Source organism: Nostoc flagelliforme FACHB-838 (genome assembly GCF_014698065.1).
GTDB classification, from domain to species: domain Bacteria; phylum Cyanobacteriota; class Cyanobacteriia; order Cyanobacteriales; family Nostocaceae; genus Nostoc; species Nostoc flagelliforme_B.
On sequence record NZ_JACJSI010000055.1, the window covers coordinates 1 to 46,331 of the forward strand.

Annotated in this window: 12 protein-coding genes and 1 pseudogene; 5 read left to right on the forward strand and 8 right to left on the reverse strand. The window is 43.6% G+C overall.

Translation table 11 applies throughout. The annotated features are described in order from the left end of the window. Nucleotides 1-94: 94 nt before the first annotated feature. From H6G97_RS22985 to H6G97_RS23005, 5 genes are all read right to left on the reverse strand, one after another. Entirely contained in the window at nucleotides 95-568 is a 474-nt protein-coding gene (locus tag H6G97_RS22985) for a DUF6544 family protein (protein WP_242055129.1), read from the reverse strand. 215 nt (nucleotides 569-783) lie between these two features. Then, nucleotides 784-1,224 carry a Crp/Fnr family transcriptional regulator gene (locus H6G97_RS22990; protein WP_190942959.1) on the reverse strand — a complete coding sequence of 147 codons (441 nt, stop codon included), beginning with the start codon at nucleotides 1,222-1,224 and terminating at the stop codon, nucleotides 784-786. Nucleotides 1,225-1,590: 366 nt separating this feature from the next. Beyond that, a complete protein-coding gene (locus H6G97_RS22995) occupies nucleotides 1,591-3,276 on the reverse strand; it encodes a SulP family inorganic anion transporter (RefSeq protein WP_190942968.1) in 1,686 nt (561 codons plus the stop codon). A 421-nt stretch (nucleotides 3,277-3,697) separates the two neighbouring features. Continuing rightward, nucleotides 3,698-4,132 (reverse strand): hypothetical protein, encoded by a 435-nt coding sequence (locus H6G97_RS23000; protein ID WP_190942960.1) that lies wholly within the window; start codon nucleotides 4,130-4,132, stop codon nucleotides 3,698-3,700. A 22-nt stretch (nucleotides 4,133-4,154) separates the two neighbouring features. Continuing rightward, nucleotides 4,155-4,874 (reverse strand): GDSL-type esterase/lipase family protein, encoded by a 720-nt coding sequence (locus tag H6G97_RS23005; RefSeq protein ID WP_190942961.1) that lies wholly within the window; start codon nucleotides 4,872-4,874, stop codon nucleotides 4,155-4,157. Nucleotides 4,875-5,365: 491 nt separating this feature from the next. Here H6G97_RS23005 and H6G97_RS23010 point away from each other — a divergent pair, with 491 nt between their 5' ends. Continuing rightward, a complete protein-coding gene (locus H6G97_RS23010) occupies nucleotides 5,366-6,166 on the forward strand; it encodes an RMD1 family protein (protein ID WP_190942962.1) in 801 nt (266 codons plus the stop codon). A gap of 158 nt (nucleotides 6,167-6,324) precedes the next feature. Here H6G97_RS23010 and H6G97_RS52815 read toward each other — a convergent pair whose 3' ends face one another. Next, on the reverse strand, nucleotides 6,325-6,543 hold the full coding sequence (locus H6G97_RS52815) for a hypothetical protein (RefSeq protein WP_338421829.1): 219 nt from the start codon (nucleotides 6,541-6,543) through the stop codon (nucleotides 6,325-6,327). A 670-nt stretch (nucleotides 6,544-7,213) separates the two neighbouring features. On the opposite strand from H6G97_RS52815, the gene H6G97_RS23015 reads away from it, so the two are divergent. From H6G97_RS23015 to H6G97_RS23030, 4 genes are all read left to right on the forward strand, one after another. Then, a complete protein-coding gene (locus tag H6G97_RS23015) occupies nucleotides 7,214-7,411 on the forward strand; it encodes an NblA/ycf18 family protein (RefSeq protein WP_190942963.1) in 198 nt (65 codons plus the stop codon). Between the two features lie 812 nt (nucleotides 7,412-8,223). Continuing rightward, nucleotides 8,224-8,364, forward strand: coding sequence for a hypothetical protein (locus tag H6G97_RS23020; protein WP_190942964.1), 141 nt, complete (start codon nucleotides 8,224-8,226; stop codon nucleotides 8,362-8,364). A gap of 394 nt (nucleotides 8,365-8,758) precedes the next feature. Beyond that, on the forward strand, nucleotides 8,759-9,031 hold the full coding sequence (locus H6G97_RS23025; RefSeq protein ID WP_190942965.1) for a hypothetical protein: 273 nt from the start codon (nucleotides 8,759-8,761) through the stop codon (nucleotides 9,029-9,031). 530 nt (nucleotides 9,032-9,561) lie between these two features. After that, complete coding sequence (locus H6G97_RS23030) at nucleotides 9,562-44,892, forward strand: DUF4347 domain-containing protein (protein WP_190942966.1); 35,331 nt, start codon at nucleotides 9,562-9,564, stop codon at nucleotides 44,890-44,892. Nucleotides 44,893-45,194: 302 nt separating this feature from the next. Here the strand turns inward: H6G97_RS23030 and H6G97_RS52820 are convergent. Next, nucleotides 45,195-45,362 (reverse strand): annotated as a pseudogene (locus H6G97_RS52820) (IS701 family transposase); the annotation flags it as partial. A 474-nt stretch (nucleotides 45,363-45,836) separates the two neighbouring features. Continuing rightward, on the reverse strand, nucleotides 45,837-46,073 hold the full coding sequence (locus H6G97_RS23035) for a hypothetical protein (protein ID WP_190942967.1): 237 nt from the start codon (nucleotides 46,071-46,073) through the stop codon (nucleotides 45,837-45,839). Nucleotides 46,074-46,331: the final 258 nt, after the last annotated feature.

Genomic DNA, 46,331 nt, shown 5'->3' on the forward strand with positions numbered 1-46,331 from the left:
TTTTTGTAAATTCTCTTTCTGTAATTTACTTAAGTATCCTTTGGCTGGCATAGCAGTAAGTCCACGAGTTTATTTAATTTACATTTTATGCAAATTAGATGTGGAACAGCTTAATATCAACACTGTGGGCATTTACTAACGGGATTAGTCCCCAAAGAGAAAAGCGCATTCGACCAGATTTGTTTGCATAGTAATCAGCCCCCATAAATTTAAACCAACCGCTACCAATAACTGGTTTCCAAACAAATCCTTTCGACGCTGAGATAATTTGTTTGGCTTGCATTGGTATCCACGGTTTATCTTGTGCCATCCGAAAACTGCCACTCATTTCCAAGTTGACAGAGGTAGCAAGATGTGTTGATGGTGCAATACTATGCAAAAAGTAGCGCTGCACAGGAGGAGGTAAGTCGGCAATCATATCTTCACTAAAACGATCGCCTGTTGGTGACGATTCTAGCGATCGCCAGATTCTATCAACTTCCTGTTCGTTCCTGACGCTGATGATGACTAATACTATAAGTGCGATCGCCAGCAATGCAACAATACCAAGGGAAATTTTGGTAAACATTCATTTGCCTCACTTATGCTGTACTAACCTACTGGTGTACCTCATTTGTCTAAAGATGAAGTTTCTCAGAAGCTTTAGTGTGGATAAGCAAAGCGTCATTGAGTTTCGGCGATCGCTAGAGAATTGTAGACGTGAGCCTATCCTCGGTTCTAAAGCCGATTTCTACATTTATTTTCGTCTTATTTACTCTCGATTGTTGAAAATTGAATTGATTTTTAACTTCGCAATGAGGTTACATTCATATCGTCATTTAATCTGCGAATCAGCCTAGATAACTCACGAATGATATTCACCGCAATTTCGGGAGTTTCTTCGATCGCATCATAAAGTTGCTCTTGCGTCAGTTCTAAAAATTCACAAGGTTCTAGAGTTGTTGCACTAGCAGAACGAGGTTGAGTATCAAATACTGCCATCTCACCAAAGTATTTTCCCTGTTCCACCTCTGCTAGCTGTTTATTCCCAATGTGAACTTTAACTCGGCCTGACACCACAATATAGAGCGATCGCCCTTCTTCTCCCTGCCGAAAGATGGTGTAATTAGCTGGAAATGACAATTCGTTCATTACTGAAGTGAGCCGCACAACAAAATCATCCCGCAATTCCTTAAAAATGGGGACTCGCCGGACAAATAATAAACGGTCAACACTGGTTAGCATAATTACAAGTTAAGCATCAAACATTACTGTAAATTTTAAACCTGAAGCCAGAGTGCAATTAGTCATATTAACTGATGTTGAACGCTAGCCGCCAAGAATATCTCAAATACCAACAGAAAACCACTTGTAACGATTCTTGTTTGCATAAGCTACACGGGTAGATTAACACAGCTAGCTGTAAGCGTACATTGCTATCAGCTTAAAGTTAAAGCCAGTCTAAATAATTTCACCAGAGCGAGCATTCTCTTAACGGACTTGCAAAAAATAAATTATCCCAAATTATTTATAGATTTGTAGGGGCGCAATGCCTTGCGCCCCTACGACGGGATATTTTTTTAACTGGAACTCCCTAAAAGCAAAATATTATCAGTCATTTAATTCCATCAACTCTTTAGTTTTCAAATCAGCCGCTACAGGTTGAGAACATGCAATCTGAGGAGAGATAGAGCAAATTGCCTCTGTGGTTGTTTCAAAACAATTTGATAAGCCAATTGTTTTTAACAATCCTGTTCGTTCTAATAATTGTTTGACTTCGGATTGTAAACCTGTGAGAATTAAGCGGCAATTGTGCCGTTCCAAGTCATGATAAATATCTTCTAAAGCTACTAACCCAGTTGTGTCCATATTTGGCACAAACCGCAACCGCAGAATTAAATACTTCACTTCCGGTTCATCGCGGAGGAAGGTAGCAAACCGTTCAGCAGCGCCAAAAAATACGGGGCCATCTACCCGATAAACGGCAATCTCTTTACCTAATTCTAGAGGAGTACCAGGGGGAAATACTTCGGTTTCAGGTATTTTAACTAAGCTTAAATCGCTCATCCGTTTGATGAACAAGGCTCCAGCTGCAATCAATCCCACTTCAACGGCGAGAACTAAATCAAACAAGATTGTCACTAGCCAAGTGAGAATCATCACAGCAAAGTCAGAGTAGGTAGCACGCATCAATAAACCAATGGCTTCCCATTCAATCATCCGCAGGCTAACCACCATCAGAATGCCAGCAAGTGCTGCTAAAGGAATCTGTGCTGCTAGGGGTGCTAAAGTTAAAACGATTATGGCTAAGGCAACGCCGTGAATTACTCCAGATAGTCGGGTTTTACCGCCAGAACGGACATTCACAGCAGTTCGAGCGATCGCACCTGTGGCGGGTATGCCCCCAAAAAATGGCACAATCATATTAGCCAAGCCTTGACCAATTAATTCGCGATCGCTATTATGTTTCTCGCTGACTGTCATCCCATCAGCGACAACCGCCGATAGCAACGATTCAATACTCCCCAGTGCAGCTAAAGCTAAAGCTGGATTAATTAGTTCTCGAATTAAACCAAAATCATTCCAGTGGGGAATACCTTGAGGTATTGGTAAAGATTGAGGAATAGTGCCAATTGTGGGTACATTTAGATGGAAAGAAGAAGCGATCGCTGTTGCTAATACCAGCCCCACTAAAGAACCTGGTATTGTTGTATTAATCCTGGGCCACAAAAGATTGGTGGCAATTACCACAACTGCTAAGGCAACTGCTGCCCAGTTTAGAGCTTCTACATGAGTTATACTTTGCCAAAGTCCCGGCAAAAAATGTTCACTACGTGGTAATTTTAAACCAAAGAAATTATTTAACTGACCACAAAAAATAATCACGGCAATACCATTAGTAAAACCTGCCGTCACTGGATAGGGAATAAACTTTACTAACTGTCCAAGTTTGGCAACCCCCAAGGCAATCTGGATAATCCCAGCCATCACCCCAGCAATCCAAACTTTCTCAAGACCGTACTTGGCGACAATTCCCACCAAAACCACAGCCATTGCACCTGTTGGCCCTGTAATCTGTACTGACGAACCACCAAAAATTGCCGCGACAATTCCCGCCACAATCGCGGTGTAAAGTCCCGCCTTTGGTTCCACACCACTGGCCACCGCAAAGGCTAAAGCCAAAGGCAATGCTACCACTGCTGCTGTTAGTCCTCCGGTAAAATCGCCACGCAGTCCACCAAACAAGCGACTCAGACGCAAAAGCTGTGGTTCTTTGAGGATATTAGAGATTGCCATATCGTCATTTTCAACTTTCATACACAATTTGTTGAAGCACACACAAATGTTATTCCATCTTTTCTGTAGACTTCATCAGGATTGTCGAAAATTCTGCGATTGCGTATGGGTTTTTGGTTCAAGTTCGCCTATTTGCTGATTAATAAAAGCGCAGGCTTGCTTGACATAATGGATATAGTGTGTCTAGAAGAGTTAGCGATCGCTACTCCGAGGAAAGTTTCTGGAAGCGCGTTGGCACTGATCGCAAGTCAAAGCGGCGGGTCGGGTAATTCCCTGACTTTCAACATCGCTTGGGTATCCGTCGGTGCATTGCCAAAAACATACTCCGCAGTATGCTTGAACATTTCCTCTCGCAGGAAATTGCACTTTGGTATTCGATGAGCCTCAATTAGAGAGCGGTTAGTTTTGAGGGATTAAAGTATTACAACCATTCTCCACCCCGAAAACGCCAACGGAGGAAGATAATCCGCATCAGGCTTTGGGAAGTAATAAAAACTGCTAGCCACACGATGCTATAGTGCAACAAAAAAGCTCCTGGGGAAAGTTCCTCTTTTGCTAAAGGTATTGGTAAAAAGCCAAATAGTTTGACTCCACAAAACACAAACACCAATTCCCATATACCAGCTAAGAGTTGATAAATTGCTGGCCAATCTCTATCCCAACGGTATTTCTGGAGATAGTCATAAAGCACATCCCAGCCTAAGCCAAAGATGGCAATATAACTAAGTATCCAGAAATAAACCGAGCTAGCACCAGGGCCAATCCAACCCATTGCAAAAGGCAAAGATACGAGTATACCGACAGTTGCAAGTAATAATAATCGAGTTTGCCAGCGACCAAATAAAGTTGGTGTCATAACAGTGCTGAGTTAGGAGTCCTTAAGAATGGTAAGCTGCCTTGGCAAAACCCACGAAAGGTATAGCATCCCAATTGATTACATCCTCTAACAAAGCTTGATAACCTAGTGTGTTGGGATGAAGACCATCTTCACTCAAGCGTTTGAGCCGCCAATTCTCGCCGCGTTCCATCCATTGCTCAAAAATATCTAAATAGGGAATCTGCCTTTTGGTGCAAGCAATTCGAGTTGCTTCTTTGTAGCGGTATTGGTCGGCATGATTATAGTAAAAACAATCTAAAAATGGCATCTTGGCTTCATCTACTGGCACCATGCCTACGAATAACACAGGGCAGAGTTGCTGTGCTAAATCTAGCAGAGAAGCAATTTCTTTTTCAAATAAGCTAAAATCTGTGTAACTTCGGCCATCGGGACGCGCTAACCGGGCTGAGTCATTCACGCCTACGGATAAAATAATCAAGTCGGGAACACGATTTCGGAGTTCACCCCGGTGGCGAAATTCAACTTCTAGCCTTTGTGCTACTTGTTGCGTGCGATCGCCTCTTACCCCTAAATTATAAAGAATATGACCGGCACTATCCGGCAACATCCACCACCGCCGTAGCTGCTCGATCCAGCCTCCTTTTTCAGGATCGCCGAATCCATAAATTAAGCTGTCCCCCAGTGCGACAATCTTCATAGGCTGAAAGTGATTTGGTGGTACAGACAGCTGCATTGAGGAAGAAGCTAGAAATGTGTGCATTTAACAACTATATTTTATATCTTTACAAGATTCTATACATTTCTATACCATAGATAGCTATCTATCTAGTATCAAAGGATATATGGCGTTTCTACTTGTTGATATGGTGGCAAGGTTAATATTGCCGTAGTTGAGCCTTTAAGGGTAGTGGGGACTGGGGAGGCAAAGCAAAATATTAGATTGCAAATTGTTCTTTTTCTGCTACCTCGCTCAAGAACTGCTACCACAGCAATTGGATATTTTTTGATTTGGAAGTCCCTACTTGGCGGGGTAAAGGGTAAGGGGAAAGGGGGAAAGGGTTTAAATCCCTTACCCTTTCTCCTTTCCCCTTTCCCCAGTCCTCACTCAGCATTTTTGAATTAGCAGACTACTAGTAGTAGTGCTGGGTAGATTTATTGGTAAGCTGAGGTTGTAGTGAGTTCCAAGAACAGGCATCAGTTGCGATCGCTACTTCCGCAGTTCAGCAGGCAGAACATAGCTCTAGAGCGACAATGCAAAAACTCCTTTTTAATCACATAGATAGATTTAGAGCGCAAGCCCTATTCCTTGGTAAGAACATTAAGTTACAGACATTAGAGAATTACGTTTGCTTGGCAACTATGCCAGTAATCGTTACAGTAGGTGAACACGGCTGTGCAGTGCTGCTGGCGTATGGTGCAGTTGTCCTGTTTAACGTTGAGCCTGTAGAAAAAGTAGACTTCTTGACCAAACTATCCTCTCAGGTTAGTGACTCTTTTACCGACCCGGAAACAGAAGAGGTGGAAATTCATCTCAATTTTGTCGAGAGTGAGCGAGTTAAAGAAGGAAAAATTTTACTGCATGAATTTAGTGTAGAACGCTTGCAGATAGTGGCTGATATTCTCGCCAAGAGTGTTGTACTGTCTCATTATGAAACCAGCCTAGCGACTGTATTTGATCAAATTGAACCGTTTGCAGCTAGTCTCCAGCGTGCAAATAGAAGTAGACGCCAGAGCCGGGAATTACTGCGCCAACTTGGGACTACCCTATTAGTTCAACACAAGATTGTGGGTCGAGTAGAAATTATCGATAAGCCAGAGTTGCTTTGGGAATCCCCACAGCTAGAAAACTTGTATCTGCGCTTGGAGGATGAATACGAAATTCGTGAGCGTCACAATGCCCTAGAACGTAAACTAGAGCTAATTTCCCAAACTGCACAAACGGTGCTGGAGTTCATGCAGCATAGCAGTAGTCAGCGAGTAGAGTGGTATGTGGTGATTTTGATTGTGGTAGAGATTCTGCTGTCACTGTACGACATCATTTTCAAAGGCTAATGCTAAATTTGGGGATCGTAAACAATTGCTGGTTTTAAGCAGCAGCCTTAAGTTGGGCGATCGCTTTTCTTGACAGTGCCATTCGCGCAGCTTCGACTATAAAAGATCAAATGGGAACCATTGGTTCCCAAATTCAAATTCACGAAGCCAACTGCCTATCACCCACAAAAATCATCTACCCTAATATCTCTCCAAATATCTGAAATCTGCCAGCCAGAGTTGCCAACAGAGTGTACTTGAGGATTATCAACGAATGGAATATAGTCAGGTTCTCTTGAGTCTGAAATGATTATTGGTAGTTCCTCAACGACAGTAGGTGGAAAATCAACACTCTCAGCATTCTCAGCTTGAAGAAGTTCATCTTCCGCTGCTTCGATTTATTTCATCTGTCTCAGAGTAAGGTTTTGAGATTTTTTAATGAGTTTCATATCCATAAAAGGTGTCAAAAGGAATTGGGTAAAAAAGAGAAAGTATCGCTCTGATGCTGAAAAATTGCGATGCAGTTGGTGCTTAAAAATTGGACAGGACAAATAGAATACAGCAATTTTGTGGAAAATACGAGTACTTTACTAAGGAATTTATCAGGTAAGATGCCAAATTAGGCGATCGCCTGCCGCAAGCAGATGTCAAAAATGCTTTCAAAAACCCCAAACTAAGCAACTTTAGGGGCTTGCAAAAAATAAGTTATCCCAAATTTGATACAAATACGCTGGTAAGGGCTTGTCTTTGCCATGCCCCTACGATAAATCTATATGTATCAGGATTTTCGTGAATTGGTATCACATTTGGTTGGGGCGGACTGATGAACGTCACCACCATATCTGAGGTATCAATGAGCAAAACATATCAGAGCATTAATCGACCATTATCTCAGCTTTGTAAATATTTTGTTATAATTATTAACAGAAGATCATATTTTGGTGTAGCACTGCTAAGTAGAGGCCTAATACCTCGATAAGTTACTACAGCAGCTAGGTATGAACGCTTCTTCTCGATATTGCCAACATTGACCTTTTAGTTTTCGCCTAGTTGGGCGATTAGCCTGTGATGAATCAACCTATTACATTATCTTTAGAACAAGAATTTAGCCTTAGAACTTTTGCAGACCAAGTGCAGCAGATGTCCCGTGAACAAGCTCAAGAGTTTTTGCTCATGCTTTATAAGCAGATGATAATTCGGGAAACGACTTACCAAGAATTGCTCAAACATCAGTGGGAACTTGATTCAGACCAAACTTTGGGCTAAAGCATACAAGCAAATATAGGAAGTATTGTAGATGTAGCAAGTTTTCTGGAGATGCGATCGCTACTTATCGTGTCAACCTTAGTGCGTAGGCGTAGCCCGACGTAGACATGGCAATCAGCAACAGTAAACAACCTCAAACTCAGTAACAAAGGCTTTCGACATGAGTAAGAAGATTATCCTTAGAGAGTTGTAAAAAATAAATTATCCCAAATTATTTGTATATTTGTAGGGGTGCAAGGTCTTGCACCCCTACGTACCCTGCGGGACGCTTACATGAACGCGCAGCGTCCCACAAGAATGGGATGTTTTTTTAACTGTTTCCTGATTGTCTTATACCAATTTAATATGAAGCTACATATACATAGAGAGAAACAAAATTGATAACTTTCAATCCCTATGAGCCGTCCATTTAAGATTGAAATTGCAGATAGTCAAGAGGAACTAAAAAAACGTTTGTAAATAGTCAACTTGGGAAGCCAGAAAGAAAAACTTATTATGTTGTGGTGGCTCAAAAGTGGACAAATGGTTGAAACAAGAACATGGGCAAGATATTGAATATGCAACGGTTTATGCGTTGGTTCAATATCGATGTTTGGGTAAAACTAAAAGTACCACGTCCTCAAAGCAATAAGCAGGATGAAAAGTTAGTATCTGAGTTAAAAAAAACTCGGTATCATCATCAATCAGCTAGAAAAACATCTAGTACAAGGAAAGCGCATTTATTATCTTTGTCAGGATGAAACTAGGGTTGGATTGAAAACTTTATTTATGGTTTGGTTATTGGTGGTGTTGACAGAAAATTTTATATCCAAATGATCAAGCAAGAAGCACTTGAAGCCGAAAAGTCTGGGATCAACTTTTTCTACTTAGCTACTAAACGTAATAATCTACTTTTCAGATATTACTCCGGTAAACTTATGGTTACAGTTACACATCAAACCGCGATCGCCTGACGCATCTAATTACTGCTCAATGGCATTAAAAGCTATAACCCTTATTCTCCATAGTTTAGAGCTTTTATTAGCGCCATTCAACTCTGGCCATTCCTCCAGCAGTTCCTTCCATCAAAGCATACGCTGCAAGCACTCACTCACAACCACTTTGAGCAATAGTCCCAGGCGATCTAACTATCGTTTGCCATTTTCTTCCGCAAAACTCAGCTTTCCACCATTAAAGCCGTAGGCGAGCTTTGCTAAGGCTTTTGTTTGTGTGTGCTCCTTTAAAACCTACGTTATTTTACTGATTACAACATCTTTGTATGTGTGAAATACTTTGCACAGAAGAAAGGGTATTTTGATTATACCTCTCCACCCAGTTCAATTGATTAGGTTCAACAGGTAGAAATCTATGACAAAAGTTAAACAAAAAGTATATCTCATCACTGAGCAACAACGTGACGCATTGTTGAACTACCTTCTCAATCGTCCATATCGTGAAGTTGCTTCTGGAGTTCAGTTTCTGACAAACGCACCTACTACTGTTCTCAATGTGGACGTTCCTGAAGAAGAATCGACAGATATATCTGTTGAACAAGCATATAAAACAGATAATGAGCATGAAACTAAACTTGGAATAGTTCCTTCTCAGACAGAAGAACTAGCTTTATTTAGTCGTGCTTGATATTAACTGTTAATTTTACTAACTAGAAGACACAAAGTCCTAAAAAAATTAACCTGGGTGTCTATCCAAGTTAGTAAAGGTTCCAGTGGATACTGTATTTGCCTCTAGGAGTGATTACACTTAGAGGCAAATCTATATGTTTATAAAAGACTGCATTCCAAGACTTTTTATTTTCATTCTATGAGCTTGAAACATAGTCTTAAATAATAAATATTTCCAAAAAAGTTTATCACTACTCTGTGTTTTAGACTTTAAAGGATACTACTTAGTTAGATAACATATACCAATTATCTAAAATTAGACAGAAAACTTAAACACTAAATAACCGGAGTAAATATGATTTTACTAACTACAAATTGCAAATTCATATAAGTCACTGGCTAAAAAAAATCACCAAAGACCAATTCCCTTTCAAGTATTCACAATTTCAGTTTTAGTTAGGGGTACATTTTCCAAATGAGATGCATTGCTCAATTTGAAGTTTAACCAAATTGCAGAAGCTTTAAACATAGAAATATTGAGATGTTGCAATGAATAATAACGAGCATTCTATCTTTGAAAACCAGAACCACCCAATTCTGCCTAATCCTCTGGCATTTCAAGATCCCTTTGAAACATCTACCACCTCTCGTATTCCTGGTGGAATCATTTCTCTAGAATTCCCCGAAGCTTTGAATTTATCGAGACTGGAGCCAACAAATTGGGTTAAGGGAATATCTGCTCCTCTGTTAAAAAATACGAATTTTCACTCAGATAATTTTAGTACCGAAATCTTTTCTCAGAACATCAATGGACTAATTGTTGGTCAACTCCAGATTGGAGATGTCCTGACAAATTCGGGGAGAACTACACACACACCAGCCCGTGAACTTGTTTTTATTGATGCAGGAGTAGAGAACTCTCAGCAAATTTTGTCAAGGGTAAATCCTTTGGCAGAGGTGGTTTATCTTAATGACAACCAGGATGGGGTAGAGCAGATTAGTCAGATATTAAGAGAACGGCAGAATATTGGTACTATTCATATCGTTTCTCATGGTGATGAAGCAAAGCTACAACTTGGTACAACATCGTTAAATAGCAAGAATTTAAAGCAGTACGCCAAGCAAATTCGGGGATGGGGAGATGCTCTGACTGATACGGCTGATATTTTAGTCTACGGATGTGATGTTGCTGCTGGGAATGATGGGAAAAAGTTTGTCACTCAATTAAGTCGGTTAACAGGAGCCGATGTTGCTGCTTCAGATGATTTGACTGGAGCATCGCATCTTGGTGGGGATTGGGAGCTAGAATATACGACTGGTTCTATTGAAGCTACCACCTTAACAAGTGACTATCACCAGGTGCTGTTTACACTTACAACAATTCAGGAACTCTACAATGCTTGGCGTTCCAATACACTCCCTGATTTAGGTTCAATTCAACTAAAACTAGATAGCAATTCCGTACTCAATGGCACAGTTACAATTGCTTCCAACAGCTCTAACTTACTGAAGTTAACTGGAACTAATCTCAGTTCGTCTATTGGTACAGGACTTAGCACAGCAGATAGCAGTGATGACAAGGGTTTCAACTTTACGAATGCCACATTAAATTTAAGTCTCAACGCAGATTTTACCTACACATATTCTTTATCAGGGGAAGCTGCACTAAATAACTTTGCTGAACTGACCTTATCTGCGGATAATATTACAGCTACTGGTACTCAAGACGGTACAAAAGTTAACCTGACCAACTTCCAACTTGGCGTTGGCAATATTACTCGCTTGAGTGGCAGCACTCTTGTTTATAATGCACAGAACGAACAGTTAAACTTCGCTGCAACTAATACATCAGCTTTCATTGGTCACGGTGCAAACACACTTGATACCAATGACAACACGGGACTAACTATTTCTAATGGAACTTTCAATCTCTCTGCTATTTCTGGTCAAGGCTATACTTATGAAGTCAGCAGTGGACTTGTATCCCTAACCGGAAGTTCAACACTTTCCTTCTCTGCGGATGGTGTCACTGCAACAGGTAACGCTTCTAACACCACAGTAACGCTAAATAACTATGCTTTAAAGGTAGATGATGTTGCCAGTCTGAGTGGTACAACACTAGAGTTTAGTGCTAAACAAGGCGCTAAGGGACTAAGCTTGACACTTGCAGGTGAAAATGTAAATGGCTTTATTGGTTATGGTGCTGCCACAAATGATACTGCTGATGATGTTGGAGTCGCAGTTAGTGATGTCGGCTTCTCCTTAACCTTGAATTCTGACAAAACCTATGACTATAGTCTGAGTTCTAATAGTGTAGTCACTCGTGGCATTGATGGGTTAACTCTTTTGTCCCAGAACGTGACCGCTGTTGGTAATCAAAATAGCATTAATTTTACCACCGGAGTTTTTGAACTAAGTTTAGGCGATCTAACTCGCATTAGTGGTGAATCATTATTATTTACCACTCAACAAACCGCCAATGGTAAAACGGTAAGTTTCATTGCTGACAGTATTGCTGCACTCATTGGCTACGGTGCAAATACAGTTGATATTACCGATGATGTCGGATTGAGTGTTGCTAATGCAGATATCACCATCAATATCAACGCTAATAAAACCTATGATTACAGTATTACCAACGCCAATATTAATATCACTGGTATCGATGGATTAACTCTCTCTGCACAACAGGTAAATATCACAGGTGATGTAAATAACTCTGCTGTTAGCACGGGTGGTTTTGAGTTGGGACTGGGAAGTATTGCCTGGGTTACTGGTGATGCACTCTCATTCAAGGCTCAAAAAACACCAGATGGAAAAGCGATCGCTCTTAACACTACCAATATTTCTGCCCTCATTGGCTACGGTACTGACACTGAAACTACTGCTGATGATTTGGGTATCTCCATCACTAATGCTAACCTGGATCTCGGTATTAAACTAGACAAGACCTACAGTTACAAGCTGACTAACGCAAATGCAGCACTGGTTGGCATTGATGGCATAACACTCTTGGCAAATGCGATTAACCCTAGTGGTGATCAAAGCAATATCAGCCTCAACTTGAGTAATGCTACCTTGAGCTTAGATAATTTCATCAGTCTCAGTGGTGCTTCCTTAGAGTTTCAGGTGGCAGATAACGGAACTGACAAAACTGTTTTCTTTATTGGTAAAGACTTAGCAGCCTTTACAGGCTTTGGAGCAGAAACCGCAACCACCAGCGATGATATAGGTTTAGCTATTAGCAACGCTGACCTTAACTTACAATTCAATGCCGATAATACCTACAGTTACAAGCTAACAAATACGGCTGTTGCGGTTAATGGCATACCTGAATTGAGCCTCTCGGCAGATGTAGTGAACGTCAGTGGCGACCATACTGGCACTAGCTTTAACCTCAGCTTCAACAACGCTGTATTCGGCTTAGGCAACCTGATGAACCTGAGTGCTGCATCTCTAGAGTTTATAGTTGAAGGCAGTGGTGCTAATAGAACCGTCACTTTCAAAGGTAAACACCTCTCGGCTTTTGTGGGTTACGGTGCAGAAACTACAACTACCAGCGATGATATTGGACTAGCGATCGCTAATGCTGATTTTGACCTACGATTAAATGGTGATAATACTTACCTCTACAGTCTCGAAAATGCCTCAGTTGCAGTACGTGGCATTGATGGATTAACACTCTCTGCGGATGCTGTCAACGCCATTGGTGATGGAAATAATACCCTAGTTAGTTTAACTAACGCCAAACTGGGTTTAGGTAATCTGCTCAGTCTCAGTGGCGCATCTTTGGAGTTTAACGTTGAAAAGACTGGTAGCGGCAAAAACATCACATTCAACGGTGAAAATATTTCGGCGTTTGCGGGTTACGGTGCGGCAACTTCTGATACTAGTGATGATATTGGACTGGCAATTAACAATGCTGACCTTGACTTAGTATTGAATGCTGATAAAACCTATTCCTACAAGTTAGGCAACGCAGATGTTGCCCTTAATGGTATCAATGGACTGACCCTGGCTACCGAATCAATTAGTGCCACGGGTGACAAAGATAACCTCTCAGTCAGCACAGGCAGTTATGAATTAGCACTGGGTAATGTCGTGCGAGTAAAAGGCGATGCTCTGGCCTTCAATGCTGAAAATGGTCAACCTTTCACCTTCAACACGAGCAATGCTTCTGCGCTAGTAGGTTATGGAGCAAACACAGTTACGGTAACAGATGATATTGGACTATCTGTCACTAATGCTAACCTTGATGTCACCCTCAACACTGACAAGACGTACAACTATAGCATTGCCAATGCCAACGCCTCACTGCTTGGGGTTGATAGACTGACCCTGACTGTGAATCAGGTCAACATTACTGGCGATCAGACCAGCGCCACTGTCGCCACCGGCTCCTTTAAAATTGGCGTAGATGATGTCGGCTACATTCAGGGGGATGGTTTGGCCTTTGACCCCTCGAAGAATGGCATAGATCCCCTACGCATTGCTGCCATAGGTGTTGAAGCCTTTGTGGGTGCAGGTGGTGGTACAGATCAAGCCTCTGGTATCCAGTTGAGCAACGGTGATTTAGGATTGGTGATTTTCGCCAACGATCGCAGCAGTTATGCCTTAGTTGCCCGTGGAGAAGCCGCTTTGCTAGGGACAAAAGACTTAACACTGGAAGGCAGTTTGGCTCTTCGCATTAACCATACAGGGCAGACCGTCAACGAAACTATAGCATTGAGTGGTGGTAACACCCTAGATATTGTCTTTGGTCAAGGGCAGGAAAATCAACGACGGGTAGAAGGCACTGTTAATGCCGAGATTGCAGGTCATGTCGCCTTCGGTGGTGAGTTCTCAATGGAGTTGTTCAAAGAACAAACCATAGGCGCACAAAATGTTACATCTACCCTCAATAATCAGAATTTAACACTGGCAGAACGGCAAACAGCCATCAGTGAATCACTATATCAACAACTACGCTCGACCTTAGCCACAGAAAAAGCTCGCCTAGAGGCGGAAAACTCCATTGTTGAATCGATCAGTGCAACCGTTGATGGGTTTGCGTTTAATGAAGACTACGTAGATATCGCAGGCGATCGCTTGCGGATGGATCACCCGCATGGCTTTGTTACAGGTCAAAAGGTGGTCTACAATGCTGGTGGCGGCAATGCTGCGATCGGTGGCTTGGTGGATGGAGACGAATATTACATCATTGCCGTCGATAATCAGACAATTCAGTTAGCAGCCACTTCTGGCGGTAGTGCTATTGACATTACTAGTACAGGAAGTGGATTGCAACAGTTGCGGGAAGTTTATGAGTTTGCAGCTACAAATACCATCCGCGTTGACCTCCAGCAAGACCTAATTTACTTTAGCGCTCCCCACGGTTTTACCAACATCAGTACGGTACATTACGATGCTGGTAATAATCCGCCCATTGGTGGTTTGGAAAATGGTAAGAATTACACAGTGGAGGTGGTAAGTCCAACGGCAGTGCGTTTGCGGCAGCAAATCGGTAGCCAAGTAGTAAATTTGACCTCCGATAGTACAGGACAACACACATTACGATCAGTTGTCAAAGTTTCCAGCGCTGACAGCAGCAACGGTGGAATCAACATCGTCAACGACATTATCGTTTTTGCTAATCCACACAACCTGGAAACTGGCGATAAAATTCAATACTACCGTCCTTATCGGGGACAAGCAGTTGGTGGTACTCTCGATTCTCTGTTAACGAAACCAGATGTTTATACTTACAACGTACTTAAGGTTAGCGACACTGAAATTAAGCTTGCCAGTACTTCTACGGGGAATGTCATTGACCTAACCAGTGTAGGAAGTGGACTAAACGTCGTCACATTAATTGAGGGAGTTGGAGGCGATCGCGACCACCTCACCTTCCAAACTTCCTCTAACATTCAATTTATCAATAGCACAACCATTAAGCTGAACTACGACCACGGTTTAACTACCGGACAAACCGTAACCTTACAACTTGACCCTAGTGCGGCTTATCCGAAGACACCAATCGCTGGTTTGGAGGCTGTTGCCTACTCTACGCAACCAAAAGTTTATGATGCAGCTTATGACAACATTTATTATGTCAAAATGGGGGCTAATGGCAGTCTACAATTTGCCAAGACAGCAGAGGATTTAGCGAACGGGAACTTTATCACAATTGAAAAGCCTGTTTATTTAGGTGGTAAATCTGGCTCAGGATTCCGCTTGATGCCCACTTGGAGTTTTGGGGCGGTTTCTCTCCCGACGATGACTGAGCAATTAGGGACACCCCTCTCCTTTACACCCGAGAACCAGATTCAAGTTGATGTCGAGAAAAACGAAATTCTCTTACCTACCCGAATAAATCTGAAAGTAGGGGAGGCGGTGCAATATCGGACTGGTGGCACACAAGCGATCGGTGGTCTGGTGGATGGGCAAACCTATTACATCATTACCAACACAGGCACAGCCCTGAAATTAGCTACTAACCCAGGTGGCACAGCAATTGACCTCACCGCAGCAGGGGGCGTTGGTAGCCATAGCTTTATCCGTGCGGGAGTCGAATTCCTCACCAATAATGACGTTGCTCAAAAACGCCGAGATGCTTCTGTGGCTTTAGAAGAACGCCTTAGCCATGATTTAGGCATACAGGTGACACTAAAGGCTGGAAATGCCACTTCTAACAATAACCTGACGGCAACTACTACCGAAATTACCGCTGGTCGTCAAGTCAATTTCCGCGAGATAGCTGTTACTTATGATAAACAGCAATTAGAAAGCACTAAAATTCTGGCAGGTATCACCAATGGCTACGCTTTCATGGGCACGGGTTACGATACACCGGAGGAAATGGGGATCAAAATCTCTGATGTCAACCTTGGTCTGGCTCTCTACAAGACTATCGACTACACCAAACCCCTAATAGAGCAAGGCAAGATCACCTATGCTTTGGTAGGCGATGGTCAGGGTGAAGTTGTTGGCATTGCAGATTTGACTCTAGACGGTCGGCTGGCGGTTCAAGTTAACCGTACTCAAGCGCTCGTTGATGAAAGTATTACTACTCCCGGTGGAGAAATTCAACTAACGCTAGATAATCCGGCTGATATTACCCGGATTACAGGAATGGCTACTCTGAATGTGGCAGGCGCACTAGCTGTTTCTGGTTCCTTTGGTATCGAACAAACTAGCACCACCGTTGAGCAGATAACAACTACAAAACTCCTGCTAGGAGCCACCAATGTCACAGCCTTTATGGGTGCAGGTTATGACAGCAACAATCCCATTGGCGTGACATTGAGCGGTGGCACATTGGGTGTGGTGATGCAGCGCCAGGGTACAGATCCTGCCACCTATGCCCTGCAAGCCTCTGGTAGTGCTGAACTATTGGGTGTGAAGGGAGTTACCCTTAGCGGCACAGTGGCGATCGCAGCTAACCGCACAGGTGCGATCATCAACGAAACCATTGACACCCCTGAAAGCAAAGTCACTATTAACCTCGGTGCAGACGAAGGTAAGTTGACTCCCAAAGCTATCGGCACCCTGAACCTGGAAATTGACGGTTTCGCCGCCCTTTCTGGCAGCTTTGGAATTGAGAACACTGCCGAGTCCCTCCGCATTGGTGCAACCAACGTTAACGCCTTTGTTGGGGCAAATAGCGCGGGTCTGCAAGTCAAGGATGGAGAGCTGGCGCTGGTGGTTTACACGGGCAAAAGTATCTCTGGTTACGCCCTAGAAGCCAGAGGTAGTGCGAAATTGGTTGGCGTGGATGGGCTAACCCTGAGCGGTAGCGCCACTATGGAAATTAACCGCACAGGTAAAGCCGTTAATGAAACAATTGCCACACCGGGCGGGACAGTTGCGATCGCTTACGATGCCTCAGAAGGTAATATCATGCGAGTTGTCGGGCATCTCGATGCAGAGATTGCCGGATATGCCACGCTTTCCGGTGACTTTGGCATTCAAAGAACTGCCGATACGCTCTTGGTAGGCGCAACCAAGGTCAAAGCCTTTGTTGGTGCAAATGGCGCAGGGCTGCAAGTCAACAATGCAGAATTAGGACTTGCTGTCTATACCAATGGCGCAGCTTCTACCTACGCGCTGCAAGCCTCCGGTAGTGCAGAGATGGTGGGGATTGACGGGCTGACCTTAGATGGTACTGCCACCTTAGAAGTCAACCGTACTGGCAGAGCAATTAGCGAAAAGATTGTCACGCCGGGCAAGACAGTAGCGATCGCCTACACCAGCGACGAAGGCACGTTGATGCGGGCAATTGGCACGCTGGAAATGGGTGTGGCTGGATTTGCCGAACTTTCCGGTGACTTTAGCTTTGAGAAAAAGGCAAATCAACTGCGAATTGGGGCTACGAATCTTAACGCCTTTATCGGCGCAACTGGAACAGGGCTAGAAGTTAAAAATGCCAATCTGGGACTGATTGCCGATACTACCAGCAAGACCTATGCCCTCACCGCCTCCGGTACTGCTGGGATGGTGGGCATTGATGGTTTGACTTTGGATGGAACCGCCACAATCGAAGTTAACCGCACAGGCGGCGCAGTCAATGAAGTGATTGCAACGCCGGGTGGGGATGTGGCGATCGCTTTTGATTCCACAGCCGGAAACGTCACGCGAGCTTTTGGTAACTTAGAACTAAATGTAGTCGGATTCGCCCAACTCTCCGGTGAGTTTAGTGTAAAAAATAATGCAGGTAAACTACGTGTTGGTGCAACTCATGTCAACGCCTTCCTGGGTGCGGGTGATACGGGGTTACAAGTTAGTGATGCCAACCTCGGTTTGCTGGTCTACACCGGGAATAAAACCTATGCACTTGCAGCCTCCGGTACGGCTGCTTTAGTAGGTGTCAACGATGTCACCTTAACCGGAACTGCCACAATAGAAGTCAACCGCACGGGCGGTGCAGTTAATGAAGTCATCGCCACGCCAGGCGGTAATGTCAATATTGTTTATGCCACGAATCAAGGAAACCTGACGCGGGCGATTGGTAGCCTGGAACTTAACTTTGCTGGATTTACCAAACTTGCAGGCGATTTTGGCATTGAAAAGAATAATGACACCCTCCGCATTGGTGCAACGAATGTTAATGCTTTCTTGGGAGCAAATGACACTGGGCTGGAAGTTAAGAATGCCAACGTCGGACTAGTGATGTACTCTGATGGCAAATATGCCCTTGCCGCCTCCGGTAGTGCGGGGATCATCGGTGTCAACGGCTTGACTCTCAACGGCAGCGCCACTTTGGAAGTAAACCGTACAGGTGGAGTTGTAAGCGAATCTGTTGCTACCGCAGGCGGTGCAGTGGCGATCGTTTTTGATGCCAATGAAGGAAATGTTACACGAGCAGTTGGTAATCTAGACATGAATGTGGCTGGATTTGCCAAACTCTCCGGTAACTTCGGCTTCCAGAAGAATGGTAACACTTTGCGAGTAGGTGCAACGAAAGTCAAGGCCTTTGTGGGCAGTAATGATACGGGTCTGGAAGTCAGCAATGCAGAATTTGGGTTGGTAGTCTACTCAGATACTAAGGCTTATGCTCTGTCCGCTTCTGGAACAGCGACAATGGTGGGCGTGAATGGGCTAACCTTGACGGGAACTGCCAGTTTGGAAGTCAACCGTACAGGTAGAGCAGTAAATGAAACTATAGTGACATCGGACGGTAATATAGCGATCGCCTACTCTGCTGAATCCGGTAACATCACACGGGCAATCGGTTCCCTAGAAATGGATGTAGCTGGATTTGCCAAACTCTCTGGTGAATTTGGTGTTGAGAAGAATGACAATATTCTCAAGGTGGGGGCAAGGAAAGTTAATGCCTTTGTCGGGGCAGATAATACTGGAATTGAGGTAAGGGATACGGCACTTGGTCTAGTAGTTTACACGGATACTAAGGGCTACGCTTTACAAGCTTCTGGTACAGCCGCCCTTGTTGGGATCAAAGATGTTACTCTCAACGGCACAGTGGCAGTGGAAGTGAACCGTTCCGGTCGTGTAGTTGATGAAGCGATCGCTATGTCCGGAGACGACATCCAGGTGAAGTTTACATCTGGGGATAACGTCACCCGCCTTTACGGTACTGCCAACTTAGATGTGGGAGGCTTCGTTACCCTCAATGGTGATATCGCCGTCGAGAAGACAGATTCTAGCAGTGGCGGTGTCACAAATACTCGCCTGCTGTTAGGCATAGCCAATATGAACGCCTTTGTGGGTGCTGGCTACGGTACAGCTAACGCGATGGGTGTACAACTCAGCAATGGCAAGTTAGGATTGCTGATTGATCGTCAATCTGATGGGGTAACAAACACCACCGGATATGCCTTAATGGGCAGTGGTGAGGCAGAACTCACGGGCATTCAGGATCTCGCCCTCAGTGGCAACCTGAATGTCGCCATCAACCGTATAGGTCGAGCAGTCGATACCAGTATCCTTACACCTGGTGGGGCGATCGCTGTGAAGTTTGCGGATGGCACTTTTGTCCAAACCGTCACTGGTTCCGCCTCCTTAAATATTGGCGGAATTATCCAGGCTGCTGGTAATTTGGGAATTACCAAGACCAGCAGCACTGTTGGTGATGTCACTACTACTAAACTGAATTTGGGAATTGCAGATGCCAGGGCCTTTGTGGGGGCTGGTGGCGCGGGTATTGAGTTGAGCGGTGGTAATCTAGGATTGGTTACTTATTCTGAAATTAATCAAATAGCAGGTAGATCCACCAGTAGCTTTGCTCTGAATGCCAGTGGTGCAGCTAGCTTGATTGGTGTAGATGATCTGACGCTGGAAGGCACTTTGGCTGTACGCTACAACCGCACTGGCAAGACGGTGAACGAAATCGTCGACGTGGGGGGCGGTAAGTCTGTTGAGATCATCTTTGGGGAAGGGCAGGAGAACCAGCAGCGGGTTGAGGGCACTGTTCACGCCAAGGCCGCCAACGCTGTAGCCTTTGGTGGTGAGTTTTCAATGGAACTGTTCACATTGCAGACACCGGGCGCGCTGGGACAATCTTCCAATCCAGTGTTAGATGAATTGAAGCTTCAGAAGAATCAAACCCTGATTAGTGAATCTCTCTATCAACAATTGCGGAGTCAACTGGCGGCAGAAACAGCCCGTTTAGATGGGAAAAACGCTACAGTCAAAGCCATCTCTGCAACGGTGGATGGTTGGGCGTTTAACGAAGATCATGTAGATGTGGTAGGCGATCGCTTAATCTTCGATAATCCGCAAAAGCTCAAGGATCAAAAAGTCGTCTACCGAGTCGGCAATGGTAATACACCGATCGGTGGTTTGCAAGATGGACAGGAATACTATGTCCTTTACGTCGATGACCGCACAATTCAACTCTCGACTACTCAAAATGGTTCTGCAATTAACCTGACTACTGCTGGTAGCGGCGTTCAGCAATTACAAGCAGTAGTGGAATTTGCTGCAACTAACTCGATTACAGTGGATGTCACCCAAGAACGCCTGTTGTTTAACACTCCTCACGGTCTCAAGGATGGTAGTTTGGTTCAGTATGATGCTGAACAAAATCTAGCGATCGGTGGTCTGGCTACCAATGCGTTATACAAAGTGGAGGTGATTGATGCTACCACCGTCCGCTTACTCGACAGAAGCACAAATGCGGTGATCAACCTCACCTTTGCCAGTACTGGCAACCATGCTCTGCGTTCAGTTACACCAATGGATACGCAGAATACCCTACGGGTTGATACTGTCAATGAGCGAATATTCTTCCCAACTAATCATGGCTTGACCAACGGTGTACAGGTACGCTACAGCGCCCAAGGCAATTCTGTGATTGGTGGTTTGGTAGATGGCGAGTCTTATTATGTGCGAACAGTTACGCCGAATAGCCTGCAACTGAGTACAACCAAAGATGGGGCGACAATCAACCTGACCAGCGATAGCGTTGGCGCTCACTCGCTCACGCCAGTTAATAACTTTGATGCTAATAATCAACTGCACATCGATACTGACAACGAATACATCATCTTCTCGACAGATCACGGGCTGCAAGAAGGACAAATCGTCCGCTACGAAGCTAAGGGCAATTTCCCAGTTGGTGGCTTGGCAAATGGAGATGAGTACTTTGTCCATGTCATTGATGACAAGACGATCCAACTTAAGAGAAATGGTGAAATCATTGACCTGCTTGATGACAGTGCAGGAGATCATGCCCTAATTCCGATTGTCAGTTTCCCAACTCAAAACGGTTACGGTAGTGTTGACGTGGTGAATGAGACAATTAAGTTCTCTAATAAGCACTTCCTAAATACAGGTGACAAGATTCAATACTACGAGCCGCAAGATGGATCTGCGATTGGCGGAACTTTTGATGAGCTAATTACTAATACAGTAATTCATACCTTCTATGTTATCAAAGTCGATGACATGACGATTCAGTTAGCTAGTAGCCGTGCGGAAGCATTAGCCCAGAATGCAATCGACTTTACCAGCACTGGCAGCGGAATTCAAACCATGACACTGGTTGAGCGTTATGACTCCAAGACGCAACAGGCTGGCGATCGCTTCCTCTGGCACTATTCTAAAGAGATCAAGGCGGTTAACAGCACTACCATCGAATTGGAATACGACCCCAGGCTGCAAATTGGACAGGCGGTTGTTCTGCAACTTAAACCAGACAGTGGTGCTAAAACGCCTATCCTCGGTTTAGACACAGATGTTTATTCCGAAAATCCCCAGGTTTATCAACCTACAGAAGATAAGACCTACTTCGTTAACGTCAACAAGTCTAAATTAACTGGCAAAGTCCGCCTGCAATTTGCTGAAACGCTAGCAGATTTGAAGGCAAAGAACTTTGTTGATGTATCTCCGGTTTTAAGTAAGACTGGCTTCCGCTTTATGCCAACTCTACACTTTGGTGGCGGCGGTGCAATGGTAGTAGATGTGCAAAACGACACAATCATCATTGACTATGGTCATGGCTTGAGTGATGGTGCAAAGGTACGTTATGAAATTAATCCAGGTGATACTGCAATTGGTGGTTTAGATACCAACAGCATTTACACTGTGAAGCGGGTCAGTAATACAGAACTGCAACTGACCAATGATGCAGGTACAGTTGTCAACTTGACTAGTGACGGTCAAGGTGAACACCGTTTGGCCCTTGTACCCGCCACCTTCAATGCTGAGAACAAGATTCAGGTAGACCTGGTTGAGAATAAGATTTTGTTCTCAGCCAATCATGGTTTGAAGGTAGGCGATCACATCCATTATGAAGTGGATACTGCACAAACTGCCATCGGTGGACTGACCGCCAATCAGAACTACTACGTTCAGTGGGTCAATGATACAGCCATCCAACTCTCTGCTAGTGTCGGCGGTTCGATGATTGATTTAACCAGTGATGGTCAAGGTATCCAGCGATTCACGAAAGTTGCAACAGTTTTCTCTACACAGAATACCATTCACGTTGATGTGCAGAATGACCAAATTCTGTTTGCCAATGCTCATCAACTCGATAACAATACTCGCGTTCGCTACGAAATTAATTCAGGTGAAGTGGCGATCGGTGGTCTACAATCTGGAAAGTTCTACTATGTCAAACGGATCAGCGATACCTCGGTTCAACTTAGCTTGACTGAAAACGGAACTGCGATTAACCTCACCAGTGATGGACGTGGCGATCACCGCCTGGTGCAGGCCGATTTTAACTTTGTGCCCCAAAACACCATCACCGTTGATCTAGACAACGAGCGGATTATTCTGCCCAAACCGGTAGATTTCCAACTGAATGAACGGGTGCAATATCGAGTCAGCGGTGGACAGGCGATCGGTGGTCTGGAAAATAACGGGATCTACTACGTTGTAGGGATTAATGGTGGTTCTCTGCAACTGTCCCTAACCAAGAATGGTGCTGCTGTAAATCTCACCTCACCCTCTGTCACAGGTAGCCATAGCTTCATTGGCCTCGATGGTTTTAACTTTGCCGCCAATAATGATATTGCTGAAGAACGCCGCACTGCTGCGATCGCTCTGGCTCAACGCCTCAGCAACGATCTCGGTGTCACAGTCAACCTAAGTGCCGGCAACGCTACCTCCACCAATGACCTGCCCGCCGCAACCACAACCGTTGACGCTGGTCGCAAAGTCAGCTTCCACGATGTACAAGTCACCTACGACGAGCAGCAGTTGCAAACTACTAAGCTGTTGGCGGGTATTACCAAGGGCTACGCGTTCATAGGAACAGATTACGATACTGATGCAGAAACAGGTGTCAAAATTACCGATATCAACCTTGGTCTAGCCCTCTACAAGACCATCGACTACAGCCAACCCCTAACAGAACAAAGCAAGATGACCTATGCTCTCGTTGGGGAAGGTGCAGGAGCATTAGTCGGTGTTAAGGATATCACCATCGAAGGTACTTTGGAGTTACAAGTCAACCGTACAGGTAAGGTTGTAGATGAAAAAATTACTACGCCAGGTGGTGAAATTAACCTTGCACTGGATGCCGCCAACCTCACCCGTGTGGCAGGAACTGCTAACCTGAATATTGCTAATACCATTGCTCTCTCAGGGAACTTTGGCATTGAGCAGACAACTGGCAAATTGCTAATTGGTGCAAAGGATGTCACAGCATTCATTGGTTCAGGCTACAAGACTGCTGATCAACTCGGTGTTGAGCTAAGCAATGGCAGCTTGGTTATGGTACTGGAGACGGAAACTAACTCCACTCCCGCAAAATACGCCCTAGAAGCTAGCGGTACAGCCAGTCTTGAGGGAGTCCCCGAACTGACCCTAGAAGGCACGATGAAGGCGCGAATCAACCGCATGGGTGGGGCTGTGAATCAAACCATCACCCTAGCAGATAGCGAGACTGTAGCGATCGCTTTCAGTGAACAAGAAGCTACTCTGACCCGCGTTGAAGGCACTGCTCACTTGAAAGTCGCAGGTGTCTTAGAGGCTGAAGGTAGCGTTGCTCTGACATTAGGTGATCCTCTCTCCGATGGTCGTCGAACAATTGAGATCACTGCCGCAGATGTCTCTACTTTCGTTGGCATCGGTGCAGATACTCTTAATAACAGAGAAGACGACATCGGCGTGAACCTGAGCAATGCCAACTTCAGCTTGACTGTCAACACGGACGATACTTACAACTACACCATCGACAATGCACAGGTAGCCTTAGTCGGCATTGATCTGTTTAAGTTCTCTGGGACAGCAAGTGCAAAAGGCGATCGCAATAATTTTAGCCTCCAATTAAATGAACTGAATCTGTCGATTTCCGATTATGCAAGCCTCACTGGTAACTTCAGTTTTAACGTTAGCTCTAGAGATGGCACTCAAGTCATTGAGTTGGCTAGTGCCAACGCCTCTGCCTTTGTTGGCATCGGTGCTAGCACCCCAGATAAAACTGATAATGTCGGTTTAGAACTGAGTAATGTCAACAGCACAGTACAAATTAAAAAGTCGCCTCAAGGTCAAAGTGCCCTTGCCTACTCAATGTCTGGGGATGTGGCTTTATTTGGCATTAACGGTTTGAGCCTTGGCGGTCATGTCTCTGCTCAGATGAACAAGACTGATGCTAACGTGACCTTGGGTGGTGTGACGATCGCTACAGGAGTCAACCAAGTTAGCGGTACAGCCTTGAACCTCAGTATTGCCGACCTCGCCACCCTCAGTGGCGATCTTACCTTCAACATCCGCGAATCCGATGGGGTAATGCTAGCGGCTGGTAAAAACTTGTCTGCGACTGTCAATCTTGCGGATGGACTGTCGGGTAGTTTGAGTGATGGTACTTTGGGACTGGTCATGTACGGTGGCGGACTTTATGCCCTCCAGGGAAGTGGTAAAGCTAACTTGGCACTAGGATCTGATTTACAATTTACTGGCGATTTAGGTATAGAAGTTAACCGTACAGGTAAAGTTGTCGATGAAAAGATTCAAATTGGCAACCAAACTGTAGCAGTTAACTTTGTTAGCGCCAGCAATATTTCGCGCTTCAATGCCTCGAACTTAGATATGATACTAACTCAGAGTATTAAGGATGCTCTGATTAGCGGTGCCGATAAGTTAATCGACCTGAAAGGTAGCTTAGTACCTAAATACAAAGAAGATGGCACACTCATTTCCGAAAGCTTGTTGTCTAAATCACTGCCAGGTACTAATGCCACCATTGATAGTATTTTAGGTATTAGCACTTATCTCTCTCTTGGAGATTCGATAAAGGGTTATATTTCACCCACCACTGCTAACCAAACCACTCCACAAACCCTACAAGGGTTAATCAAACAACTACGAAATGTTTGGTTACCAACTCTACCAATCGCTAAAGGGCTTGATTTTGTTATTGGTCAAAGTGGCTTCTCGTTGTCTTATGCAAGCGATAGCGAATTCAAACGCAATATCGGTTTATCACTTGACCAAGAAGCGAATCTATTTGGTTTGGAATTGGAAGGTCAAGCAAATGTTGAATTTGGTGTTAATTTAGGTATCGATTTTGACCTTAGCTTCGACTGGAAGACATTTACTTCTAAATTTGACCTCAATAAGCTTTCCTTTAAGGCGACTGCTGAGGCAAAAGATATAGTTCTGGGTGGTTACTTTGGGCCGGTTGGTTTAAGCATCGGTTCCAATGAAGTTGGTAAAGAGAAAGGTACGGCAACCTTAAACCTTGGTGGTGGCATCTCCTATGTAAATAGCGAGTTTAAAGTCACCACTAACGACAACCGCATTGATGTTGTCCTCCCCGTATACGCAACTTTGGCAGGTAACGATTTATCCGGTGGAGCAGCACCAGCCAAGGCATATCTAGAAGGTCAATTATTTGGCGGTACGGGCGTTAAATTCCGTCACGAGAACTTTGATAAACTGCTGAATTTCCGTAACTTCGGCATTGGCGATGTGCTAGTGATGTTCAAGGATTTGGTGGGCTGGGCGCAGCAGTACCGTGAATATGACATTATGCAAACGGAAATTCCGTTTGTGGATCTCTCGCTTGGCGGTGTTCTTGACTTTGCAACTGCTATCAACGATAAAGTTCTTTCGAAGATTGATTTTTATCGTCCACGGGTTGATTTGATGTCGGGTATAGGCGCTAGCATAACTGGCGGTAAGCTGACGGCATTGGGTGCGAACTTTGGTAGCAATTTAGCAGGGAAGTTTGTAACGATTAATGATGCCTCCTACCAAGTTAAGTCGGTAGAAAATAATACAACTCTTGCTATTGATGCTGCTAGCAATATCACTATCGCCAGCAAGGACTTTGTTGTCCATGAGAAACGTCAACTTCTACGCACATACCAGGAATTGATAGTAGCGATTAATAATTCTGGTATCCTGCCGTTGAGTGTGCCCTTAACCTATGACCCGATCAAGAATGAGCTTGTAATACCGTTTAGCTTCCGCAAAGATTTACCAGTGCTGAACGACCAGCAGCTAAACTTGGGACTTGATTTGGGTGATGTTGCATCGCTTTCCACCAATGCCAAGACCTCAATTAACGCTGGTGTTGATGGACGCATGGATTTTGTCATCAACTTTGGCAATACTCCTGGAGCTGAAGGTGTCAATTTATACATCGACAATGTTGAACTTAATGGTAGAGCCAGCCTAGAAGTCAAAGATTTGGAAGTGGCAGCGAAATTAGGTTTTGTAGGCTTAAAAGCAGGCGGAATTGGTACAGATTCTGGGGTAAGGATGGCAGCTACTGTTTCAACCGGGCTAGACCGCGACCCAAATACAGTTAGTCCAGGCGATCGCCGCTTTAGCTTTAGTGACCTGATGAGTGGCGACCTCTTCAAATCCTTCTACTTCAAGTTGGACGGTGATGCTCAAGCGAAACTCAAGGGTCTCAAGGTAAATGGTGGTTTTGGCGATATCTCCATCGCGCCAAACGCCGAACTGTCGGTTTATGTACCTACACTTACTAAGTTCAAGAGCAGTGTCCAAACTGTAAACCAGCCAGTTACTCAAGCATTCGATCTCAACGCTGCGATCGCCAGTGGTAATGTCAAAAACGAAGGCATTATTGTAGTAATGCCCGATGTCTCTGATCTACTCAGCCTCAAGAACCTAAATTTTGAGACGATTATCATGGGTGTGCGGGCTGGTATCGACTTTATGAGCGATTCTCTAGCGAATGAGTCGTTCTACAGTACACCAATTCCAGTTATTAATCGCTCGTTAAGCGAAACCTTTACGTTCCTTGATAGTCTGACCGCCAAACTAGAAATCGCAGCGAAAAACCCTGCTGGCATGGTTCAGGAAGTTGAAAATACCATCGAATCTGCCCTCGGTATTAGCGATGACAACACCTTAGCTGCTGACCAGCAAAAATTCTCTCTCTCCCTCAGCAATGGTGCCTTAAATATCCACTTCAATTGGGAAGCACTATTCTCTGATAAATTTGACTTCAACCTTGATTTAGATACCTTTAAGCAGCTATCAGGTAGTGCTGGTGCGGCAGCACTCGATGCGATTGATGCCCTCGCAGACCTCAAGGGTGGTGGTAAGCTAACTCTAGAAGCGATCGCTAAACTCAACTTTGATATTGGCGTTGACCTTGACAGTATCCTCAAACTCAAACCCAAGATTTTCCTACGGGACTATAACGCCCAAACAGGTAAAGGCACTTATGCCCAAATTGGTGCCCGTCTTGTTGGTACTGGACTTGATTTAGACTTCAAGGCAGGCCCAATCAACATTGGCATTAATAATGGTACCGTTGTACTTGATGCTGATGGGAAAGCTGATACCAAAGACTACGCAGGTCTTTTAGTTGCAATTGACCAAAAAGCAGGTACCTTAGCTGACGACGGATTATTCTACATCGGTCAGGAATCCTTTAAGGACAACTTACAAGTCAAACTTCAGGGTGGTTTTGATATCAACTTACCAGTACGGATGGAAATAGCCGGAGTTGATTTCAAACTCAGCCCAATCCAAGTTAAAACCAACCCCGTCTACGGCGACCAAGGTTTGACACAACTTTTCAAACATCTGGCGAAGTCTGCTGATAAGGGACAGCAAGATCCGCTCATCATGAGCTTCCCAGACATTCGTGGCGAGTTTGAAAAACTGGGCGGTCAATTCTCACTCCTTGGCTTAATCAACGACCCATCGTTTATTCTTGATAGCGTCAATACAGCCGTGGCAACCCTAGAGGATGTCCTCAGTTCAAACCTCGCTCAGGATATCCCGTTGATTGGTGATAAGTTAGGTGACGCAGCTTCATTCTTACGGGATATGCGCCTGGGTATTTTGGGCGATTTACGTAGAAAATTGAGTGGCAATGGTAAGGCGATCGAATTTATCCGTGAAACCCTGTACAACATCCTTGGCCCTAATAACCTGAAGATCCTACTCGACACCAATAAGGACAACCGCATTTCTGTCGATGATGTCATGGTGGGTTGGTATGACAAGCTCGGCAACTTGATGCAAAACTGGATAGTCGGCGGTGCCCTACCAATTGGTGCAGATGCAATCCAATTCGATATGGATTTGGGTGGGAATTTAGTAGGAGCAGGTATAAACTTACCACTCGATTTCAGTATTCCTGGCTTTAGTCTTGATATAAATGGTGGTTTTGCACTCGATATTGGCTGGAAATTTGACTTCGGCTTTGGCTTTAGCCTCCAAGACAGTTTTTATCTTGCCACCAACAAAGATGGTAGTAAGCCTGAACTCGAAGTCGGTATCAAAGCTTACTTAGACGGTAGCCCAACTGATCCCAAGGTGATAACTCCTTTCAGCGGAGAAGGTAATTTGTTGTTCTTCAAAGCAAAAATGAAGGACAATAACCCAGGTGATAAAGCTAGCGGTATATATGGTGGATTATCGCTCGACCTTAAAGGTGACAGTCGCGGTCGCATGGCGCTAGGACGTATTCTCTCCGGTCGCACTAAAGACCTATTTGGTGTCAGTTTTGGAGTCGATACCAAGTTAGATATCGGCATGACCCTAGAAATAGATGGTGCGAAGGGACTGCCCAAAATAGGTGCCGACCTAGAATTTAATTGGAGTTGGCAACTGGGCCAAAAGATGATGGCTCCCAGTTTCGGTCTGCGCGATATGCGGATTGACATGGGTAGTTTCGTTAGTGACTTCTTGACACCTATCGCTGAGAAAGTCCGCGATGCCCTCAAGCCAATGGAGCCACTCATTGATGTCCTTGATGAGAAAATAACTGGTTTAGATAAGATTATTCCTGATGACCCTACCCTGAAAGGATTAGTCAACAAAATTATGGTGCTGAAGGGTCGCAAGCCGATTGATTGGAGCTTCATCACCGAAGCCAAGCAAATGCTTAAGTTGGTAGATCAAATAGCTAGCTTAAAAACAGGTGAATGGCTCCCCTTGGGTAGCATCAGGGGACTAGGTACCAACAAAGTGGAAACTGTAGGCGCGACGAATGTTCCCCAATCCACCGAAGTTGACAAATTCCTCGCAGCAAATACCCGTCAGGCTGGCTCTGTAAACTCTAGTTCTGGTACGAATAAGACACCACGCTCCGGTTTCCAGATTATGAAGTATATCAAAGATATCTCCAACTGGAAGAATATTTTAACTGGGGGAAGCGCAACACTATTTACCTACGAGCTACCTTTATTAGAGTTTAGCGCCGACTTTGATGCACTTTTAGCAGTGGTTCCTTTAGCACCCACTCCAGCTACAGTTAAGATTTCTGCAAAAGGCAGCTTTAGTGCCAAGGCTGATTTAGGCTTTGGTTACGATACCTCCGGTATTCAAAAAGCAATTAAATCCAAAAACCCGCTTGATGCTTTTGATGGCTTCTTTCTCACAGACTTTACTATCCCCACGCAGAAGGGTGTGAAGCCACAAGAAAAGGATGAGTTCACTGTTGAGGCTTATTTAGGTTTAGAAGCTGCTCTTGCGCTAGGGATTATTGAGGCAGGTGTCGGTGGCGGTATTAACGTGAAGATGGGTGTTGATTTACAGGACATCTCCAAACCCAAGCTAACTAAAGATGAGTTAGGGTTTGTTACAAATCAAACCTGGCAGAGTGATGGCAAGATTCATCCTTCGGAAATCGCCACAATGTTTAGCTATGATCCCAATAATGATGGTCAAGCTGGGGGTATTAAGAACTTGGCAAACGTCAAGACCACGGTAGACCTTTTGATAAATGCCTTTGTAGACCTGAATCTATTTGTTAGCAAGACCCGTATCTTAAACATTAATTTGATTAAAGCCAATTTGCTCACCCTAGAGTATAAAGCACCTAATGTACAGCCTCACTTGGGCAAAGTCGAAAATGGTGTGCTGTACCTCAATAGCGGTAGCCGCTCCAGCCTCCGTAAATATGGTGACATTACAGATAAGAGCGAAACTTTTACCCTATACGGTCAAGGCAATACAGTTAGTGTTGAATTCGAGGATTACTATCAAACCTTTGAAGGTGTTACTAAAGTTGTTGCTGATGGTGGCGCAGGTGATGATACCTTCGATGCATCTCGGTTGTTTGATATTGGCGTTGAGTTTACTGGTGGTGCAGGCAAAGACAAACTGATACTCGGTACAGGCGGTGGTATCGCCGACGGTGGCGATGATGATGACGTGCTTGATGCATCGGTTTCATGGCTTCTTGACGCTAAAGATGCTCGTTATATAAACTACCGCAACACCTTCAAGGGTGCAACGTTGATGGGTGGTGCCGGCAGAGATAAATTAATCGGCAGTATTGCTAACGATGTGCTGCGTGGTGGCATTGGCATTGATAATCTCTCCGGGGGCCAAGGCAATGATACTTACTTATTTGAGGATGACTTTGGACTTGATAGGCTCAACGACAGTGAAGGTAATAATACCTTAGACTTCTCGCTTGCAACTAAACAACTCAATGCCACTGTTAATGCCCGTGGCTTTGCCGTTACTCAAGGTGAAGGAAGCGAAATTAAGGGTAATTTGACCTTCAATCGCCTGGTTATGGGCGGTGGTAATGACCTGGTGAACATTACAGATTTTGGCGATCGCACTATTTTCATCGACGACAAAGGCGGTAACGATACTTACTTTGTGCGGTTGGGTCGCGCCACAGGTTCAGGCGCAGATGGCATCATCAACTTGAATGATACCGTAGGTGACTTTGATGAGGTGATCGCCGAGCAGATGATGGTAGATGCGATCGCTCTTAACCAGAACCAGCTTCGCAACGGTCGTGAAATTCTCAACTATACCAGTGGCTTAGACCGCCTTACCCTCATCGGTCGAGCAGGTAAGCTAGATGGCACCAATATTCTCGATTTTGGTAGCAATGTCACCTTGAACAACACCGACAACAATGGTGTCTCTCGCAACAGCACCACAGATGTTAGGGTTGTTGCTTCCCAGGCTAACTTCCAAAGTCAGATTAACGCCGATGCGATTATCGTTGAAACCCTCAAAAATATCACAGTCAGCAAGACCCTCAACGCAGTACAAAATGGTTACGTAGATTTACGTACCTACGGTGATAAGTCGAATATTCTCATTGAGTCTAATATTAAGGTTTCCACAGGCGATAGTGAAGACGGAAAAGGCAGTGGTTGGGTACGGTTGATAGCCGCTGATGGTGCAATTATTAATTCTAATGCCTCCAGCATTATTGGTAGCGATAGCCACCTAATGTTGAAAGCGAAGAATGGTATTGCTAGCGACAAAGCTGCTCTATTAACAGAGGTTGGAACATTAACTGCTGCAACATCGCTTCACGGAACAGGCAACATAGTGATTAAAGAAGCCGATAGCCTGAAACTAACCAATTTAGAGAAGACAGCAACGGTTGTTAACGCCGGATTAACAATTCCTCAAGTTAGCGTTACACCTACTTGGATGCAGAACAACCAATGGGTAACACGGCTAAGTAACGACTGGCGTAGTTTGATTACAGATGGTAATGAACAGTATGCAGTTGCTGCTGGTAATGGCAACGCTTCTCTCACCCTCTTGGCTAAAGATTCTCTCCTTACCTTGGTAAGTGGTAGTATTACCGGACGCACAGCAGGGGCAGAGATTGTTCTCACTGCCGATGACATGAACTTCCGCACCGGAGCAAATCAAGTTAACGGTATAGGTAATCTGACCTTACAAGCCAATCAACTTGCTTGGACATACAGCCTTGGTGCAGCTGCCGAAAATTCCGCTGGTGCTGATCTCAATGATGTGGGTATTGATAATCCTAATGTGATGGAACTGTCTAGTTCAGACTTAGCTGCGATCGCTGGCGACTTTGACACCGTAACCATCGGTCGTACTAATACTGGGAACAAGATGACCATCGGGGATGTAATGTATGGTACTACAGGCAAGACGGTCGCCGCACCCCGCAATCCAGAAGCATATCAACCGGAATTCCGCAATACCACAATCCTCAAAACCGATCATCTCGATGTCAGAGGTGACGTTCGCGCCACTGGTGAAAATCTCACCATTGAAGCTCGCACTGCCCAAATTAACAAGCAAAATATTCACAACCCTAACGGCGCACCAGATTCTGGTATTACCGCCGGTAATCTCGTAATGAACCTGACTGAGCAAATGGTAGTTAGTGGTTGGTTACGCGGTACTCAAAATGTCAGCATCAACATTCAAGGTAGTACAGGTACTAATACCCTAGTCAGCTACGAAGACGGTATTAATAGCCTAAAAACAGATATCGGTAGTGATATTACAGTCCTCCAAAGTGGTAGTTTAGTCAAAATTAACACTAATGGTGGCATCAAGATAGCTGGTTTAGTCGAAGCCAAAGGAGTTAATTCCGGTATTGATATCTGGGCTGATACCATGACCCAGGTCATGGAAGGTGGTGTGGTAGCCGCCCGTGAAGATTACGGTAATATCAAGGTTTCTGCTGGTAAATTAGTGATTATTGAGAGTGGAGGTGCAGTCACCGCAGGCGCTCGTTTTGATGAAATTAACGGTAAACCCACTGCCGTGAAGACGGGCGAAGGTGCAGACGCAACGATTATCTCGCCGTATGAATTGGTAATCAAAGGCACTGTCACCACCAGTAACCAGATGAAACTCAGTGCTGGTAGTCCCTTGAATCATTACTACAATGACTACTTCAGTAAGTTACCTAAAGATGGTAAGGGTAAGGATCATTATCTAACAGCCATTGGTGAAGATCAATTCGGTATGCTGATCACTGGTACATTAACCAGTCTGGCTGATGACACCACTTTGGAATTAGTTTCTAGTGATGACATTATTATCCGAGGCAATATTGACGTTCTTGGTCAAAATTCTGACCTGAAGATTAGTACCCCAACTTGGGTTTACTTAGAAACTTTCCTCAATGTTCAAGATAACATCACCATCGAAGGTGGTTTTGATGCCGATGGTAAGAGTACTAATGGCGCAAACACCGAAGGTTCTAGTGTTTATGTTCACGGTACAGCCAGAATTAACACCAAGCAAGCGGGTAGCAGTATCAATATTCGCGGAGCGCAAGATGTTGACATCTTAGGTGCAGTAGTTGCGGGTGGTACGATTGGCGAAACTGGCGTAACTTGGGCTGGTAACGACTCTACCGTTATCGTTACCGCAGGTCAACAAATCTTCTTAGATACTGGTCTACTTGCGTCTAAGTCTGTAACCATGAATGGTGGTATTGCTGGCGCTGATGATAATGGTATTGGCTTACTGGTGACAACTGCGGGTGGTGCAACCGCGATGGGCTTAACTTCCGATGGTTCTGGTGCTTTAATCGCTGTGAACAATGCCGGAAACATGGAAATGATGGGTACTTTGGTATCCGGTGGTAAGTTAGTCCAAACCTTTGATAATAACGGTAATCTGCTCTCACAAACCATTGACTGGTCTGGTAACTACGGTGAAATTAACATTCAATCTGCTGGTCAAGTCTTTATTGGTGGTCGTACTGTTAATAAACAAGGTGAGCCGATTGAAACTGGCGGTTACTTATTTGCTCATGACTACATCAAAGTCACTGGCGGCGCACACAGTTCTGGCACAGGTGCATACATTCAAGCCGCCAGTGAATTAGTTACCCATGCTGCTAATAGTTCTATTGAAATTAACGCCGCCCAAGATGCAGATGTTCAAGGTTTATTAGTACCAGGTGGCGAAGTTACTACAATCAGAGATAGCAAAGGCTCTTACATGGGTCGCTATGTCAGAGATTTTGGCGGCGAATCAACCATCAAAATTACCGCAGAAAATCAAGTCAGAATTGGGCAAACCTTACGTGCAGGTAAACGAATTGACCTGATTGGTGGTATTGATCCTGTAGAGGCAGGGGTAAACCACTCTGGTAAAGGGATGGTACTTTATGGCTCAACGCAGATTTCCACTTGGCGCGAAAATAGCCAAATTAACCTCAATGCTCCCGGAAGAATTGATATCCTTGCACCTGCACATACTAACGAAATTGAAGCCGCAGGTTTCTACGAATTCGCAACTGGTGTAGTCAGTCAAGATATCACCTTAAAACTACGCCTTGATAAAGTTGGTTTTGAAATTGAAGCCACTGTTACTCTCCCTGCTAGTGCTACTGCTGATAACACTCAAGTCGGAGACTTAGTAGCAGATTTAAATGATGCCATTAAGAACGCAACGTGGAAGGTTGTAAGTTCTCAAGATACTACCACCCGTCCAATTGGTAGCACCTACAATGGTTTTGACGAATTTGACATGAAGGTAAAAATCCGGGAAGGTCGGTTAGTGTTGACCAGTTCTTACGAAACTACTTTCCTCAAAACTGGTTCAACTAATGCTAATCTCTTAGGTTTCACTAACCTGACCACTGATTTAACCTCTACCTTGCCTTATACTATCAAAGCTGATCAAGTTGGCTCGGTTGTTACTATCGGTTCGCCAGAAGGGCCAAACGGTAAGCTTTATATTGCTGGTAAGGTACTGGGTTACAAAGCAATCAACCTCAACAGTGGTAAATCCCCCGATGGTATTGATATTGACCTCAATGGAACTGGGTTACTAGAAACCCGTGATGGTTCGATTCAAATGAATGTGGGAACCTACGGCATAGTCAAAGGGGATATTATCGCTGGTGGCGCAGGTTCTGACATTATCCTCACTGCCGAGAACACCCTTGAATTACACGGTAGCCTTACTGCTAATGATCAAGTCCGCTTGAGTGCTGGTGCAAATGTAGTAGCAGGCCAAACCAGTATTCACACTTTTGGCACCAGCAAAATTAATGGACGTTTAGTTAATATAGCTGGTTTAAATAATGTCATCATAGACAGCACCATTGGCGAAGGTAGCGTTGGAATGACCAACCTTAATATTGCTGCTACCTATGGAGATTTAACCCTTGCACGCATCTCTGGACGGATTATTACCGATGCAGATGTCACGATGACAGGTAAAAACGTCAGCATTGAGGGCGTACTCCGCAATACCGCAGGTGATGCTAATGCGAACACCACTGAAATCTTAATTGCAGCTACTAACAACGCTACCTTAATGACTGACATCATCAGCCAAGGTACAGTCAAGATTACAGCGGGTAATAACATTGAGGCTTATAACGGTCAAATTCTGGTACAAGGTACAGGAGAAGTCCTCAATATTAGCCAAACTAATGCCAACGGTAACATTAAGTTCGGTCGCACTATCTTAGTTGATGGGCAATATCAGCAACAAGGCTTAGATTTAGCAGGTGTTAACAACGTCACCATTAACGCTATAGGTACTGTTAATATCGGTTCTGGTGTCCGCGTCATGAGCAGTGCCGATAACAGCACAGTTAACGTTACTGGTGACGTAATTAATGTAACTGGTTCACTCTTCGCTGGTGCTGCACTCAACAACAACACCGTAACTTGGACAGGTAAAACCGCTACAGTTAACCTCAACGCTACGGATGTTGTTACCTTCGGTGGTGCTGGTGTAGAGAACGGTAAAATGGTAACTCGTGGTGGTTCCGCTTGGGCGACTGGTAACGTCGACATTAATATTGCTGGTGGTGCTAATCTGCTAGACTTCACCATGAACGATCTCAGTTCCATTAAGAGTGACGCAACTGCAAGCTTTGCGGAAACAGGTACATCAATCTTTGCAGATATCACTGATAGCAAGATTAATATTACGGCTCAAGGACAAGTCGAAATTGATGGTTTGATTCAGGCTTATGATGACAACGCAGATATTACGATTGATAGTGCAGGTTTACTGTTAATTAACGGCTACCTGAAAGCAGACGATACCCTTACCGTTGACGGTGGTACAAATGCTCAAGGTTATGGGTTAATGCTGACACCGTTAATCTACCGCGATCCTCAAGGGCGCTTAGTTAATAGTTCTAGTTTCTACATTAATAGCAACGGTGAATATGTCGATGCTAATGGTGTCAAATTGGCTTTAGGTGTTGCTCCTGTATCCAGTTCTGAGCTACCAGCTAATCTCACTCGTGTGAGTGGTGGTACATTAGAAACTGCATTCGGTGGCAATATTAATATCTCGGCTGAAGCTGGTATTGTCTTAAGTGGACAAGTTGCACCTTTGAATAACGACAAGACTGTTAACCCTGAAAAAATCAGCATCATCAGTGAAAATAATGCAGGTGATGTCTTCATTGACAATGCGATCGGAGCGCGTAGCCAGATAATCATTAAAGGTAACAATCTCTACCTACTCGACTACCAAGAAACTGATGCTCTCAAGTCTGTACGCCCCAATAATGCTTTAATTCAAACCTATGGCGGTGCTACAACCACTGACCCCAGCATTCAAATTCACGGTACTGGCAAAGTCATTATTGCGAAGAGTCAAGCACCTCTCACCCGTGCTTTAGTTGATTCTTATAAAGATATTGAAGTCATTGCTGATTCTCTCTGGGTACAAGGTTATTTAGACAGCAGTACAGATGTCACGCTGAATGTAGTCAGTTCAGCCGAGATTAATGGTTTAGTTACCGCAGCGCAAAATATCAATGTCCGGGCTGGTATTAACCCAAGCTGGGATTTAAACACTCTCCGAGGTACAGTTACTCGTTCTCAACTCAGTGGTGGTAATATTCTCATCAATGGTACAGGCACTTTAAAAGCCAATAATATTGCCACTCTCCTCGCTGGTGGTACAGTTACCGTTAATGCTGATTCCGCCCTTGGTGCAGGAACTAAACCTGTACCCATTCCCTTTATTACTCAAAAAGTTATTACTGTTCCAGTCGTCACTGGAACTAAGCAGGTTTCTGATGGCACAATTCAGGTTGAAGTAGTTAACTGGATACCCACTACTCTTACTGAACAAGTAGGGGTAGATCAAGTTCGCGTGGGTAATGAATTCTTCACGATGGATGTCAACCTCAGCCAAGATAGTTACTGGAATCCCACGACAAATACTGAACGGGAATGGTTTGTTAATAAGGTTGACTATAATACTTTTGACATTAACTGGGGTAGTGTAGCTGTACCAGATACTGACCACAGTTTCAATGAATTAACTGATGATCAGAAAAAGGCTGTTTTAGATACTCTTGGTTATTACAAACTCTATGACTTTGGCTTTAGTAACGCCAAAGTTGAAAAAACCATTAATGGTAATCCCACTTCTAATTCTGTTTACTGGAATTTAGCGGAAACCACAGATTCTTATGAAATGGAAACAGTTAATGGGCAAACTAACCCCAAACAATTTATTGGTGGAAAGGATTATAAATTAAGTGCAGCAGCCGACTTCTACAACTCTTACGATGTGGCTACCAATCCTAATAATATTGCAACCAAAATTATCAATATTAAAGTAGATAGTTGGGGTGATAAATATATCCGTGTACCAGTAGGAATTGCGGCTGATTTAGCAGCAATACTCAGAACTGTGTCTCAAGGTGAGGCGAAAATTTTAAATGACAATAATAAAAATAACTTTAATGAGCTTTCACCTAATAGCTACAACTCATTACACCAATGGATAACTCAAGGTAGTGTCTCCTCTCCTACGGGTGAATATGTTGGATATTATTGGGATGTTGCAGATGTCAACTATACCCAAAAAGCATCAGATTACTACTATCCAAATGATGGCTATCCTGGTGGCTATGATAGTCCTCGTGATCCCAATGAAGATGGAAAAGCTTATTGGAATGTGGGTTATATCAACAATTCTGGTAACAGATTTTTTAGGATCAATGAGTATAGCACTGTTAATTTAGGTATAACTCCTGAGTGGAATAGTGGTAACACAACATCAAATCCAGTACCAGCATTTTATCAAATGGGTCGTTATACAGATCAAATTCAAGCTTATAACCAATATGTAACTGCGTTAAAAGATAATACGTCATCTTTCACTCAAAAATCTTCTAGTATCAGAAGCAATCAATTATCATTTTCCTTCAAGTACTGGGGTGATTGGGTTAAACTTGGCGGTTTTTGGAAGGACGATGATGACGGTTCTTCTCTTGGTTATAGCAGTGACAATAACGTACCGCGATGGGATTGGAGAACCCTTACTGACAGCGATAAAGATGTCCTGAACAAAGCGTATGGAAACAAGAATGATTTTTTGAAAGGTGAACCTGGTTATAATTCTATTGAGTTAAATTACTCTAACTTAAATGGTTGGCAAAGTGAATATACCGAGGTTAGATCAACAAGTAGATACCACGACTATGGTACGTTTGGTGGCGATGACATTAGTGCGCTTGTTGAAGGGCGTAACGAATTAACTCATAATATTTATCAAGATTGGAAAGATTACCAGTACCACTGGATTTCACGATATAAACCCATTTACGACGGGCGTGTGCAACTTTCTTATCAGTGGGTAAGCCAAGAACAGGATATTTATGATGGTCGTCCGCGTTACGAAACTCGTAATATTCAAGTTAAAGATGTCAGTATCAGAACCGATAATAAATTCCGCACGGAAAACATCACCGAAAACCAAACCATTTGGATAACGGAACGTCAGACATCAGGTGACGAAAAAGCCTATGGTCAATTTGCTGGTAACTCAATTAGTGCAGCTAACGGCATTATCATCGACGCAACGGGCAACATTAGCATCACTGGTAAACTGGAGGCTAACGGCACAAGCGGTAATATTAATATCACCAGTTTGGGACAAGTAAATATTCAAGGTAAACTCCCTGACGGACGCAGTGCGAGTGATACCTTGGCTGCACCTTCCTATATTTCTGCCCAAAATCAACTCAACATCACTGGTAGCAGTATTACCGTCCTCGACTCCAGCGAATTATTAGCTAATAGCAACAGTGGACAAGTTAACCTCACTACCACTTCCGCGACTGGTGACATCAATTTTGCAGGTGCAATCAATGCTGGTACGGGTGCAACATCCGGCACTCAAATCCAACTTAAAGCAGGTAATGACCTGAATATTACTGGTTTACTCAACGCAGGTAACGGCATTATTGCCCTCGCAGGTCAAGTGGGTGGTAATGGTAACATTACCGGGGATAGCTCCACTTACCTACAAACTGCTGCAACAGGAAGTATTACCATGTCTGCGGGGACAACCAGTGGTAATGTTGACCTACCTTCTGGTTGGATAACCACTGCTACTTTAAACATTACCGCTTCTGCTGGTACTATTAACAACTATTTAGTTAATAATGGTGAGCGTCAACACGGTTTAATGACGGCTGACACCATCAACTTCACCGCCAAATCTGGTATTAGTGTCAATCTTGACGTTAGTACTTTGAATGTGAATAACACCAGTAGCGGCAATATTGACCTCACAGTTGATAAAAAAGCGACTACCGATGTTCAAACCACTGTCATAAATAATAACGGCAATATTAATATCAACTCCATTAGTGGTATTCGTTTACTTAATGTCACAGCTTTAGGTACAGGTAACGATATTCAGATTACTGCTGGTGGTAATGTCACCGTTGATAAATTAAAAGCAGCCGATCAGCTTACCCTCAACACCAATAGCGTATTAACCCTGGATCTCGATGCGGCTGATGATTTATCTGCTGGTACTTCTATGACCATCTCGGCAGCTAGCATTATTCGTAATAATACCAATCGCATTCGTGCTAATACCTTAGATGTCAACACGGCTAATGATAATCTTGATCTCTACACCCAAGTCAATAACCTGAGCTTAGAAGCAGGTGGTACAGGTAATGTCAGCATTAACAACATTGCTATCACCTTAAATCTCACCTCTGGGATAATTAGTAACGGTAGCTTTACCCTGAATACTAGCGGTGCATTAGTCGCTACATTGGTGAAATTGATTAATAATAGTCAAGCACACACCTTTAGCATGACCTCTGGTGACGATATGAGCATTGGAGAAATTAATGCTGGTTTGTACAGTGATTACGATCCTCAAGGTAACTCAATTTCCAGCAGTCAAATTAATCTCACTTCTAATAATGGTGCAATTCTCGCCTTCAACCCCAATGATGGGATAGCTGATGTAGTGGCGAAGACAATAACTGCTAAATCTGGAAAAACTATTAATTTTGAAACAGCAACAGAAACTAACGGACTATCTGCAACTGCTAATACTGGCGATATCTTGATTGAGAGAATCAGCGCCGATGATGCCAAGACGCTAGTTTTAGGCGACCTGATTGCATTGCAAGGTAATGTGAAAGTTATTACCGCAGGTAATCTAATTGCGAATACGGGAATCGAATCTGCCAGCAACGGTAGCATTGAACTTGTCAGTCAAACTGGCAATATCATTGTCACTACCTCTACCACTAATCCTAGTGATAAATTACTCAAGAGTAATACTCTAAAATTACGGGCGACGCAGCAAATCATTATTGATAAAGATATCACCCTGGAAGGAACGACGCTCCTAGAACTTGCTTACGGTAAAACAGGTATTGTTCAGGGTTCAATACAACTACCTAAAATCAAAACTAATGAATTGACATTAGAATTAGGTTCCGGTAGCATGATCGTCTCACCAGAAACCTTTGTTGACACTAGTGGTAAGGCGATTCCTTTAGAAAAAGTTAATTTAATTGCACGTGGAAACCAAATCACTGAAGGTCAGTTTGTTGGATACTATCGCTACCGAGATGTAAATAGCAATACTACTTACTACTTAGACACAGCAGACCTTGTTAAAGGTACAAAAGTTTATCGTCAATCTGGTAGTGACTTAGTAGCGCTAACTGCTGCTGAAGTTGATAGCTTAAGACTAGCCCCTGTACTGAATACTATCAGTTATCAAGTCATCGAAGAAATAAGTGGTCGGTACGTCTTTAGTGGTAATAATGGTCGTGAATACTATATCGATGGTTATGAGTTAAGTAAAGGTGGCGATCGCAAAAACCTTAACGAGATTCCCAATGGCACTACTGTTTACACCCGTCAAGATGACGCAGGGCAGTACGCTTACACAGTCGTAAACCCAACCGAAATCCAGAAGGATGCAAATGGCAATGATGTTGTAGTTGGTTACAAGGTTATTTACTCAAGCGAATCTGATTACAAGAAATTCATCGCACAAAATCCGCAGTTCCAAGATGTCCAAATTAAATTTACTGCGGTTAACAACTATGCATCTCTAAGCCTACAAGCCAAGATGAAGCAGGAACTAGCTGGTGGTATTCAACTTGTTACTTCATCAGGAATCCTTCAAGAGGAACGCGTTGGCTTCCCACTACAAGCAGGCTCTATAACCCTGAAAGCACAGCGCGACTTAGGCAACATTAGCTTCAAAGATATCATTGGTACTAATGTCGAAATTGGGACTGGTGACAATCTCAATATAATTGGAGCGCCCACTGTAACAGGAAACCTGAAGATATCTTCTAACGGTTACTTTGATGACAAAGGTAGCTTTATCGGTGGTCTAATTACTACTGACAAAGAAAAAGTAGTTATTGATAATGTCATCACCGAAAGAGATGTTGTCCTCAGGGCTTCTGGGCTAGAACTTGTAGCCTTCAAAGGTATCAATATTAAGAGTGATGTCCAACAACTCAAAGCAGCAATTATCGACAAAGGCGATATTACGATCAGCGAGGCTAATTCAATCACCCTCAGCGATGTTTCAGTTAAGCAAGGAAACCTAACAATTTCCACTGTTGATACTAACGCTGTAATGACTATCGGCAAAGTGGAAGCGGGTAATAAAGTCAACATCACAACAGGACAAATATTTAGTGCTGCTAGCGATGGTGTTGTTGACCTTATTGCTGAAAGCTTGACCATACAAACAACCCAAGGTATCGGTACAGACAATGCATTACTGGAAACCTCGGTTAAAAATGTAAGCGTTATCGCAGGTGGCGGTGCTAACCTCAGCAACTACGGTGGCTTGACTGTCGATAGTATAAATGCTGGCGGTGGTGTCGAAGTAGAAACCCATAGCCCGCTAACGATCGCAGGTAATGTATTAGCGGGTGGCAGAATCCGTTTGCAGACAGGTGATTCTCAAGGAAGCGGCGACGATTTAACGATTAGAGCCAACGTTACCACTACAAGTGGTAACATTACCCTTAATTCTGGTGATAACCTCTTAATAGCTCAAAATGCCTTGATTGCGACACTGGGTGAAATTATCATCCAAGGTGACTTTAATAATAACGACTTTGGTATAGGTAGCACTATTACTTTAAGCGGTACCCTCAAGAGTATCGGTGTTAAAATTAATAGCGGCGATGATAGCGATATCATTAACATTGATGGAAATATCATTAACTATTCAGCAACTGGTATCCTTACCACTGTTATTAGGTCGCAGAATGGTAACGATATTATTAACCTGGGCGATAAGAACAAAACTCTTAATAGTATCGCGGGTTCGATAGATATCAATACTAGCGATGACTTCGATATCTTAAATATCGAAAATAGCGGCAACCCGTTGAACAATAACCTCAAGGTAACGGTTGATAAAATCTCTGGTTTAGCGGGAATGACAGGTGATATTAGTTATCTCAAGGTTGAAAAAATTAATATTAACTTGGGTTCGGGTAACAACTTGCTCAACATTGCTTCCGACATTACTGCTGAAGTAAATGTCAACTCTGGTCTGGGACAAAACACCATCTTGATGGACTACACTAACAAGACGGAAGCATTCGACCTATTACTCGATAACGGTACTATCACAGGCTTCACAGGGGCAGGTAATCTTGAATACAATAATTTTCAAGCGATTGATGTCAGGTTGGGTACAGGCGATGACAAGTTTACTATCAAGGACACTAGCTTTACCCAGAAAATTTCGGTAGACGCAGGTGCTGGTTACAACCAGTTGATAGTTGATGTCGCCGATGAAACCAAGAGCCGAAACGAAAGCATTAAGATTACAGAGAACAATGTCTTCGGTATCGGTCTTGATACCCGCTTCCAATACTCAGGCATGAAGGAAATCGATGTCCAATTAGGCTCTGGTGCCGACAACATTAACTTGGTCAACGATTTCACTGGTAAGCTCAACTTCAATACAGGTATCGGTGACGACACCTTAATTCTTGAAAAGACTCTGGGTATTACTAATATCAACACCCAAGAAGGCAGCGATATGGTATTCATCAAAACTATTAGCGCTGCTACTTCAGTTGATACTGGTGCTGGTAATGACTATATTGAGGTTGCTAATAATAACAACACTGTCGATAGCATCACTGCATTGCTAACAATCAGCGGTGGAGAAGGTCAAGATTACTTAACAGTCAACGATTCTGCTGATAGCGATAACAGTACGTTAACCTTAACCGACAGTACCATTAGGGGACTAGATTTAACTGCTGGCATTAACTACAGCCAACTGGAAATGCTCGATGTCTTAATGGGTTCGGGAAGCGATGTTGTCAATATTGAAAGCACTCACCAAGGAATTAGCTACGTTTCTACAGGTGCAGGCAACGATACAGTGAATGTTGAAACCATCGCTGGCGAAACAAGCGTTAAACTCGGTGCTGGTGATGACACAATTAATGTAGGCGATCACAACAAACAACTAGATAACATTTACGCTGCGTTGATTGTATCGGGGGGCATAGGTAACAATACATTAAATATCGATGATTCTGGGGATAGCAAAGACAATACAGCCATCCTCAACGACACCCTACTTATTGGTTTGGGAATGAATGGTGAAATTAATTACGGTAACTTTGAGAACCTAAATATCAAGTTTGGTTTCGGTAGCGACATTCTCAGCATTGAAAGTACCCACCAGCAATTAACGTATATCGATACAGGTGCAGGTGACGATACAGCCAATGTCGAAAATATATTTGGTGAAACCAACGTTAAACTCGGCGTTGGCAATGACACTGTAAATGTCGGCAATCTTAACCAATTTGTTGATGATATCTCAGCAACGCTGATTGTATCAGGTGGTATGGGTAGCGATACATTAAGTATCGATGACTCAGGTGATACAAAAGACAACACAGCGATTCTCAACGATACCTTAGTTACTGGCTTCGGCATGAACGGTGAAATAAACTACGGCAACTTTGAGAATTTAAACCTACTAATGGGTTCGGGCAGCGACATTCTCAGCATTGAAAGTACCCACCAGCAATTAACGTATATCGATACAGGTGCAGGTGACGATACAGCCAATGTCGAAAATATATTTGGTGAAACCAACGTTAAACTCGGCGTTGGCAATGACACTGTAAATGTCGGCAATCTCAACCAACTTGTTGATGATATCTCAGCAACGCTGATTGTATCAGGTGGTATGGGTAGCGATACATTAAGTATCGATGACTCAGGTGATATAAAAGACAACACAGCGATTCTCAACGATACCTTAGTTACTGGCTTCGGCATGAACGGTGAAATAAACTACAATGAAATTGAAAACTTAAGTATTCTACTTGGGTCGGGAGCCGATTTAGTTACCATCGAATCTATCTCGGTTGACACCAATATAGATACTGGTCTTGGCGAAGACTTTATCACTCTCGACGATCTCAGCTTACTTTTAGCTCGACTTATAGTTGATAAAAAAAGGAAGAACTAGTAGTTTATTGAAAAATTGCTAATTCTCGATTTGTAGAGACGTGATATCTCATGTCTCTACATTTATTTTGTTTGGTCATATCTCTTTCTCCAATAAACATTAGACCTCTTGCAAAAGTGCTTTTTGCAAGAGGGGAAGGGGAAGAACAAGAAGAGGGGGAAAGGTTAAAGGGGAAAGGTATGAAGAAAATTCCTTTACCCCTTCCCCCTTACCCTTTTCCCGACTTATGCAAGAAGTCTATTTTTGTTAGCCATAACCTCATTTCTCGCACCGCCTTGACATCCCACTGTGCATCTCTGGTAAAAATGATGTAGTGACTGACCGTTTTTCAGTCCTACTATTTTGCCTATCTCCGGCAGAGATTTCTGTGGGATTTTTGATAGCATTCCCAAGTGTAAAAACTTGAATGCTTCAAAATGTCTCACATCCTCAAATAATGAATAATAGTGTTGACAATAATTATCTAGAAAGCAACTGTGCTTACTGCCTGTCTATGTGGCGTAACCATCCCTATTACTTGCTGTTTCTGGTTTTCTTCCTGATTATACTTTCCCCGCAGTAACAAAAGAGGGTTTATACAATAGTGCTAGTATGGGGCAACTAACTGTATAAATTGATCCAAAAGCAGGAGTTAACAGTAGAGCTTCTATTACTGTTAATATCATGTTCGACTTAATACTTATGTCATTGCGAGGGTAGCGCGGCAATCCCCAACCTTTGCGATTGCTTCATTCCACTTCGTTGCATTGGCAATGACATATTATAAGTGATTTGCCGAACATGATATAACTCCTAAATTCATGGCACTTATCAAGAATATCAACTCTCATTGAGGCACACGAGCAAGAGGGAAGGAGTAAAGCCTGTCCAATACATTTGCAATTGTGCCCGAATTTTGGGGTGGAGAAGTTGGGCTATTGCTGGTCACTTGTGGTCAACTTAAACTAAATTTGATTTACAATAGCTTTCAAACGCTTTAATCGCTGATTCTGTTCTGACCACTTTTTGCAAGCATCTTCAACAATTTTTATCTCTGAGGGCGATAAAAACTCATCCCCTTGCCCAGATGCGATAATTTTAGCTGCTATAACTGCCTCTTCATACTCCACACCGTACTTAACCAGTTCTGTGCAAAATATTTTTTCTCTTTCTTCTATTGATGTAAAGTAATTACTTGGCATTGTTCAATAAATAATATAAGTCTTATTTTGAAATCAGATCAACTAAAACAAGTTTCCATTTCAAATCCTACGAATTTTATAAATTTATAAGTTCTGCCTAGAGATACTTGAAAAGAAATAGTTAATTTGTATCTAGAGTACTAAGAGGATGTTTTAAAAGTAGGGTAATGTTGTAAGAAAGCTCACAAAGCTTATGCTGAGATTTGTAGAAACCAGCACCTTGTGAGCAAATGACTAAAGCATACCGTAGCAATTTGA

Coding starts and splice junctions, on each gene's coding strand:
- H6G97_RS22990 (WP_190942959.1), bottom strand. CDS start 1,224: ATGCTAACCAGTGTTGACCGTTTATTATTTGTCCGGCGAGTCCCCATT.
- H6G97_RS23005 (WP_190942961.1), bottom strand. CDS start 4,874: ATGCACACATTTCTAGCTTCTTCCTCAATGCAGCTGTCTGTACCACCA.
- H6G97_RS22985 (WP_242055129.1), bottom strand. CDS start 568: ATGTTTACCAAAATTTCCCTTGGTATTGTTGCATTGCTGGCGATCGCA.
- H6G97_RS23000 (WP_190942960.1), bottom strand. CDS start 4,132: ATGACACCAACTTTATTTGGTCGCTGGCAAACTCGATTATTATTACTT.
- H6G97_RS23015 (WP_190942963.1), top strand. CDS start 7,214: ATGAATCAACCTATTACATTATCTTTAGAACAAGAATTTAGCCTTAGA.
- H6G97_RS23025 (WP_190942965.1), top strand. CDS start 8,759: ATGACAAAAGTTAAACAAAAAGTATATCTCATCACTGAGCAACAACGT.
- H6G97_RS23035 (WP_190942967.1), bottom strand. CDS start 46,073: ATGCCAAGTAATTACTTTACATCAATAGAAGAAAGAGAAAAAATATTT.
- H6G97_RS23010 (WP_190942962.1), top strand. CDS start 5,366: ATGCAAAAACTCCTTTTTAATCACATAGATAGATTTAGAGCGCAAGCC.
- H6G97_RS22995 (WP_190942968.1), bottom strand. CDS start 3,276: ATGGCAATCTCTAATATCCTCAAAGAACCACAGCTTTTGCGTCTGAGT.
- H6G97_RS23020 (WP_190942964.1), top strand. CDS start 8,224: ATGATCAAGCAAGAAGCACTTGAAGCCGAAAAGTCTGGGATCAACTTT.
- H6G97_RS23030 (WP_190942966.1), top strand. CDS start 9,562: ATGAATAATAACGAGCATTCTATCTTTGAAAACCAGAACCACCCAATT.